Origin of the sequence: Paraburkholderia sp. EB58 (assembly GCF_050436665.1) — a bacterium.
Classification (GTDB): domain Bacteria; phylum Pseudomonadota; class Gammaproteobacteria; order Burkholderiales; family Burkholderiaceae; genus Paraburkholderia.
In genome coordinates this window covers 1-57,671 of the sequence record NZ_JBNDMQ010000033.1, presented here as the reverse complement: position 1 = coordinate 57,671, position 57,671 = coordinate 1, and the positions used below count along the sequence as shown (strand labels likewise).

43 protein-coding genes are annotated in these 57,671 nt (G+C 62.7%); 15 read left to right on the top strand and 28 right to left on the bottom strand.

Features of this window, described 5'->3' with window-relative positions; all coding sequences use genetic code 11:
• The first annotated feature begins 266 nt into the window (after nt 1-266).
• The 7 genes from P3T40_RS34340 (at nt 267) to treY (ending at nt 18,679) form a co-directional block, all read left to right on the top strand.
• The gene (locus P3T40_RS34340) at nt 267-3,710 is read left to right on the top strand and encodes a maltotransferase domain-containing protein (protein ID WP_429272160.1); all 3,444 of its coding nucleotides are present in this window, start codon (nt 267-269) and stop codon (nt 3,708-3,710) included.
• Entirely contained in the window at nt 3,710-7,177 is a 3,468-nt protein-coding gene (gene treS / locus P3T40_RS34335) for a maltose alpha-D-glucosyltransferase (protein WP_429272159.1), read from the top strand. The genes P3T40_RS34340 and treS overlap by 1 nt, the downstream gene beginning before the upstream one ends.
• Complete coding sequence (glgB, locus tag P3T40_RS34330) at nt 7,170-9,386, top strand: 1,4-alpha-glucan branching protein GlgB (RefSeq protein ID WP_429272158.1); 2,217 nt, start codon at nt 7,170-7,172, stop codon at nt 9,384-9,386. The genes treS and glgB overlap by 8 nt, the downstream gene beginning before the upstream one ends.
• Nucleotides 9,387-9,456: 70 nt before the next feature.
• Nucleotides 9,457-11,670 carry a glycogen debranching protein GlgX gene (glgX, locus tag P3T40_RS34325; RefSeq protein ID WP_429272157.1) on the top strand — a complete coding sequence of 738 codons (2,214 nt, stop codon included), beginning with the start codon at nt 9,457-9,459 and terminating at the stop codon, nt 11,668-11,670.
• Between the two features lie 48 nt (nt 11,671-11,718).
• Nucleotides 11,719-13,635, top strand: coding sequence for a malto-oligosyltrehalose trehalohydrolase (gene treZ / locus P3T40_RS34320; protein WP_429272156.1), 1,917 nt, complete (start codon nt 11,719-11,721; stop codon nt 13,633-13,635).
• Nucleotides 13,632-15,830, top strand: coding sequence for a 4-alpha-glucanotransferase (gene malQ / locus P3T40_RS34315; RefSeq protein WP_429272155.1), 2,199 nt, complete (start codon nt 13,632-13,634; stop codon nt 15,828-15,830). Before treZ ends, malQ begins: the two co-directional genes overlap by 4 nt.
• A complete protein-coding gene (gene treY, locus P3T40_RS34310; protein ID WP_429272154.1) occupies nt 15,827-18,679 on the top strand; it encodes a malto-oligosyltrehalose synthase in 2,853 nt (950 codons plus the stop codon). The genes malQ and treY overlap by 4 nt, the downstream gene beginning before the upstream one ends.
• A 27-nt stretch (nt 18,680-18,706) precedes the next feature.
• Here treY and P3T40_RS34305 read toward each other — a convergent pair whose 3' ends face one another.
• Entirely contained in the window at nt 18,707-19,171 is a 465-nt protein-coding gene (locus P3T40_RS34305) for a nuclear transport factor 2 family protein (protein WP_429272153.1), read from the bottom strand.
• 137 nt (nt 19,172-19,308) lie between these two features.
• Between P3T40_RS34305 and P3T40_RS34300 the strand changes: the two genes are divergently transcribed.
• Together P3T40_RS34300 and P3T40_RS34295 are read left to right on the top strand one after the other, a co-directional pair.
• Nucleotides 19,309-19,965, top strand: coding sequence for a TetR/AcrR family transcriptional regulator (locus tag P3T40_RS34300; protein ID WP_429272152.1), 657 nt, complete (start codon nt 19,309-19,311; stop codon nt 19,963-19,965).
• A 117-nt stretch (nt 19,966-20,082) separates the two neighbouring features.
• Entirely contained in the window at nt 20,083-21,552 is a 1,470-nt protein-coding gene (locus tag P3T40_RS34295) for a dipeptidase (protein ID WP_429272151.1), read from the top strand.
• 21 nt (nt 21,553-21,573) lie between these two features.
• Here the strand turns inward: P3T40_RS34295 and P3T40_RS34290 are convergent, their stop codons facing one another.
• From P3T40_RS34290 to P3T40_RS34280, 3 genes are all read right to left on the bottom strand, one after another.
• Nucleotides 21,574-22,296, bottom strand: coding sequence for a sulfite exporter TauE/SafE family protein (locus tag P3T40_RS34290; RefSeq protein WP_429272150.1), 723 nt, complete (start codon nt 22,294-22,296; stop codon nt 21,574-21,576).
• Nucleotides 22,297-22,307: 11 nt separating this feature from the next.
• Nucleotides 22,308-23,651: a hemolysin family protein gene (locus P3T40_RS34285; RefSeq protein ID WP_429272149.1), complete on the bottom strand. Its 1,344-nt coding sequence runs from the start codon at nt 23,649-23,651 to the stop codon at nt 22,308-22,310.
• A gap of 182 nt (nt 23,652-23,833) precedes the next feature.
• Nucleotides 23,834-24,631, bottom strand: a complete 798-nt coding sequence (locus tag P3T40_RS34280) for a sensor histidine kinase (protein ID WP_429272148.1) — start codon at nt 24,629-24,631, stop codon at nt 23,834-23,836.
• A 210-nt stretch (nt 24,632-24,841) separates the two neighbouring features.
• On the opposite strand from P3T40_RS34280, the gene P3T40_RS34275 reads away from it, so the two are divergent.
• On the top strand, nt 24,842-25,183 hold the full coding sequence (locus P3T40_RS34275) for an FKBP-type peptidyl-prolyl cis-trans isomerase (RefSeq protein WP_429272147.1): 342 nt from the start codon (nt 24,842-24,844) through the stop codon (nt 25,181-25,183).
• 16 nt (nt 25,184-25,199) lie between these two features.
• Entirely contained in the window at nt 25,200-25,991 is a 792-nt protein-coding gene (locus P3T40_RS34270; protein ID WP_429272146.1) for a helix-turn-helix domain-containing protein, read from the top strand.
• Nucleotides 25,992-26,052: 61 nt separating this feature from the next.
• Here the strand turns inward: P3T40_RS34270 and P3T40_RS34265 are convergent, their stop codons facing one another.
• From P3T40_RS34265 to leuC, 17 genes are all read right to left on the bottom strand, one after another.
• Nucleotides 26,053-26,829: a glycosyltransferase family 2 protein gene (locus tag P3T40_RS34265; protein WP_429272145.1), complete on the bottom strand. Its 777-nt coding sequence runs from the start codon at nt 26,827-26,829 to the stop codon at nt 26,053-26,055.
• 151 nt (nt 26,830-26,980) lie between these two features.
• Entirely contained in the window at nt 26,981-28,171 is a 1,191-nt protein-coding gene (locus tag P3T40_RS34260; RefSeq protein ID WP_429272144.1) for an O-succinylhomoserine sulfhydrylase, read from the bottom strand.
• A 318-nt stretch (nt 28,172-28,489) separates the two neighbouring features.
• Nucleotides 28,490-30,037 (bottom strand): amidophosphoribosyltransferase, encoded by a 1,548-nt coding sequence (purF, locus tag P3T40_RS34255; RefSeq protein ID WP_429272143.1) that lies wholly within the window; start codon nt 30,035-30,037, stop codon nt 28,490-28,492.
• Nucleotides 30,038-30,148: 111 nt separating this feature from the next.
• On the bottom strand, nt 30,149-30,643 hold the full coding sequence (locus P3T40_RS34250; protein ID WP_429272142.1) for a CvpA family protein: 495 nt from the start codon (nt 30,641-30,643) through the stop codon (nt 30,149-30,151).
• A 7-nt stretch (nt 30,644-30,650) separates the two neighbouring features.
• Nucleotides 30,651-31,574 carry an SPOR domain-containing protein gene (locus P3T40_RS34245; protein WP_429272141.1) on the bottom strand — a complete coding sequence of 308 codons (924 nt, stop codon included), beginning with the start codon at nt 31,572-31,574 and terminating at the stop codon, nt 30,651-30,653.
• Between the two features lie 29 nt (nt 31,575-31,603).
• Nucleotides 31,604-32,914, bottom strand: coding sequence for a bifunctional tetrahydrofolate synthase/dihydrofolate synthase (gene folC, locus P3T40_RS34240; RefSeq protein ID WP_429272140.1), 1,311 nt, complete (start codon nt 32,912-32,914; stop codon nt 31,604-31,606).
• A gap of 169 nt (nt 32,915-33,083) precedes the next feature.
• On the bottom strand, nt 33,084-33,956 hold the full coding sequence (gene accD, locus P3T40_RS34235; protein WP_429272139.1) for an acetyl-CoA carboxylase, carboxyltransferase subunit beta: 873 nt from the start codon (nt 33,954-33,956) through the stop codon (nt 33,084-33,086).
• 82 nt (nt 33,957-34,038) lie between these two features.
• Nucleotides 34,039-34,854, bottom strand: a complete 816-nt coding sequence (trpA, locus tag P3T40_RS34230; protein ID WP_429272138.1) for a tryptophan synthase subunit alpha — start codon at nt 34,852-34,854, stop codon at nt 34,039-34,041.
• Nucleotides 34,855-34,951: 97 nt separating this feature from the next.
• Entirely contained in the window at nt 34,952-35,911 is a 960-nt protein-coding gene (locus tag P3T40_RS34225) for a DNA-methyltransferase (RefSeq protein ID WP_429272137.1), read from the bottom strand.
• Between the two features lie 11 nt (nt 35,912-35,922).
• Nucleotides 35,923-37,116: a tryptophan synthase subunit beta gene (trpB, locus tag P3T40_RS34220; RefSeq protein WP_429272136.1), complete on the bottom strand. Its 1,194-nt coding sequence runs from the start codon at nt 37,114-37,116 to the stop codon at nt 35,923-35,925.
• Nucleotides 37,117-37,172: 56 nt separating this feature from the next.
• Nucleotides 37,173-37,922, bottom strand: coding sequence for a phosphoribosylanthranilate isomerase (locus tag P3T40_RS34215; RefSeq protein WP_429272135.1), 750 nt, complete (start codon nt 37,920-37,922; stop codon nt 37,173-37,175).
• Complete coding sequence (truA, locus tag P3T40_RS34210; protein ID WP_429272206.1) at nt 37,898-38,710, bottom strand: tRNA pseudouridine(38-40) synthase TruA; 813 nt, start codon at nt 38,708-38,710, stop codon at nt 37,898-37,900. Before truA ends, P3T40_RS34215 begins: the two co-directional genes overlap by 25 nt.
• 8 nt (nt 38,711-38,718) lie before the next feature.
• Nucleotides 38,719-41,538 carry a FimV/HubP family polar landmark protein gene (locus P3T40_RS34205; protein WP_429272134.1) on the bottom strand — a complete coding sequence of 940 codons (2,820 nt, stop codon included), beginning with the start codon at nt 41,536-41,538 and terminating at the stop codon, nt 38,719-38,721.
• Between the two features lie 183 nt (nt 41,539-41,721).
• Nucleotides 41,722-42,843: an aspartate-semialdehyde dehydrogenase gene (asd, locus tag P3T40_RS34200; RefSeq protein WP_429272133.1), complete on the bottom strand. Its 1,122-nt coding sequence runs from the start codon at nt 42,841-42,843 to the stop codon at nt 41,722-41,724.
• Between the two features lie 352 nt (nt 42,844-43,195).
• Nucleotides 43,196-44,263: a 3-isopropylmalate dehydrogenase gene (leuB, locus tag P3T40_RS34195; RefSeq protein ID WP_429272132.1), complete on the bottom strand. Its 1,068-nt coding sequence runs from the start codon at nt 44,261-44,263 to the stop codon at nt 43,196-43,198.
• 81 nt (nt 44,264-44,344) lie between these two features.
• The gene (leuD, locus tag P3T40_RS34190; protein WP_429272131.1) at nt 44,345-44,995 is read right to left on the bottom strand and encodes a 3-isopropylmalate dehydratase small subunit; all 651 of its coding nucleotides are present in this window, start codon (nt 44,993-44,995) and stop codon (nt 44,345-44,347) included.
• Between the two features lie 77 nt (nt 44,996-45,072).
• Nucleotides 45,073-46,482 (bottom strand): 3-isopropylmalate dehydratase large subunit, encoded by a 1,410-nt coding sequence (leuC, locus tag P3T40_RS34185; RefSeq protein WP_429272130.1) that lies wholly within the window; start codon nt 46,480-46,482, stop codon nt 45,073-45,075.
• 541 nt (nt 46,483-47,023) lie between these two features.
• On the opposite strand from leuC, the gene P3T40_RS34180 reads away from it, so the two are divergent.
• Nucleotides 47,024-48,505: a Fic family protein gene (locus tag P3T40_RS34180; protein WP_429272129.1), complete on the top strand. Its 1,482-nt coding sequence runs from the start codon at nt 47,024-47,026 to the stop codon at nt 48,503-48,505.
• Between the two features lie 269 nt (nt 48,506-48,774).
• Here the strand turns inward: P3T40_RS34180 and gltA are convergent, their stop codons facing one another.
• The 7 genes from gltA to P3T40_RS34145 all read right to left on the bottom strand — a co-directional run bounded on the left by gltA (nt 48,775) and on the right by P3T40_RS34145 (nt 54,785).
• A complete protein-coding gene (gene gltA, locus P3T40_RS34175) occupies nt 48,775-50,076 on the bottom strand; it encodes a citrate synthase (RefSeq protein WP_429272128.1) in 1,302 nt (433 codons plus the stop codon).
• A gap of 72 nt (nt 50,077-50,148) precedes the next feature.
• Nucleotides 50,149-50,418: a succinate dehydrogenase assembly factor 2 gene (locus P3T40_RS34170; RefSeq protein ID WP_429272127.1), complete on the bottom strand. Its 270-nt coding sequence runs from the start codon at nt 50,416-50,418 to the stop codon at nt 50,149-50,151.
• A gap of 84 nt (nt 50,419-50,502) precedes the next feature.
• Nucleotides 50,503-51,207 (bottom strand): succinate dehydrogenase iron-sulfur subunit, encoded by a 705-nt coding sequence (locus tag P3T40_RS34165; protein ID WP_074294075.1) that lies wholly within the window; start codon nt 51,205-51,207, stop codon nt 50,503-50,505.
• Nucleotides 51,208-51,231: 24 nt separating this feature from the next.
• Nucleotides 51,232-53,007, bottom strand: coding sequence for a succinate dehydrogenase flavoprotein subunit (sdhA, locus tag P3T40_RS34160; protein ID WP_074294074.1), 1,776 nt, complete (start codon nt 53,005-53,007; stop codon nt 51,232-51,234).
• A 4-nt stretch (nt 53,008-53,011) separates the two neighbouring features.
• Complete coding sequence (gene sdhD, locus P3T40_RS34155) at nt 53,012-53,380, bottom strand: succinate dehydrogenase, hydrophobic membrane anchor protein (RefSeq protein ID WP_429272126.1); 369 nt, start codon at nt 53,378-53,380, stop codon at nt 53,012-53,014.
• 4 nt (nt 53,381-53,384) lie between these two features.
• Complete coding sequence (gene sdhC / locus P3T40_RS34150) at nt 53,385-53,801, bottom strand: succinate dehydrogenase, cytochrome b556 subunit (RefSeq protein ID WP_074266617.1); 417 nt, start codon at nt 53,799-53,801, stop codon at nt 53,385-53,387.
• Nucleotides 53,802-53,981: 180 nt separating this feature from the next.
• The gene (locus P3T40_RS34145; RefSeq protein WP_429272125.1) at nt 53,982-54,785 is read right to left on the bottom strand and encodes a GntR family transcriptional regulator; all 804 of its coding nucleotides are present in this window, start codon (nt 54,783-54,785) and stop codon (nt 53,982-53,984) included.
• Between the two features lie 513 nt (nt 54,786-55,298).
• Here P3T40_RS34145 and P3T40_RS34140 point away from each other — a divergent pair.
• The 3 genes from P3T40_RS34140 to P3T40_RS34130 all read left to right on the top strand — a co-directional run.
• Nucleotides 55,299-56,282, top strand: a complete 984-nt coding sequence (locus P3T40_RS34140; protein ID WP_074294070.1) for a malate dehydrogenase — start codon at nt 55,299-55,301, stop codon at nt 56,280-56,282.
• Nucleotides 56,283-56,381: 99 nt separating this feature from the next.
• Complete coding sequence (locus tag P3T40_RS34135) at nt 56,382-57,398, top strand: HpcH/HpaI aldolase/citrate lyase family protein (RefSeq protein WP_429272124.1); 1,017 nt, start codon at nt 56,382-56,384, stop codon at nt 57,396-57,398.
• A 25-nt stretch (nt 57,399-57,423) separates the two neighbouring features.
• The coding region (locus P3T40_RS34130) for a citrate/2-methylcitrate synthase (protein WP_429272123.1) at nt 57,424-57,671 on the top strand (248 nt) is incomplete at its 3' end.

Below are 57,671 nucleotides of genomic sequence, written 5' to 3'. Positions count from 1 at the left end.
TCCCCTCCTTTTCGCCCGCCACTCACCCCGCTGGCACAACGCTTGCTCGATGTTTCGCGTTTATCTGGTCCAGAACCGCGTGACTGGCGCATGCGCGTGCTTAGTGCTAGTTACTGTCCGACGGGCAGTCGATCTTTGCACTACATTGACCAGTAGCGCGCTGAATTTCTAAAAGCGTGCGATATCCGGCTCTGGAAGCCCCAATGAGCGGTGTGATCGCATCTCGATGCATCCACAACGCGGCAGGACGAATCTGGAAACGACCGATGGAACCTTCACAAAGGTATGCGCCGCGGATCTATTTTCTCCACTCTCTCCTGGTCGGGCCGCTCGACGCATGGCCTGCGCAGTTCGCGCACGCCGCCGCGTTAGGCTTCGACCATGTCCTGATCGGCGCGTTGTTTCAGCCCGGACGGGCTGGGCACGCGCAGATTGTCAGCGATCACCGTCATCTGCACCCCGTATTCGAGGCGCAGCAAGGCGCCCCCGAAGCGTTGCGCAGCCTCGCCGGCTCCGCGCGTCAACACGGCCTGAGCCTGTTGGCCGACTTGGTGATCGACCGGGTCGCGGCGGACGGCACGCTGTTCGCCGAGCATTCGGACTGGTTCCATCCGTTCGAATCGGAGGAAGCACGGCTCGATCCGCGCCATGCGCATCGTGAGGACAACGTTGCCTATGTGAATTTCGGCAACGAAGGCAACACGGCCGCGCTGCTCGACTGGTGGACCCGCGAACTGCTCGCGCTTGCCGAAGCCGGCGTGAGCGGCTTTCGCTTCGATTCGCCGCACCGCGTGCCGGCCGCCTTCTGGCGCCAGCTTGGTGCAGCCGTGCGGGCGCAGTATCCAGACGTGCGCTTTCTCGCGGCGACGCCCGGTCTCGCGCGTGGCGATCTGCTGCATCTGGAAGGGGCGGGCTTCGACAGCGTGTTTTCTTCCGTGCGTTGGTGGGACTTCCGTGCCAGCTGGCTAACGGACGAGCATGCCGCGCTGATTCGTGTCGGCGCGCCAATCTCCTTTCCGGAAGCGCCCTACGGCACCCGTCTCGCCGCCGATTTCGGTGACGCCCACGACGCCTCGATGCTCGAACGCGCATATCGTCGCGCGCTGTTCACTGCGGCCGCAACCGGCACAGGCTGGCTGATACCGATGGGCTTCGAATACGGCATCGCGCAACCGATGTCCTATGCCCGCGGCCACCATGCACCGTTCGCCGAGCTGTCCAGGGCGCCGCGCTTCGACCTGTCCGAGCCCATCAAGCACGTGAACGCCGTCATGCGCGGTTCCGAAGCCCTGCAAAGCGTGGGCGAGTTGCGCGCGCTCAGCGGCCCGAGCGCCCCTGCGGCCGTGCTGCTGCGCGGCGATAACCTCGATCTGCGCGACAGCCAGCAAGCGACGCTGATCGTCATCAATCCGGACCTCAGCATGCCAGTGCGGGTCGATCCCGCACGCTTTCTCGCCGGTGTGCCGGGCAACTTCACCCGCTTCGTGCCGCTCGATGCCCCGGCACACGCGACGCCTGCCACCCTGCTCCCATTCACGCTTGCGCCAGGTGCATGCCGTCTGTTCGGTGCGCTAGCCGACAAGCCGGTGCGGCTTGCGCCGCCCATCGACAAGGCGGGCAGCAAGCGCAGCGGCCGCAAATCCGTCCTGGAGGCCATTGCCGCGCCGCGCGTGGCGATCGAAAGCGTGACGCCGTCAGTGGACTATGGACGCTTCGTCGTCAAACGCACGGTCGGCGAGCGCGCCGAGGTCATGGCAGCGATCTTCGCGGAAGGGCATGACAAGATCGCCGCCGCCGTGGTGTGGCGGGCGGCCGATGAAACCGCCTGGCACGAAGCCCCGATGCTCCCCGCGCCGCCCGCCGGCAAAGACCTGTGGCATGCCCGCATCCCACTCGAACGGGTGGGCCGGCACGAATTCACCGTGATCGCATGGCGCGATGACTTCGCGTCGCTGGTCGAGCACGTGCAGAAGAAGCTGAAGGCCGGGCAAACCGTCGAGCTTGAAATCGACGAAGCCAACCACCTGTTTGCGCTAGTGCTGGCCGAAGTGGAAACGGTGGAAGGCGCCGTGACCGAGCCGCTTGAGCATATCGTCAAGGTCTTCTCCAAAGCGGATCTCGATACGCGAATCGCGCTACTGCTCGCGCCCACCACCGCCAAAGCGATGGCCGCCGCACGCCACCGGCCGTTCCTGACGCGCGACCCGGTGATCTATCGGATCGATGCCGAACGGACCGCCGCGCGCTTCGCCAGCTGGTACGAAATCTTCCCGCGTTCGATGAGCGACGACGAAGCGCGGCATGGCACCTTCGCGGATGTCACGAAGAAACTGCCGCGCATCCGCGATATGGGTTTCGACGTGCTGTACTTCCCGCCGATCCACCCTATCGGCCTCGCCAACCGCAAAGGCCGCAATAACACGCTGAACGCGCAGCCGGGCGACGTTGGCAGCCCGTACGCGATCGGCGGCGCGGAAGGCGGTCACACGGGCGTCCACCCGCAATTGGGCACGCTCGACGACTTCAAGCAGATGCTCGCCGCCGCGCACGAGCATGGCCTCGAGATCGCGCTCGACTTCGCAATCCAGTGCTCGCCGGATCACCCTTGGCTGAAGGAGCATCCCACATGGTTCGCATGGCGGCCGGACGGCACGCTGCGCTATGCGGAAAATCCGCCGAAGAAGTACCAGGACATTGTCAACCCGGATTTCTATGCGCACGACGCCAAGCCCGACCTCTGGCTCGCGTTGCGCGATGTGATCCTGTTCTGGATCGAAGCGGGCGTGCATATTTTCCGCGTCGACAATCCCCATACGAAACCGCTGCCGTTCTGGGAATGGATGATTAACGACGTGCGCGCCCGCCATCCCGATACGATCTTCTTCGCCGAAGCCTTCACACGGCCGCGCATGATGTACCGGCTCGGCAAGATCGGCTTTTCGCAGTCGTATACGTACTTCACGTGGCGCGAATCGAAGCGCGATTTCACCGAGTATCTGACCGAACTCACGCAGACCAATATCCGCGAGTACTACCGGCCGAATTTCTTCGTCAACACGCCGGACATCAACCCGCGGCATCTGCAGTCCTCGGGACGCTCCGGCTTCCTGATTCGCGCAGCGCTCGCGGCGACGCTGTCGGGCCTGTGGGGTGTGTACAGCGGCTTCGAGCTATGCGAAGCCGCTGCGCTGCCCAACAGCGAGGAATACCTCGATTCCGAGAAGTATCAACTGCGCGCATGGGACTGGAATCGGCCCGGCAACATCGTCGGCGAAATCAGCGCCTTGAACCGGATTCGCCGCGCGAATCCCGCGCTGCAATCGCATCTGGGCGTCACCTTTCTGACGGCGCACAATGACCACATCCTGTTCTTCGAGAAAGCGACCGAAGCGCGCGACAACGTAGTGGTCGTCGCCATCAATCTCGACCCGTTCAGCGAACAGGGCGCCGACGTGGAGCTTTCGTGGGCAACCTTTGCCCACTGGCACTTGCACGATCATGCAGCGCTCGAAGTGGTCGACCAGATGACCGGCGCGCGCTTCGAGTGGTACGGCCGCTGGCAGCACGTGCGGCTCAATCCCGGCGCGATGCCGTTCGCCATCTGGCGCATCGCGCCCGTTGGCGGACTGCCAGCCGAGCCCCCTAACGCAGACGACGAAAGCGGCAGCCATGCAGACGCTGGCTACCAACCCCCGACCGAAGGTGCGTAATGAAACGTGACGACCCGACCGAGAGCACGTCGCAAGCCCTGGCCACAGACGGCGAAGTGGCTAGCAGCAGACGCGCCGCGAAAGCGAAGCCGGCAAGGCGCGGCAAGGTATCGACGCTGAGCGACGACCCGCTCTGGTACAAAGACGCGATCATCTATCAGGTGCATATCAAGTCGTTCTTCGATGCCAATAACGATGGCGTCGGCGACTTTCCTGGCCTCATTGCCAAGCTCGACTACATCGCCGAACTCGGCGTGAATGCGATCTGGCTGCTGCCGTTCTATCCGTCGCCACGGCGCGACGACGGCTACGACATTGCCGACTATCGCAATGTGCATCCGGACTACGGCCAGCTTTCCGACGTGAAGCACTTCATTCAGGAAGCGCACGCTCGCGGCATTCGTGTGATCACCGAACTGGTTATCAACCATACGTCAGACCAGCACCCGTGGTTCCAGCGCGCGCGACTTGCGAAGCCCGGCTCGAACCATCGCAACTTCTACGTGTGGTCCGAGACGGACCAGAAATACCTCGGGACGCGGATCATCTTTATCGATAGCGAGCCGTCGAACTGGACCCACGATCCGGTTGCGGGTGCGTATTACTGGCACCGCTTCTACTCGCACCAGCCCGATCTGAATTTCGACAACCCGGCCGTGCTGAAGGAAGTGCTGCAGGTCATGCGCTTCTGGCTCGACATGGGCATTGACGGGCTGCGTCTCGATGCGGTGCCGTATCTGGTGGAGCGCGAAGGCACCAACAACGAGAATCTGCCGGAAACGCACTCGATCCTGAAGAAGATTCGCGCCACCATCGACGCCGAATACCCGAACCGGATGCTGCTCGCCGAGGCGAACCAGTGGCCGGAAGACGTGAAGGAATATTTCGGCGACGAAGACGAATGCCATATGGCGTTCCACTTCCCGCTGATGCCGCGCATCTATATGTCGATCGCCAGCGAAGACCGCTTTCCGATCACCGACATCATGCGGCAAACGCCGGACCTGGCGGAAACCAACCAGTGGGCGATTTTCCTGCGCAATCACGATGAACTGACGCTCGAAATGGTCACCGATTCCGAGCGCGACTATCTGTGGAATACCTATGCGAGCGACCGCCGCGCGCGGCTGAATCTCGGTATCCGGCGCCGTCTTGCGCCGCTGATGGAGCGCGATCGCCGGCGCATCGAGCTGATCAATTCGCTGCTGCTGTCGATGCCCGGCACGCCGGTGATCTATTACGGCGACGAACTGGGCATGGGCGACAACATCCACTTGGGCGACCGCGACGGCGTGCGTACGCCGATGCAATGGTCGTCAGACCGCAATGGCGGCTTTTCACGCGCCGACCCGGAGCAACTGGTGCTGCCGCCGGTGATGGGCTCGCTGTACGGTTTCGACGCGGTGAACGTGGAAGCGCAGAGCCGCGATCCGCACTCGCTGCTGAACTGGACCCGCCGCATGCTCGCTACGCGGCGCGCGAAGCAGACCTTCGGGCGCGGCACGATCCGCTTCCTGAAGCCGGCCAACCGTAAGATTCTCGCGTATCTGCGCGAGTTGCCGGGAGAGCCGACCATTCTGTGCGTCGCGAATCTATCGCGCGCGCCGCAAGCGGTTGAGCTCGATCTGTCCGAGTTCAATGGGTCCGTGCCGATCGAAATGACCGCGGATTCCGTGTTCCCGGCCATCGGCCAGCTTACCTATCTGCTGACGTTTCCGCCCTATGGCTTTCTGTGGTTCCTCATCTGTCCGGGCACTCAGCGTCCGACCTGGGCACAGGCGCACTCGGAGCCGCTGCCCGAATTCGTGACGATTGTGATCCGCGAAGGCCAGGTCGGCCCGACGCCGGAAAACGTTCGGCTGCTCGAATCCGAAGTGCTGCCTTCGTGGTTGAGCCGGCGCCGCTGGTTTGCGTCTAAAGATCAGCAGTTGAAAGCGGTACACCTTGCGGCACTCACGACGATCCCGAACGGCGGTTTCGCCTTCACCGAGATCGAAGCGGACGTCGGCGATCACACCGAACGCTACGTGTTGCCAATCGCGATTACGTGGGGCGGCGAAACCACCACGCCGCTCTTCATGCAACTGGCGCTGGCCCGCGTGCGCCGCGGCCGCAATGTCGGTCATCTGACCGACGCGTTCGCCCTGCCGATCTTCGCGCACAACGTCTTGCGCAAACTGCGCGAACGCGCGGTGGTGCCGACGGTGCAGAAGAGCGAAATCCGCTTCATTCCCACCGATCGTTTAGCCGAACTCGACCTCGGTGAACGGCCCGAAATACGGTGGCTGGCGGCCGAACAGAGCAACAGTTCGCTGATCATCGCAGATGCAGTGGTGCTCAAGCTCGTGCGGCGGCTCGTAAGCGGCATCCATCCCGAAGCGGAAATCAGCCGGTATCTCACGAAGATCGGTTACGCCAACACGGCGCCGCTCTATGGTGAAGTGGTACGCGTCGACCCAGCTGGCGTGCCGCATACGCTGTGTATCCTGCAAGGCTTTATTGATAATCAGGGCGACGCGTGGAACTGGGCGCTCGATTATCTGCGCCGCACGATCGACGACCTCGCGCTCGCAGTCGATGCCGACGACGCCGTGCCCGATCGCGAGAAGGAAGCGCAGGCCATCGACGGCTACCGGAGCATGGCCGCCATTATCGGCAGGCGTCTGGGCGAGCTGCATGTCGCGCTCGCCTCGCCTTCCGACGACCCGGCGTTCGAGCCCGAAGCCGCCACGCCCGAGCAGGTGCAGGCGTGGACCGAGGGCACGCTTGCCTTGCTCGCCTCCGCGCTCGACCTGCTCGCGCAACGCGTCGATCAATTGACTGACGATACACGGGAACTGGCCCGTAGCCTGCTCGAGCGGCGCGAGGCGTTGACTGACGCCGTCGCGAAGCTGGTGCCGACCGACGCGGGCGCGTTGCGTACGCGCATTCACGGCGACTTCCATCTGGGTCAGGTGCTGGTTGCGCAAGGCGACGCGTATCTGATCGATTTCGAGGGCGAGCCGGCGCGTTCGCTCGAAGAACGTCGCCAGAAGTCGAGCCCGATGCGCGACGTCGCGGGTTTGCTGCGCTCGTTCTCGTATGCCAGCGCAGCCGCGCAATCCACCACGGAAAGCGCGCCGCAACAGACCGCCGATCGCAAGCGCGCGTTGTTCGACCGCTTCCGCGGCTACGCGGCCGAAAGCTTCCTCTCGGCGTACCGCGACGCGGTTGCCGAGGCTGCCCAGCCGCTCGTCGCACCAGAGTCGGAGCAGGCGCTGCTCGACCTGTTCCTGATCGAAAAGGCCGCCTACGAAATCCGCTACGAGGCCGCCAATCGTCCGACATGGCTCAGCTTGCCGGTGCGCGGTCTCGCCGCGCTCGCGAGCCGGCTGCTCGGCGACACGGGCACTCCCCACCACGATCCATCGGCGTCCGGCTCTGCCGGCGCCATACCGCCTAACCCGGCTGAGGGCGATTATGAGTGAGTACGATCCGACCGCCGGCCTGCAACCGCTCGATCTCGACGCGCTAGTCGAGGCACGCCATCCCGATCCGTTTTCGCAACTGGGCATGCATCAGGGCGACGCGGGTGTAGAAGTACGCGCGCTGCTGCCGAATGCCGCGCACGTCACCGTGATTGCGCGCGCCGATGGTGCGACCCTCGGCGAGTTGCAAAAGATCCATCCGAACGGGCTGTTCGTCGGCCGCGTCAACGCGGCCGCGCCGTACCGGCTGCGCATCGACTGGCATGGCCACGTGCAGGAAATCGAGGATACCTATTCGTTCGGTCCCGTGCTGGGCGATGAACCCTTGCACCGGCTGGCTCACGGCGATCCGTACGCGGTGCTCGAATGTCTCGGCTCGCGCCCAATGGAGTTCGATGGCGTGCCCGGCGTGCGCTTTGCCGTGTGGGCGCCGAATGCGCGGCGCGTCTCGGTGGTCGGTGACTTCAATTCGTGGGACGGACGCCGGCATCCGATGCGCCTGCGTCATCAGGCCGGCGTGTGGGAGCTGTTCGTGCCCCGCGTCGGCCCGGGCACGCGCTACAAATACGAACTGCTGGCCCGCGACGGTCATCCGCTGCCGCTGAAGGCCGACCCCTGTGCCATGCAAACCGAGCGGCCGCCCGCTACCGCGTCGGTCGTCGCGCATGTGGACGAGATCGAGCAGTTTCCGTGGACCGACGACGCCTGGATCCAGTCGCGCGGTGCCAATCAGACGCCGCGCTCGCCGATCTCCATCTACGAAGTGCACGCCGAGTCCTGGCTGCGCATCGCGGAGGAAGGCCATCGCAGTCTCGACTGGGCCGAGTTGGCCGACCGCCTGATCCCCTACGCGCAGGGCATGGGATTTACGCACGTCGAATTCATGCCGATCGCCGAGCATCCGTTTGGCGGCTCGTGGGGTTACCAGCCGCTGGGGCAATTTGCGCCGTCGGCGCGCTTCGGCAAACCCGAGCAGTTCGCCCAGTTCGTCAACCGCGCACACGAAGCCGGTCTTGGCGTGATTCTCGACTGGGTGCCGGCGCACTTCCCGAACGACGCGCACGGCCTGATCGACTTCGACGGCACGCCGCTCTATGAGCACTCGGATCCGCGCGAAGGCTATCACCAGGACTGGAACACGATGATCTACAACCTCGGCCGCAACGAGGTGAGCGCGTTCCTGATCGCTTCGGGACTGGCCTGGCTCAAGCGCTATCACGTGGACGGCCTGCGCGTGGATGCGGTCGCCTCGATGCTATATCGCGACTATTCGCGCGCCGCGGGCGAATGGGTGCCGAACATCTACGGTGGGCGCGAGAATCTTGAATCGATTGCGTTTCTCAAGCGGCTGAATCACGAGGTCGGCTACGTGCCGGGCGTGCCTGGCGCGATCACGATTGCGGAAGAATCGACGGCATGGCCTGGTGTGACGGCGCGAGTCGAAGACGGCGGTCTCGGCTTCGAGTTCAAGTGGAACATGGGCTGGATGCACGACACGTTGCACTACATGCACGAAGACTCGGTGTACCGCCGCTACCATCACCACAACATGACGTTCGGCATGGTGTACGCCTATTCGGAGTGCTTCGTGCTGCCGCTCTCGCACGACGAGGTGGTGCACGGCAAAGGGTCGCTGCTGGGCAAGATGCCGGGCGACCGTTGGCAACGCTTCGCGAACCTGCGTGCTTATTTCGGTTTCATGTGGACCCATCCCGGCAAGAAGCTGCTCTTCATGGGCGGCGAATTCGGACAGATGGCGGAATTCGACCACGACGGCTCGGCACACTGGCATCTGCTCGACGATCCGCTACACCACGGCGCGCAAAAACTGGTGCGTGACCTGAACCTGCTCTATTGCGACGAACCGGCGTTGTACACGCTCGATTGCGAACCTGGCGGCTTCGAATGGCTCATCGGCGACGATGCTGAGAACAGCGTGTTCGCCTACCGGCGCGTCGACGGCGCGGGCCGCGAACTGGTGATCGTCTGCAACTTTACGCCGGTGCCACGCCTCGGCTATCGCCTCGGCATGCCGCTCGCCGGACGCTGGAGCGAAATTCTCAACACCGACGCCAGCGTGTACGGCGGGTCGAACCTCGGCAACGGAGGGCTGATCCACACCGAGGACGTCGCGAGTCACGGCAAGCCGCAATCGGCCTCGCTGATTCTGCCGCCGCTCGCGACAATCGTGCTGCGCGCCGACACGTGACGCGAAGCCGACGCACAGTCTGAAGGGACGCCCCGCGAAGAAATGAACCATCAGAATAAGGACGGGAACCATGTATGCATTGCCCGACCGGCTATCGCCGGGCTCGCCCTATCCCCTCGGGGCGAGCTGGGACGGACTCGGTGTCAACTTTGCGGTTTTCTCGGCCAATGCCCAGCAGATCGAGTTGTGCCTGTTCGACCCCACCGGCCGCAAGGAAATGAAGCGCTATGCGCTGCCGGAATGCACGGACGAGATCTGGCACGGCTATCTGCCTAACGCGCACCCCGGCACCGCCTATGGGTTTCGTGCACATGGCCCGTACCAGCCGCAGAACGGGCATCGCTTCAACCCGCACAAGCTGTTACTCGACCCCTATGCACGCAAGCTCGTGGGACAATTTCGCTGGTCCGATGCGCTCTTCAGCTACCGCGTGCATTCGAACCGGCTCGACCTGTCGATCGACCGGCGCGATTCGGCGCCGGCGATGCCGAAATGCGTCGTGATCGATGAGGCATTTGACTGGTCGCATGACACGCGGCCGAACGTGCCTTGGGGCGAGACGGTCGTCTACGAAACCCACGTGCGCGGCGCGTCGATGCTGCGCCCCAATTTGCGTGCACACGAACGCGGTACGTTCGCGGCGCTGTCGTCGCCGGAATTTATCGGACACCTGCAAAAACTCGGTGTCACCGCCGTCGAACTGCTACCGGTGCACGCGTTCCTGAACGACCGCTTCCTCGTGGAGCGTGGGCTGCGCAACTACTGGGGTTACAACACCGCGGCATTTTTTGCGCCGGAGCCGTCGTATCTGAGCACGCACCGGCTCGACGAAATGCGCATCGCCGTGCGGCAACTGCACGCGGCAGGGATCGAAGTGATCCTCGACGTGGTCTACAACCACACGTGCGAAGGCGGCGAGATGGGCCCGACGGTGTCGTGGCGCGGCCTCGACAACGCCAGCTACTACCGCCTCGTGCCCGGCGACGAACGCCACCATATCAACGACACCGGTTGCGGCAACACGCTGAATCTGCCGCATCCACGCGTGCTGCAGATGGTGATGGATTCGCTGCGCTACTGGTCGACGGCGTTCAATATCGACGGCTTCCGTTTCGATCTTGGCGTGACGCTGGGCCGCGAACATAACGGCTTCGATGCGGGCTCCGGCTTTTTCGACGCCTTGCGCCAGGACCCTATCCTGTCACAGCGCAAGCTGATTTCCGAGCCATGGGATATCGGCCCAGGCGGCTATCAACTCGGCAATCATCCACCCGGTTTCGCCGAGTGGAACGACCGCTTTCGCGATACCGTGCGCCGTTTCTGGCGCGGCGACGCCGGGCTGCGCCCCGATCTCGCCGCGCGCCTCACCGGCTCGGCCGACCTGTTCAACCACCGCTTCAGAAAGCCGTGGGCATCGGTGAATTTCGTCGCGTCGCACGACGGCTTCACGGTCGCCGACATTGTTTCCTATGAACAAAAGCATAACGAAGCGAACAACGAGAACAACAACGACGGTCACAACGAGAACTGCAGTTCGAACTGGGGCGTCGAAGGGCCGACCGACGATCCGGCGATTCTCGAAACGCGTAAGCGGGTAGCACGTTCGCTAATCGCGACGCTGTTCATGGCGCTCGGCACGCCGATGCTTCTCGCCGGGGACGAGGCCTGCCGTACCCAGCATGGCAATAACAATGCTTACTGCCAGGACAACGAACTATCATGGATCGATTGGGAGCGTGCGGGGTCCGAAGAAGGTCGCAGAATGACCGAGTTCGTCGCACGCGTGATCGCCTTGCGCAAGCAGCATCCGTTGCTGCGCGAGACGCGCTTCCTGTTCGGCGACCGTGAGGTGTTGCCCGGCCTTTACGACATCGGCTGGTTCGACGAACGCGGCTTTCCCTTGACCATCGAGGCCTGGCAGGACCCGGAAGGGCGCGCGCTGACGCTGCGCCGCGCGGGTCCCGGACTCGACGGTGACACAGAAGTATTGTTAATGATGCTGAACGCGTCGGGCGGCACGTTGCGTTTCGCGCCGCCCGCGCCGCATCTGGAATGGCATGTTCTGCTGGATACCGCAGACCCCGACTCACCCCCTCATCCGTTGGCGGTGCCGGAAGTGGAAGTGGCCGGCCACGGCCTCGTGATAATGGCCGCGCGGCCGGTAGGCGAAGCAGACTGGCAGGCCGGCTGGGAAGCTGGGCCGCAGCACGGCCCGCGGTTGTTGACCGCGTTGCCACCCGATCCAGGCACGGCCCTGCCGACTGACGGCGAGTCGCACACGTAGTGTTGCCGGAGCACGAGGCGGCGGAGCAAAACCGAATGGTGACGAATCATGTCCGAAAGTCCGATTGATCCTCATGCGCGTCATCACGCGCATTGCCTGCCGTTCGGGGCGCAGCTGCTGGGTGCGGCGAGCGCGCGACCGCGCACGCGCTTTCGTTTTTGGGCGCCATCGTGCAAGTCAGTACAAGTCGAAATCGAAGGCCCGGCTACACCCGTCACGCTCGAGATGACGCCGACCGGCAATGGTTGGTTTGAAGCCGAAGCCGATGGTGGCGCGGGCACGCTGTACCGCTACCGCCTCGACGGTGAACTGGCGGTACCCGATCCCGCTTCACGGTTCCAGCCACAGGACGTGCACGGCCCAAGCGAAGTGATCGATCCACGCGCCTACACGTGGCAAAACCCGCACTGGCATGGCCGGCCATGGGAAGAGACCGTGCTGTACGAGCTGCATGTGGGCACGCTGGGCGGCTATGCGGGTGTCATGCAGCGCCTGCCCGCGCTCGCCGAACTGGGCGTGACCGCCATCGAACTGATGCCTTTGAACGATTTTCCCGGCCAGCGGAATTGGGGCTATGACGGCGTGCTGCCGTATGCACCCGACTCGTCCTATGGGCGACCGGACGAGCTGAAGGCGCTGATCGATACGGCGCACGGTCTCGGTCTGAACGTGTTCCTCGACGTGGTCTATAACCACTTTGGCCCGGACGGTAACTATCTGCATCAATATGCGAAGCCGTTCTTTCGCGAAGGCACTTACACACCCTGGGGCCCCGCCATCGACTTCGAGCGCTCGGAGGTGAGCGATTTCTTCTGCGACAACGCGCTCTACTGGATCGACGAATATCGCTTCGACGGCCTGCGCTTCGATGCAGTGCACGCGATCGACAATCACGAATGGCTGCGCGAACTATCAGACCATATTCGCGCCAAGGTGCGGCACGGACGTCACGTACACCTCGTCCTCGAAAACGAGCACAACACCGCTAACCTGCTCGAAACGCATTTCGACGCGCAGTGGAACGACGATGCGCACAACACCCTGCATGTGCTGCTGACGGGCGAGACGGAGGGTTACTATCATGCGTTTGCGGATGAGCCAATCCGCAAGCTGGCGCGTGCGCTGGCCGAAGGATTTGCATACCAGGGCGAGCCTTCGCCGATCCACGATGGCAAGCCGCGCGGCGAACCGAGCGGCCATTTACCGCCCACTTCGTTCGTGATGTTCCTGCAGAACCACGACCAGATTGGCAACCGCGCGTTTGGCGAGCGTCTGCGCAAGCTGTGCTCACCGGATGCGCTGCGGGCCGCCACGGGCCTGTTGCTGCTCTCGCCGCAGATTCCGCTGCTGTTCATGGACGAGGAGTTCGGCTCGGATCAGCCGTTCCTGTTCTTCACCGACTACACAGGCGACCTGGCGGATGCCGTGCGCGAAGGACGCCGCCGCGAATTCGCGCGCTTCGCATCCTTCAGCGACGAAAAGCGCCGCGCAGAGATTCCCGATCCAAATCATCCTCAGACCTTTGCTGCGTCATCGCCGCCGTCCGATCCCGCCGCGCAACCCGACGCGCACGAACGCCTTGACTGGATGCACTTCTACAAATCCGCGCTGACGGTGCGGGCGAAGCTGGTCACGCCACGCCTCGCGCATTCGAAAGCGCTGGGCGCAACCGTGCTATCCACGCAGGACGGGCGTGACGCCAACGCGCTGGTCGCACGCTGGCGGCTCGGCGATGGACAGACGCTTACCATCGCGCTGAATCTGAGCGACGCCGAAGTGCCATTTCCGGAGACGGAGGCGCCCAAAGGAAAGGTCGTGTTCGAAACACCGCCCCGTGTGCGCGATCATCTCGACCAACATCGGCTACCGTCCTATGCATTCGTCGCGTGGCTGACCGGCGACGTCAGCGAGTACGCGAACACACACGATGCACGCAAGGTCATCGACCGGGAGTGGCACGCATGAACGCCACGCGACGCACGGAGTCCATCAACAGCCTCGCTGCTCGCGCCGGCTTTGAGGTCGAGTGGCAAGACGCGCATCACGTCACCCAGCAGGTTCCCGAAACCACGCTGGCCGTGTTGCTCGAACGCATGGGGCTGCCGTGCAGCAGCGCGGCCCAGATACGCCAAAGCGCCGCCGCGCTCGAAGCGGAACTGTCCGGCCGCAAGCTGCCGCCGCTGATGACCGCCGAATGCGAGCGCGGCATCGCGCTGCCGGCGGCGGCGATCAAATCCGGCAGCCACTATCGCATCGAACTGGAAAGCGGTTCGCAGATCGATGGTCGCTTCACGGCGCCGAAAGGCGAAGCCGCGCTGCTGTCGCCGATCGACGAACCCGGCTATCACACGCTCTACATCAACGACCACCGCATTACGCTCGCGGTGGCGCCGTCGCGCTGCTATACCGTGGCCGATGCGTGGCAGACAGTGCAGAACACACCCGCGCCGCCGTTGTGGGGTGTCGCCGCCCAGCTCTACGGTTTGCGCCGTACGGGCGATGGCGGTATCGGCGACTATTCGGCGCTCGCGCAACTCGCCATTGAAAGCGCGAAGCGCGGCGCGCACGCGCTCGCCGTCAGTCCGACCCATGCGATGTTCAGCGCCGAGCCGGAGCGGTTTAGTCCGTATTCGCCGTCGTCGCGCTTGTGGCTCAACGTCACGCATATCGATCCGGCCGCTGTGTTCGGTGTGGAGGCTGCGCGCGCCGCCATCGAAGCGCATCAGGCCGGCGAAACGTTGTCGCAGCTCGAACGCCTGACATTGATCGACTGGCCGCAGGCCGTGCGGCTCAAGCTCAAGGTACTGCGTACGCTCTTCGAGCAGTTCTGCGTGCACGAGCGAGCTCAAGACGCGCCCCGTGCTCTCGAATTCAACGCGTTCTGCGTGCACGGTGGCCGGGCGCTCGAGGACCACGCGCGCTTCGAGGCATTGCAGGCGGTTCAGCTTGCGCAAGCGGAGCCGAACGGCCATTGGCGTAGCTGGCCCGAGGCGTTGCGCGATCCACGCAGCGCAGAAGTCGAAGCGTTTGCGAACGCACACCGGCACGAAGTCGAATTTCATCTGTTCCTGCAATGGCTGGCCGCCAAGGGGCTCTCGCATGCCCAGCACGCGGCGCGCGATGCAGGCATGGCAGTGGGTTTGATCGCAGACCTCGCCGTCGGCTGCGACAGCGCCGGCAGTCATGCGTGGTCGTATCGCGACGATATGCTGCAAGGCGTGTCGGTCGGCGCGCCGCCGGATCTGTTCAACCAGGCCGGTCAGGCATGGGGACTGACGACGTTCTCGCCACGCGCCATGCGCACCCAGGGTTTCGCGGCCTTTATTGACATGCTGCGTGCCGCATTTGCGCACGCCGGCGGCATCCGCATCGATCACATCCTCGGCCTGCGCCGTCTGTGGCTCGTACCGGAAGGCGAAAGCGCGCGCAACGGCGCCTACCTGCGCTATCCGCTCGAAGACATGCTGCGGTTGATCGCGCTCGAATCATGGCGGCATCGCTCAATTGTGGTCGGCGAGGATCTGGGCACGGTGCCGCCCGGCTTCCGGGAACGGCTCCAGGAACACGGTATCGCAGGCATTCGCGTCCTTTGGTTCGAAGGCGCCGAGTCAGGCAAAGGCTTCAAGCCGCCGCAGCGGTGGGACCATAACGCAGTCGGGACCACCACCACGCACGATTTGCCGACCGTCACCGGCTGGTGGCGCGGCGCCGACATCGTCTGGCGCAACCGCATCGGCCAGACCCTGCCGCGCGCCGACGGCCGCGACCCCGTCGAAGTGGCGCAAGCGGCGCGCGCGGAGGATCGCGCTGCGCTATGGGCCGCGTTCCAGCAGGCGGGCGTCGCCGCGAAGGATGTGCCCGCGCCGCCGCCCGAGAGCGCGCCCGTGGATGAAGCGCTCGCCTTCGTCGCCGCCACGCCCACGCCGCTCGTCACGTATCCGCTCGAGGATCTGCTTGCGCTCGAAGACCAGCCAAATCTGCCGGGCTCGATCGACGAGCATCCGAACTGGCGGCGGCGCCTCGCGTTGCCGGTCGACGAACTGTTCGCCGAGCCGACCTTCTGCGACCGCCTGCTCGCGGTCGAGCGCGCCCGCAGCGCCACCGTTCCCGCTGCCGCCTCGGCGTCCACTACTGATTCTTCGGGGCCCGACACACCATGACCGTCCCGCGTTCCACACTCAGGCTCCAGTTTCACAAGGGCTTTACTTTCGACGACGCACTGGCGCACGTCGAGTACTTTGCTGCGCTCGGCGTGAGTCACGTTTACGCATCGCCCGTGACAACTGCCGAGCCGGGCTCGACGCACGGCTACGACACCGTCGACTACAGTCAGATCAGTGCGGAATGTGGCGGCGAAGCGGGCCTGAGACGGCTGGTCGAGAAACTGCGCGAACGTGGCATGGGACTGATTATCGACGTGGTGCCGAATCACATGGGTGTCGGCGGATCGAGCAATGCCTGGTGGCTCGACATCCTCGAATGGGGACGCCATAGTGCCTATGCGCGGCATTTCGACGTCGACTGGCATTCGCCCGACCCTGCCCTGCGCGGCAAGGTCCTGATGCCGTGCCTGGGAGCATCGTACGGCGACGAACTCGCGGCGGGGCGCATCGAACTGCGCTTCTCTGCGCAGACGGGACACTTCTACATTGCCTACGGGCCTCACGTCGGCCTTGTGTGTCCGGTCGATTATGCAGCGATTCTGCAAAGCGCCGAGCGCGCGGATTTCAGTGCGCTCGCCGCGCGCTTCCAGGGCCTCACCACGCAACCCGCTGACCAGCCGCGCGCCACTGAAGCGCGCGAGTTGCTGCGCGAGTTCGTTGCCCAACACGGCTTGTCGGCTATCGAAGCCGCGCTGGCCAACTATGCGCCGGGCGAACCTGTTTCGCGCGACCGTCTGCATCGGCTGCTCGAGCGCCAGCATTTCAGGCTCGCTTGGTGGCGCACGGCGTCGGACGAAGTGAACTGGCGGCGCTTCTTCGACATCAGCACGCTGGCCGGCATCCGGGTTGAACGGCCCGAGGTGTTCGACGCGGTCCACGCGCTACCGTTTCGCCTCTATGCGGAAGGCTTGATCGACGGCGTGCGGATCGACCATGTGGACGGTCTCGCCGAACCACGCGAATATTGCCAGCGGCTGCGGCAACGCCTCGGCGAACTGCGCGACGGCGAGCCGTATATCGTGGTCGAGAAAATCCTCGGACGCGGCGAACCTTTGCGCGGCGACTGGCCAATCCACGGCACCACCGGCTACGACTTCATGAACGACGTCGGCGCGTTGTTGCACGATCCGGCGGGTGCCGAACCGCTCGCCACCACGTGGGCCGAACTGACCGGACGCAGCGCGAAGTTTGCGGATGAGGCGCTGCCGGCGCGGCGCAAGATCCTCGCGGAAAACCTCTCCGCGGAACTGGACCGCGCGGCGCGTGCGCTGCACCGGATTGCCCGCGATTCGATCAACACGCGCGATTTCACGTTCACGGCATTGCGACGCGTGCTGACCGAACTGGTCGTGCATTTTCCGGTGTATCGCATTTATCCGCAGAGCGGTTTGCGCTCGGAGGCCGACAATGTCTATTTCAATCAGGCACTAGCCGGCGCGAGACGAACGCTCCCGCCTGCCGACTACGCCGTGCTGGAGCAGGTCGATGCCTGGCTGGGCAACGGTGCGGCTGAGGACGCCGCAGTGGTGCGTCAGAGTGCGGCCGCCGGCGCGCAGCAAGGTACGAGTGGGCAGCCGTTCAATCACGCGAGCACATCCCGTCGTACGGCGCAGACGTTATTCTCGCAATTGACTGCGCCGGTGGCTGCGAAAGCGGTCGAGGACACCGCCTGCTATCGCTATGGCCGCTTGCTGTCGCGCAACGAAGTGGGTTCGGACCCAGGCGAGTTTGCGCTTTCGATCGAGCAGTTCCACGCCGCCACTCTCGAACGTGCACGCCGTTTCCCGCACGCGATGCTGGCAACCGCCACACACGATCACAAACGCGGTGAAGACGTGCGGGCACGTCTTGCGGTGCTCAGTGAGATCGCGCAAGACTGGAGCGCGACGCTGCGCGCATGGTCTACAGTGAACGCGCTGCAGCGCCGCGCGCTGGACGGCAGTACCACCACGTCGGATCACGACTGGGCGCCGGGCCCGGCAGAAGAGGCGATGCTGTATCAGACCTTAGTGGGCTGCTGGCCGCCCGAGCTCTCGCCCGACGACGAAGCCGGCGTCAAGGAGCTCGCCGAACGGGTTGCGCAATGGCAGTTAAAGGCGCTGCGTGAAGCGAAGCTGCGCACGTCCTGGCTCGCGCCCGACGAAGCGTATGAGAAGGCCTGCCGCGACTTCCTGTTCGATATCCTCGGGCCGCAGCGGCGCGACGCCTTCCTGCACGAGTTATCGGCGTTGGTCGCACGGATCAGCCAGGCCGGAGCCATCAACAGCTTGCAGCAGACCGTGCTGCGACTCACCTCGCCCGGCGTGCCCGATCTGTATCAAGGCACCGAGTTGTGGGATTTCAGTCTGGTGGATCCGGACAATCGCCGGCCCGTCGATTTTGCGCAGCGGGCGGCGTGGCTGGTTGAGACGCCGCCGTCGGACTTTCTGTCTGACTGGCGCAATGGACGGGTGAAACTCGGAGTCGTGCAGCGCTTGCTGGCGCTACGCGCGCATCTGCCGGAGTTGTTGAGCGAGGGCACGTATTTACCGCTGACCGTGAAGGGCAAGCGCGCGGCACACGTGGTCGCGTTCGCGCGAAGACATGCCAACGCGTGGGCCGTAATCATCGTGACGCATCTCGCTGCGGGCTTGCTGAATAAGGGCAACGACTTGCCACTCGTCGACGCAGCACAGTGGGAGGATACGGCGGTTGAGATGCCCGCTGAGCTGAACTCGCGCTCACTCTTCGACTGGATGAGCACCGCTGCGCCCAAAGTCGAGGATAACGGCTTGCTGTTGGTGCGCGATGCGCTCGCGGCAATGCCGGTGGCGGTGCTGGTGGAGGACGGGGTGCCGCGGGCTTGAGCCCCGCCGGCCCCCAATATGCTCAGATCATGAGGCGGCGGCGCGCCGTTCGGTTGCGCGCCGTGCCGCATCGGCCACCTGCTCGGCCACCCGGCGCGTGTCCCAATACACCTGCCCCTGATACATGCGCTCACCGCGGACATTGAAGCGGTCGACGCCCTGCCACTCAAGCGCCTCGCCTCCAACACTTGCCGACGCTCGCCACTCGATCAATACGGCGTCACCCGTTGGCGCCCATTGCAGCACCTCCACTTTCAGATCCGGTAGCTGAGCCAGCACCTGCCTGAAATGCTCGACCACGCCTTCCCGATCCGCCGGCACGGTCATGGGCGGGATAAGGTTGCGTGTGTCCGCGTGCATCAGGTCGCGCAGCTCGTCTGCGACGGGATGGCTCCAGTGCTCGGCGAAACGGTTGACTACAGCGCGGGCATTCCGCATTTGTTCGGCCGAAGGCGGGACGTACTTCACATCGGTATTCGTTGAAACAGTCATTTGCAAATCTCCCGAGAGAGCGTCGACTCACGACGCAGGCTTCACGCTTCACGACGACATACGCCATGAATTTCACATACATTGTGTATGTATACTACGATGCGAAGGTGAAAAGTCAAGCGGTGTGCAAAACTCCCATGGAAAACGTCGGTCCGTTCAAAACACGTCGTGAGGAATACGCGGATGCCACGCGCGAAGCGCTGGTTACCGCAGCAGGCGAGTTGTTCACGTCGGAGGGATATCAGCAGGTCGGCATCGAGGCGATCGCCCGCAAGGCGCGTGTGACGCGCGGCGCGTTCTATCACCACTTCAGCGACAAGGCGGCGTTGTTCGATGCGTTGGTGGTCTCGCTACAGACTGCGGCTGCGGATCGCGTGCGTGCCGCCGCCGAAGCCGTGCCGAAATCACGCCGCATACGTGCCGGCATTCGCGAGTTTTTGGAGGTGTGCTCCGAGCCCGCGTACCGGCACCTCGTGATCGAGGCCGCGCCCGCCGTGCTCGGCGCCACGCGCTGCAGGGAGATCGAGGAAGCGCATATTTACGGGCTCCTGATTGCGGCGCTCTCAGGCGGCGCTCAGCAAGGTGACCCGCTGGTTGCAAATCCCTACCTTGCGGCACGGATGATTGGTCGCATGGTTTGCGAAGCGGCGTTGCTGCTCGACGATGCGGACGATCCGGAGACGCTAAAGGCCGAGGCGCTTGCCATCGTTGAACAGACATTGACGACGTTGACGTCAGGCAAGCGGCGCCCCGCCCGTGCCGCGACGGGGCGGACACGCGCGGCGGCCAAGTGAAGAGGAGCGCCGGCGTCGAGCAAGGTGCGGAGCCTAAGTAGGACACGCTTGCTTCATCTGCACGCAATACGCTGTGCTTTGCACATTCAGGTTGACACTCAAGCCACAGGAATGCCTATGCCTCTTGACTGGTCGAGTATCCGAACGGGCGAAGCCGATTCACTACACGGCGCGACGATCAAACTATGCGGCTGGGTGATTCCGCTTGATCTCACAGCAGACGAAGCCGATTACTTTGTGCTCGCAGCGGATGCGCCTTGCTGTGGCGGCTGCGTGCCGCGCGATCCGCTCTCATGCGTGGAGGTGTTTGCCGCTGTGCCCTGCGCGCCGCAGGAGCAGGCGGTCACGCTCAGGGGACGCCTACAGCGCCTCATCGACGACCCCGCCGGCTGGCGTTATCAACTCGTCGACGCTCGTCCGGTTGACTTACTACCGGACCACGCGCCGCGCAGTTTGGGTCGCCGGGCGTTTCTCGCATCGAGCGCGGCGCTGGGCCTCGCAGCCTGCGCGCCTGGCCGGTTCTCGAGCTACACCGAAAAGCCGGACGCTCAGACAGCAGATCCGCAGACTCCGGACGCGCAAACGTCGGACAATCCATCCGCCTGGCGCACCGCCGACACCCTGGCGATGGACATGCACAGCCACGCTGGCCGGGTGATCGTGTCGCGCGACCCAGCAATTGGGGCCAATCGTCCGTTCGTTCCCCTCGGGGCGCCGATGCGCGCGGGCGGGATGAACGTCATCTGTCTCGCCATCGTCACCGACACAGTCGTCACGCACGTTACCGCCGATCGCAAGCGCATCGAAGCCTGGCGAACTCCTCAGGATGGCGAACTATATGCCCTCGGTCAGGCCGAGTTCGCTCGCGCACACGCGTTGATTCAACGCGAGCAGATGCCGGTGGTGACGGACACGGCATCGCTTTCTGCCAATAGCAAAACGGGACCTTGCGTGATTATCGCCGCTGAGGGCGGCGATTTCCTGGAGGGCAAGCTCGATCGCGTCGATGAAGCGTACACGCAGCATCAACTGCGCCATCTGCAACTCACCCACTATCGTGTCAACGAACTCGGCGATATCCAGACGGAGCCGCCGATCCACGGCGGCCTCACCGACTTCGGCGCGGACGTGGTGCGTCGTTGCAATTCGCTAGGGATCGTCGTGGATGTCGCGCATGGCACTTATGACCTCGTCAAGCGTGCCGCGAACACGACGAGCAAACCGCTGATCCTGTCACATACCGCACTGGCGACGCATCCATCGGCACGCAGCCGCCTGATCACACCGGACCATGCCCGTTTGGTCGCAGGCACAGGCGGCGTGATCGGGGTGTGGCCGAGTTCCGGGACGTATCGCGATTTGCAGGGGATGGCAAATGGCATGAAGCGCATGGCCGATGTGGTCGGCGTCGAGCATGTGGGATTGGGCACGGACATGCTCGGTTTCATCAACCCGCCCGTGTTCCGCAGCTACGAGCAGTTGCCGGCGTTGGCAGATGCGCTGATGACGGCCGGGTTCACCAAGGAGGAGGTGGGGATGATCCTCGGCGGCAACTACCGCCGAGTGTTCGAGGCTTCTGTGGGCTGAGGGGTCAGTGAATCGCTACTACTACCTCGCTGCGGCCCACAGCAGCGAAAGTCCCGAGGACAGCATCAAGCCGTCGACCACCAGCTTGAAAGTGCGGGCACTCATGCGAACCACTACATAGCGCGCCGCAAATGAGCCTGCCATCAGCGCCGAGCCGGTAATCAGGCCATCGAACACGACATGCAACGGCAACGCGCCAAAGTGCTTGAACACAGCGACTTTGGTGCCGTACACCGCGAGCGACCCGGCCGCTTCCGTTGCAAGAAATGCGCCTTTCACAAGCCCGTACGACATGAACACCGGCACGGTGATCGGCCCGGTCGATACAACGATGCCCGTCAGAAAACCCACCACGCCGCCGATCAGCGCGAGATGCAGCAGCGAGAATTGAATCGCACGACGCGCCAGCCAGCGCCGTGTGGGGACCATGGCGAGAAAGAAGAGGCCGAGTGCAAGTTCGACCGCATGCGGCGGTAACGCGAGCAGCGTCCGCACACCCAGCGCCGCGCCGGGCACGGCAGTCGAGCAATACGCCGCGCAGGCGCGCCAGTCGACTTCACGCCACCACGCCAGGACCTTGCCCAGATTGCCCATGATCGCAGCGATCGCCATGATCGGCACGGCCTGTTGCGGCCCGAACAGCATGACAAGCACGGGCATCAGCATCATGGATGAACCTGTGCCGATCACGCCGCTCAGCATGCCTGCCAGCAGCCCTACGAACAGTACAAGCAGATATCCCATGGCGCCCCCGGTCAACCACCCTCATCATCGAACGCCTTCGGATAGACCCGCACCAGCAAAATACGCGGCCCCTTCATCTTCTTAACGACGATATCGAAGCGATCAAACTCGACTCGCTGCCCCTCGTTCGGAAGATCGTTGAGCGCCTGAATCACCAGGCCGCCAACCGATTCGGCCCGGCCTTCGTCAATATCGATCCCCAGCGCCCGCTCCAGCGACACCACGGGCAGGCTGCCCTTGCCCATCAAGGTGCCGTCGTCCATCCGGGTCCAATCGGCATCGCCTTGACGGAATTCGTCGTGGATTTGCCCGACCAGCGCGCCGAGCAGATTGTCGAGCGTGAGAAAGCCTATCGGCGCCGCATTCTTGTGTCCTACGAGAGCCATATGCGGCGCGCCCTTGCGAAAGCGCCGGAACAGTTCCAACGCGGGCATCTCCGGCTTCACATACTGCACCGGCCGCACATACTTCGAGAGATCGTCGAGCGTGCTGCCTGCGTGGCGCGCCAGCAGCAAATCCTTCAGGTGGATCATGCCGGCCACACGCTCGCCCGAGGCATCCTCGAACAGCGGATAGCGGCTGAAGCGATGCCGTGCGACCACCTGCATGTTCTCTCGCAACGGCAGATCGCGCCGCAGTCCGACCATCTCGTAGGCCGGGCGCATCAGATCGGAGACCGTCATGCGCGAGAAATCCAGCGAGTGTGCGATGGTGTTCCATTCGTCCTGGCTGTACGCGCCGTCCGCTGCGCCGATGCCGCTCGCCACGCTGGCATGGCGACCGCGCAGGATGAGCTTCAGCTCTTCGGTGGAGTAATGCGCGTCACCGCCGTGATCCGCCGTCAGCCCGGCCAGGCGCAGGACCGCGTTCGCGCTGGTGTTGAGCAACCAGATTGCCGGGTACATCGCCCAGTAGAACCCGTAGAGCGGTGTGGCGGCCCACAGCGATACCTTCTCGGATTGACGAATGGCGAGCGACTTCGGCGCCAGTTCGCCCACCACAATATGCAGGAACGAGATACACGAGAACGCGAAGAACAGCGAGACGCCGTGGATCACCTTCTCCGATTCGATACCCAACAAGCTGAACACCGGCGTCAGCAGGTCCGCAAAGGCCGGCTCGCCAATCCAGCCCAGGCCCAGCGATGCAAGCGTAATGCCGAGCTGACAGGCGGACAGATAGGCGTCGAGATGCCCGTGCACCTTTCCCAGCAGACGGCCACGCATGCCGTGTTTCGCGGCAAGGCTCTGCACTCGCGTCTGCCGCAACTTTACGAGACCGAATTCGGCCGCAACAAAGAATCCGTTGAGCGCAACGAGCAACAACGCACCAATAAGGGCGACGACCTGAATCAAGAGAAAAGGCTCCGGCAACAAAAGTTGTCAGTATATAGATGCCCCCAAACCTGTCGCTTCGCGACAGGCCCCCCGCGGGGGTCAATCCCCCAAGGGGACTTCCTACGGGACGGAACGCTCGAGGCGGCCCGCAGCGTTCTTGAGAGTGCGAAAGCTCGATGAAAACGTTTCCAGCCTGCCCGTCAAGCCGCGACGAGCGGTATGTGCAACGCCAGCGTCGAGGCCTGGCCGTCCTGCATCTCGCCTTGCTCGAAGGTGCCGCCATGGGCTTCCGCGACGCGCTTGCACAGCGAAAGCACCCACGCAATCCGTCCCGCTTCGCGCGGCGCTCGTGCCTGGGTGCGCGCGAACGGCTCAAGCAGATGAGGCACTGAAGCATCGTCGAGTGCAGCCAAAGTCGCATCGTAAGTGATGACGGCGTGCCATGCGCTGGCGTCGGCGCTCGATGCCAGCGTGACCTTCGCGCTATTCGCGCTGGCCTCCACCGCGAACGTGAGCATCAGCCACAGTGCGGCGGCAAGACGTTCGCGGTCGCCGTTGAATTGCTCGGTAGAGAGTCCCGATTCGAATGCGACCGAAACACCGCGCGACCTCGCAAGCCCCGCGCGGACCTCGTCAACCGAATCCGAGAACAGCGCCTGCAAGGCGAATGGCTCGCGCACGAGCGCCAGCGTCTTGGTGCCGGCACGAGTCGTATCGACGATCGTTTCCAGCAGCTTGACCTGCTGATCCACTCCGCTGCGAATGCCGACAATGGCGCGCTGCGCGGCCGGGTCGTTGGCATCGAGCTTGCGTTCGAGCACATAGGCCCAGCTATGGATCGCATTCAGCGGGCCGCGCAAGTCGTGCGATACCAATGAGAGCACGTGGTCACGCATGAATAGCGCAGCCTCGGCACACAGATGCGCGGTGCGTTCGGACAAGGAGACGCCGGAAGCGGCCTGCTGGCCGCTGCCCGTTCCGGTGGAAGACGTTGTCACGATCGAAGCCCTCTCAGGCAGTACAGGGAAGTGGAAGGAACTCCCATTATAGGCACGCTCCATCGTGAAGCAGGCCGCGTACCCGCCCGCGGGGGTCTCTGCAGATTCGCAAGCGCGTCAAAACCTGCAACGAAACCCGCGTGATCTGGGCGAGGGGCTGCCAACACGCCTACAATGTCGCTTTTTACGACCAGTGTTAAGGAGCAACTCATGTCGACCGTGACTACCGAATCCGGCCTCAAATACGAAGACCTGACCGAAGGCACTGGCGCCGAAGCCGTCGCCGGTAAAACGGTCAGCGTGCATTACACCGGTTGGCTGACCGACGGCCAGAAGTTCGACTCGAGCAAGGACCGTAACGATCCGTTCGCATTCGTATTGGGCGGCGGCATGGTCATCAAGGGCTGGGATGAAGGCGTGCAGGGCATGAAGGTCGGCGGTGTGCGCAAGCTGACAATTCCGCCGCAACTCGGCTACGGCGTGCGCGGTGCTGGCGGCGTGATTCCGCCGAATGCGACGCTCGTGTTCGAAGTCGAACTGCTCGAAGTCTAAGTCTGTCAGGTTGCAAATGAGCCACGCTGCCGTCGCCGCCCCCAGCGTTTCGTTGCGCCGTTATGGCGCGATCGAGGCGTCAGATGTGCACGACTTTCATCAAGTCGTGCTGGGGCTCGACGGCGCGATGGTGATGACGGTGGACGGGGTTGGTCAACTGATCGATTCCGGTTCCGCGTGGCTGATTCCGGCTGGCGCGCAGCACGACTACGCGGGTGTCGGTGAGAATCGGCAATTGGTGCTGGATCTGCCTGCGACATCGCTTGCGGTGCCGGAGCGTTTGTTTGACCGCGCACGGGCAGTGTCGGTGGATGCGTCGCTGACGCAGCTCGTGCATAGCATCGCCGCCCGCGCAACGGGTGGTATGCAAGCTGGTGACGATCTGGCTACGCGCCGTTTTCACTGGGATGCCGCCGCACGTCTGTGCGCGGCCATGCTGACGGACGCGGGCACGACCCAATCCGCGGCGTTCGTCGGTGCGCCAGGCGCAGGTCTCGACTTCGCGCGCATCGACCGTTGGCTACGCGCGCATCTCTCGGAGCCGCTGCGCATCGCCGATCTCGCCACGCATTGTGGCTTCGGCATGCGGCGCTTTCATCAGTTATTCATTGAAGCGTTTGGCGAGACGCCGCATCGCTATCTGCAGCGTCTGCGGCTTGATATCTCGATCACGATGCTCGCCGATCCACGCCGTTCGCTGACCGACATCGCGCTTGAAGTCGGCTTTGGAGACCAGAGCGCCTACACGCACGCATTCACGCGACGTTTCGGGCTAGCGCCCGGGCAATGGCGCACTGTGCGGCATTGAGTTGACGCGTTTCAGCGTCGTCGGGGGTGCCTGAGTAGCGCGGCGGGTGCCTATCGCTTGGCTAAGGCAATGCATTACCGGCTGGTGCGCTCAAGGTGCGCAATTGGGCAATATCTGTCCGAGCCTTGTTGACGAATTGGTGCGCAAGAGGGGAAAACTCAGCAGACTTCTCGAGATCCCGCGCCTGCATGCCCATCGAAATCCGAAAGTAGTGCCCGGCATGGCTGCGCGGATGATAGTGCATGCGCACAAGCTTGGCACCGATGACACGCCGGTCGCCGAAGAGGCTGGAAAGTGCCATTGCAAAAGCCGCGTCTTCACCGCCGCTGTGGCGGAAAAAGTCGTCCATCGGAAAGCCGCCGAACGCCGCGTAGACCGACCGGCGAATGATCAGGCTGCTGGGCAAGATATTACTGAGCGCCTCACAGCACGCCTCGAACAGCGGATGCTCGATGATCTCCAACGGAAAGCCCGCGTATTCCACATCGAGCCGGATCGAGGCCGCGGACGGAATCTGCTTGAGAAAGCCACTCGCCACCGAAAGCGCACCAGGGAAATACTCGTCGTCGGCGTCGATAAAGGCCAGCACCGGTTGCGTTGCATGCATCGCCCCCCAATTGCGCGCCCGCGCGGCACCCCCATTCGTGGGCATCTGCAGCAGGCACACTCGTGGATCGCGTTCACCGTAGCGGCATACGATCTCGATCGAGTCGTCGCTCGAGCCGTCATCCACAACGATGATCTGCGCCGCCTCGGGCTGGATGACGCAGCTATCGAGCGTACGTGCGAGCGTTGCGGCCGCGTTGTAGCAGGGAACGATGATCGAGATGGGCAGCATGGGATTCGGCACGATGACTTACGCAACGGCTCAGAGCGAAAAACAAGCCGTCCATCATAGTCAACTTGGGGCGAAGCCCATCCTGAAAAACGAGCCTTACTCGCACGGTCGCCTCCCGCTCGCCAATCTCCCTGGTCGGCCCACTACCCGCTTACCCCGCCAGACCACGCGCCAGATCATTGCGGATATCGCCCGCATTCTCCAGCCCGACGGCGAGACGAATCAGCCCTTCCGAAATGCCCGCTGCCGCGCGCGCTTCCGGCGTAATGCGGCTGTGTGTTGTCGTAGCAGGATGGGTGATCGTCGTACGCGTATCGCCGAGGTTGGCGGTGATCGAGCAGATCTTCGTGCCGTCGATCACGCGCCACGCGTTCGCACGCTGCGCTTCGGGCGTATCGCCCTTCAACTCGAACGACACAACCGCGCCGCCGGCTTTCTGCTGACGTTTGGCAATTTCGTACTGCGGGTGCGATTCCAGCCCCGGATAGAACACACGATTCACAGCCGGATGCGCTTCCAGCCAGCGCGCGATTTCCAGCGCGTTATCCGACTGCTTTTCAACGCGTAGCGACAGCGTTTCCATGCCCTTGAGCAACACCCACGCGTTAAATGCCGACAACGTCGGTCCTGCGCTGCGCACGAACGGAAACACCTTTTCCATGATGAACTGCTTCGAGCCAACCAGCGCGCCGCCGAGCACGCGCCCTTGGCCGTCGAGGAACTTAGTGGCCGAATGCATCACGACGTCCGCGCCGAGCTTCAGCGGTTGCTGCAGCGCCGGGCTGCAGAAACAGTTGTCGACTACGAACAGCGCGTTCGCTGCCTTCGCAATCTTGCCGATCGCCTCGATGTCAGCGACTTCGGTCAGCGGGTTCGACGGCGTCTCGAGGAAGAACATCTTCGTCTCGGGCCGCACGGCGTCTTTCCACGCGTCGAGATCAGTCGGATCGACAAAGGTGGTCGTAATGCCGAACTTGCTGAAGATCTGCGAGAACATGCCGAGCGTCGAACCGAACAGGCTCCGCGAGCTGACGAGGTGATCGCCCGCCTGCAACGCCGACATCACCACCGACATGATCGCGGCCATGCCCGAGGCCGTAGCAATGCACGCCTCGCCGCCTTCGAGCGCGGCAAGACGGTCCTGGAACATCGTGACCGTCGGATTCGTGAAGCGCGAGTACGTGTAATTGTCCTCGGAATTCTTGAAGCGTTGGGCGGCGTCGGCGGCGCTTGTAAACATAAAGCTCGACGTGAGGAAAATCGCTTCCGAATGCTCGTTGAAGTCGCTGCGCAGCGTGCCCGAGCGGACTGCGAGGGTGTCGAAGTTCAGGGAGTCGTCCATGTTGGTTCTAGTTCCATTTTCCACGTGTTGCCACGTTTTCCAGACCGGCGCTTACCGTTTGACCTTCGTCGTCAGGCTGAAGAAAGTCAAACGCGCCGGCAACAAAAAAGCCCGCTTTGCGTCGGCATAAGCGGGCTTTATGTGCGGGGGGAAAGCTGGAGCGGCGGCGGGCGGTTGCTGCTTTTTCCACCGTTCGCTTTAGCTGTTTTGGGTTGCCCCGCGTCCGCAAGCTGAGATCAAATCGACGCAAACCATTATCCTAACATGCGTGGCGCGCTGCGTGCATTGCCGCCACGCGCCACCCACTGCGATGAGGTTTTACTCCACCGACAGCTGCAGATGCAGTTGCGAACGCGCCGCACCGCCTTCCATCGCTTCACTGGCGGCGTCGCGGTCCGATTGCGCGGACGGTGCGAGACGGGCCGTTTCGATGCGATCGAGGTACTCGGTCGTCACGTCGCCGGTGATGTAGTTGCCGTCGAAGCACGACGCCTCGAATTCCTTCAACGCCGGGTTGGTATCGCGCACGGCCTGCTTGAGTGCGTCGACGTCCTGGTACACGAGGTGATCCGCGCCGATCATGCGTGCGACTTCTTCATCGGTGCGGCCATGGGCGACCAGTTCGCCGCGCGTCGGCATGTCGATACCGTAGACGTTCGGGAATTTCACGGGCGGTGCTGCCGAGGCGAAGATCACCTTGTTCGCGCCTGCATCACGCGCCATCTGCACAATTTCGTGCGAGGTGGTGCCGCGCACAATCGAATCGTCGACGATCAGCACGTTCTTGCCCTTGAATTCGATCGCCATCGCATTGAGCTTCTGACGTACCGACTTCTTGCGCACTGCCTGGCCCGGCATGATGAAGGTACGGCCCACGTAACGGTTCTTGAAGAAGCCCTCGCGATACTCGACGCCGAGCTTCTTGGCGACCTGCATCGCAGCCGGCCGCGACGAATCGGGAATCGGCATCACGACGTCGATCGGCACATCCGGCAGTTCGCGCTTGATCTTCTCGGCGAGGTAATCGCCCATACGCAGACGCACGTTGTAGACCGGCACGCCGTCGAGCACCGAGTCCGGACGCGCGAGGTACACGAGTTCGAAAATGCACGGGTTCAGGCTGGCGTTGGTCGCGCAAAGCTGCGAGTGCAGATTGCCTTCGATGTCGATGAAGATCGCTTCGCCCGGCGCCACGTCGCGCACGAATTCGAAGCCGATACCTTCAATCGCCACCGATTCCGACGCGACGATCCACTCGACGCCATGCGCCGTTTCCTGCTTGCCGAGGCAAAGCGGGCGAATGCCGAACGGGTCGCGGAAGGCGAGCAGGCCGTAACCGGCGATCAGCGAGACGATCGCATACGAACCGTGCACGCGGCGATGCACGCCCGAGACTGCCTTGAACACGGCCGCCGGATCGAGTTGCAGGCCCGAGCTGGAGAGCTGCAGTTCGTGCGCAAGCACGTTGAGCAGCACTTCAGTGTCGGAATTGGTGTTGATGTGGCGGCGATCGACGCGGAACATCTCGTCTTTCAGTTGCTGCCAGTTGGTCAGGTTGCCGTTGTGAGCGAGGATGATGCCGAACGGCGCGTTCACGTAGAACGGCTGGGCTTCTTCTTCGCTCGACGCGGAACCGGCCGTCGGGTAACGCACCTGGCCGATACCGGTCGTGCCGGGCAGGCTGCGCATGTTGCGCGTGCGGAACACGTCGCGCACCATGCCGTTGGCCTTATGCATGTGGAAATTGCTGCCGTTCGCCGTCGCAATACCGGCTGCGTCCTGACCGCGGTGCTGCAGGAGCAGCAGGCTGTCATAGATCAGCTGATTGACCGGAGATTGGGAAACTACGCCTACGATGCCGCACATGGCATGTCCTTCAAAGGTACGAAATTCGTAACGGCGGCCGGTGCCGGGGAAGCATCCGGGTCGCGCCGGTGTCCTGCGTGATTCCCTGAACGGCTCATCAGCTTGTCATCGTCACACACGGACGTAAGCAGCGAGTGTCTCGGGAAGCAGCGGTTTCAGTTCGTGCACGCCTTGGACCGCGTAGGGCCGTAGCAAGGCGTTGCGCCAGAATTCCTGCTGGGGCAATTCGGTCAGGCCTGCAAGGGCGACCAGAATCAACACCAGGATGACCCCGCGTACGAGGCCGAACATCAAACCCAGCGAGCGGTCCACGCCGCTCAAACCGGATACCTGCACGAGCCGGCTCAGTAGCGCGTTGGCTACGCCCACCACCAGCATCACGCCGACGATCAGCAAGGTAAAAGCCAGCAGCCATTGAGTCAGCGCGCCGCCCGGCCACCTGGCCGGCATATATGGCACCACATAGCTAACAAAATGGCAGGCAATCAAAAACGCTGCGATCCAGCCGATCAGCCCGAATATCTCGGACAGGAAACCGCGCCAGGTGCCCCGCAGGGCTGACAAACCGATCACCGCCATTACAGCGTAGTCGAAGGCAGTGAACATCGCTCGCTTACTGTGCCGAGCCGTTGTTCGAGCCTGACGTCAGCCCAGCTGCGCGAACCTTCGCGATCGCGGCCGTCGCGGCGGCGCGGTCGGCGAACGGGCCGGCGCGCAGCAGCGTCTGGGTTGTGCCATCTGACTGCTTCCGACGTTCGGTATATGCGGGCACACCCGCCGCTTTCAACTTGGTCGCCCAGGCTTTCGCGCTGGCGTCGTCCGGGAATGCGCCCAACTGCACCGCGAAACGGCTGCCCGGCGGCGACGCGGGCGTGCCGGAATCGGCATCTGCGGCGGCGGCGTCGGTGCTGTTGGCGCTCGTGTCTGGCTGGTTGGCGGCGCTCTGGATCGGCGCGGGTGGTGTCTTGACGGGTTTGGCCGGCTTGGCCGGAGCCGGTGCCGGCGCGGCAGGCGCAACGGGCAACGTGTTAGCGGCGACCGCCGGCGTGTGCGGCTTGCTTGTCTTGCCACCCGATGCCGCAATCGCACCTTGCTGCGTCATGGCATTCGCCGTGGCAGGTGCTGCCGGAGCCGGAGCCACACCGGAGGCTGCGAGCGAATTGTTGGCACTATCAGGCGCCGGATTGTCGGGGGCGACACCCGCCTGGGTATCTTCGTCCGCTGCAGCCGCTTTGGGCGCCGGACGATTGGGGATGTCGATGGCGATATCGTCAGTGACGGGTTTCGGGTGCGAATCGAGCACCATGGGCAGGATCACCACGGCTGCGACCACCATCGCGATCGCGCCTACCAGGCGGCGGCGCGCGCGCTGCTTTTCGGGCAGCGTAGGGTCGAGCAGCATCGCATCGGCGTCAGGCCGTTCCGTGCGGCGGGTTCGCCGCTCCACGCGCTCGCCACGTGCGGCCCGGGTGGAACTGGTGTTTGCGCCACGCCGGGTAGGCGCGTCGTCTTTCTTGCCGAACGAGAAAATTCCCATGAATGGCTTGGTTCGAGGCTGCCGCCCGTTCAGTGTTGCTGCGATTTACGGTAGGCCATCACGCCGGCTACCGTATAGAAACTGCCGAAAACCACGATTCTATCATTCTCCGTGGCTCGTTTTAGCGCGTCTTGAAAAGCCTCCGCTGGCGAGGCGAAGCGCGTCACGCTGCTATCCGCACCATCGGTCACGCCACATTCCCGCAAGACCGCTTCGAGATCCTGTGCAGACGCCGCCCGCGGGCTGGGGAGGTCGGTCACGCACCAGTGGTCGATTTCCCCTTTCAGGTGTTCGACCACGCCGGCAATGTCCTTGTCGTGCATGGCGCCAAATACGGCGTATGTGTACGGAAAGTAGCCCATGTTGCCGAGATTCTGCGACAACACGGCGGCTGCATGTGGATTGTGGCCGACATCGAGCACAATCGACGGCTTGCCCGGCAACACCTGGAAGCGGCCCGGCAGTTCGACGTTGGCGAGGCCGAGCCGAATGTCCTGCGCTGAGACCGGCAGGCGGTCGCGCAGGGCTTCGAGGCCTGCCAGCGCCGCCGAGGTATTGATGAGCTGGTTCGCGCCTCGCAGGGCCGGGTACGCGAGCGCCGAACGGCGCATGGTACGGCCCACGTAGCTCCACTGCTGACGCTCGCTGCCCGCCTGACCTTCGTAACGGAAATCACGGCCGAATAGCCACAAATCGGCGCCGATCTTTTCCGCGTGGTCAATAAGCGTCTGCGGCGGCACGGGGTCGGCGCAGATCGCCGGCTTGCCCGGGCGGAAGATGCCAGCCTTTTCAAAGGCGATCTTCTCGCGCGTATCGCCGAGATATTCGGTGTGATCGATGTCGATGCTCGTGATGATCGCGCAGTCCGTATCGAGGATATTGACTGCGTCGAGCCGGCCACCGAGGCCTACCTCTAGAACCACCGCATCGAGACCGCGTGAGGCGAACAGATGCATGATCGCCAGCGTCGTGAATTCGAAGTACGTCAGCGTGACTGGTTCGGCCAGACTCAGACGCGCCGCTTCGACCGCTTCGAAATGCGGCAGGAGATCAGCGTCGCTTGCCTCCGTGCCGTTCACACGCGCCCGCTCGTTGAACGAGAGCAGGTGCGGCGACGTGTGGCAACCCACGCGGTAACCGGCGCGCAGCAGGATCGTTTCGAGGATCGCGCAGGTCGAGCCCTTGCCGTTGGTGCCGCCCACCGTGATCACAGGACAGTCGAACGACAGTTGCAGCGCGTCGCGCACCTTGCCGATCCGCGTCAAACCCATGTCAATGCCGACCGGATGCGCGGATTCAAGGTGCGTAAGCCAAGCGTCGAGAGTGGGGAATGTGGGCATCGGATGAGTCGGTTAGGCGGTGTTGCTGGGTTGCGCGGGTCGCTTCACGGCGAGACCGCGATTATCCCGGAAATGACTGCGCGCCGCTTGGTGACCTCTCGCGGCGCGCTGTTTTTTTGCTCCGCCGTGCGTCGGGGCACGGCGTAAATGCTGACGTGACGGGATGCGCTCAGGCCACCGCGTCGGCCGGCTGGCGGGACATCAGCGCCATCAGGCGGGCGATTTCCTCGCGCAGCTTGCGACGGTCGACGATCATGTCGACCGCGCCCTTTGTCAGGAGGAATTCGGCACGCTGGAAGCCTTCCGGCAGCTTTTCGCGCACGGTCTGTTCAATCACGCGCGGGCCGGCGAAGCCGATCAGCGCCTTCGGTTCCGCAATCACCACGTCGCCGAGGAACGCGAAGCTCGCTGACACGCCGCCCATGGTCGGATCGGTCAGCACCGAGATAAACGGCAGCTTGGCGTCGGACAGCTTGGTCAGCATCGCGGTGGTTTTGGCCATCTGCATCAGCGACAACAGGCTTTCCTGCATCCGCGCGCCGCCCGAAGCGGTGAAGCAGACGAACGGCACATTCTGCTCGAGCGCATTCTGCGCGCCGCGTGCGAAGCGCTCGCCGACCACCGAACCCATCGAGCCGCCCATGAACGAGAACTCGAAGCAGGCCACCACGCACGGCAGCGTGTGGATCGCGCCACCCATGACGACCATGGCGTCGGTTTCGTCGGTTTCTTCCATCGCCTCTTTCAGGCGGTCCGGGTACTTGCGGCTGTCCTTGAACTTGAGCGCGTCGACCGGCACGATTTCCTGGCCGATTTCGTAGCGGCCTTCCGGATCGAGCAGGCCATCGAGCCGCTCACGTGCGCCGATGCGCATGTGATGGTCGCACTTCGGGCAAACGTGCAGATTAGCCTCGACGTCGTTACGGTACAGCACCGCTTCGCACGACGGGCACTTGATCCACAGGCCTTCCGGAATCCCTTTACGGTTTTTCGGATCAGTTTGCTTGATTTTGGGCGGCAGCAGCTTGTCGAGCCAGCTCATGTTGATTCCTTCCAGGGTCTTCGGTATGCGCAACGGCGGGGCTGAACCCGCCGCGCAGCATACAGCAGACAAAAAGTAACGGTTATCGGGCGGTCGCGCCAATGCTATCCAGCGCCTCGCGCACTTCCGCGATGAAACTCGTGAGAGTTTCGGCGGCCGTGTCAGGCGTGGCTTTTTCGAGCAATTGCACGATACGGCTGCCGATCACGACGGCATCGGAGACTTCGGCCACCAAACGCGCCGTCTGGGCGTCCCGGATGCCAAAACCGACGCCCACCGGCAGGGGGACGCGCGACTTGATGGCCGGGATTTTACTCGCGATGCTGGAAACGTCCAGATTTGCCGCTCCGGTGACCCCCTTGAGCGACACATAGTAGACATATCCGCTCGCGATTTTGCCGACTTCGGAGATGCGTTCGTCGGTCGAGGTAGGTGCCAGGAGGAAAATCGGATCGATGCCGGAAGATCGCATCTTTTCAGCAAAAATGACGGACTCTTCCGGTGGGTAGTCGACTACCAGCACGCCGTCGACACCGGCATCCTGCGCCGAGGCCGCGAACGCTTCAACGCCCATCCGCTCTATCGGATTGGCATAGCCCATCAGCACCACTGGCGTCTTTTCGTCGCGCTCGCGGAATTTTTTGACGTCAGCCAGCACGTGACGCAGCGAAACGCCGTGCGCCAAAGCGCGTTCCGACGAGGCCTGGATTACCGGACCGTCGGCCATCGGGTCCGAAAACGGCACGCCGAGTTCGATCACATCCGCGCCGCCGGCGGCGAGCGCATGCATGAATTCGACGGTGCGAGCCGGGTCCGGATCGCCGGCCGTCATGAACGGGATCAATCCTTTCTTGCCCTGCGCAGCCAACGCTGCAAATGTATTCTTGATACGGGACATGGAAATTCTCTCGAAAATAGTTAGCTGCGCGTTCGTTGCCGTTTGCTGCTGTTTGAGCCAAGTGTTCGCGCGTTTTCGACGCACGAAGGCACCTTACTCAGGTTTCTGCGGCCACAGATGCGTCGGGCGCGACGGTTTCGTTTCGCGCACCTTGCGCGGCCGTGCTGACGCGTTCACGCGCTATCGCGCAGTAACTTTCATTGATTTCATAGCCGACAAATTCGCGCTTTTGACGGGCGCAGGCGACTGCGGTGGTGCCGCTACCCATGAACGGGTCAAGCACGCGGCCGCCCGGCGGACAGCTCGCTAGCACCATGCGCTCGACGATTTCCAAAGGCTTCTGGGTCGGATGGTCGACGCGTTCGGCATGTTGCCGATGCAGCCGCGACACCGACCAGACATCCTTCGGGTTATAGCCGAGCTCCAGCCACTTGCTGCCTTCAAATAACTTGCGCGAACGCGCCTTCTTCGTGACGGCATCGTACGGGATGCGGACGGGATCGAGATCGAAGTAGTAATCCTTCGATACCGCGAAAAAGCCGATGTTGTCATGCACGGACGTAAAGCGGCGGGTAGTGCCGCCCATACTTGGCACGCGCCGATCCCAGATAATCTCGTTGACCATCGTGAGGCGGGTCTTCAGGAAGCAGAAGATCTCCGGCGCGTACTGCCACGTGCAGAAGATGTAGAGCGAACCGGACGGTTTGAGCTTCGGGATCGCCAGCTCAAGCCAGCTACGCGTCCAGGCGATAAAGTCGTCGCCCGAGCGCATATCGGAGTCGTTGCCATAGTCCTTGCCGAGCCCATACGGCGGGTCCGCAAGGATCAGGTCGATCGAACCATCCGGCAGGTTCGCCACATCGGTCAAAAAATCGCGGTTCAAGAGCTGAATACCGGCAGGAACCATCGGCAAGGCGGCCGAAAGCGCCGATACAGACGCTTCGGTCGCTTCGGCCTCGGCTCGGGCTTCGGCATGGGCATGGGCCATCGCGGCCTCAGCCGTCCCGGCCTCGGCGGCGTCTATTGCCGGCTGCGGCTCGTCGAACTCGTCGCGCATCGTCGCGGCGCTCAGAACGTGATACCCGATCGCTCAGCGACCGTGTGCATGTCCTTGTCGCCGCGGCCCGACAGGTTCACCAGAAGGACTTTGTCCTTCGGCAAGGTCGGCGCGAGTTTGGCCGCGTAGGCCAGCGCGTGGCTCGATTCGAGCGCCGGAATGATGCCTTCGATACGGCAGCAATCGTGGAACGCCTTAAGCGCTTCTTCGTCGGTGATGCCGACGTATTGCGCACGGCCACTTTCGTGCAACCAGGCGTGCTCGGGTCCGACGCCCGGATAGTCGAGGCCTGCCGATACCGAATGTGTCTCGATGATCTGGCCGTTTTCGTCCTGCAGCAGATAGGTGCGGTTGCCGTGCAGCACACCCGGACTGCCGCCGATCAGCGAGGCCGCGTGGCGACCCGTATCGAGGCCGTCACCGGCGGCTTCAACGCCAATCAACTGCACCGATTTATCGTCGATGTACGGGTAAAAGATCCCCATCGCGTTCGATCCGCCGCCCACGCACGCGATTACCGCATCCGGCTGACGGCCGACTAGTTCGGGCATCTGCACCTTGCACTCGTCGCCGATTACGCGCTGGAAATCGCGCACCATCATCGGATACGGATGCGGACCCGCAACCGTGCCGATGATGTAGAAGGTGTTCTCGACGTTGGTGACCCAGTCGCGCATCGCTTCGTTGAGCGCGTCTTTCAACGTTTTGGAGCCCGACTCGACCGGCACGACGGTCGCGCCGAGCAGCTTCATCCGATAGACGTTGGCGGCCTGGCGACGCACATCTTCCGAGCCCATGTAGACCACGCATTCCATGCCGAAGCGCGCGGCGATCGTGGCGGTTGCCACGCCGTGCTGGCCCGCGCCGGTTTCCGCAATCACGCGCGGCTTGCCCATGCGCTTGGCCAGCAACGCCTGGCCGATCACATTGTTGATCTTGTGGGCGCCCGTGTGGTTCAGGTCCTCGCGTTTGAGGAACACCTGCGCGCCGCCGAGCAGTTCGCTCCAGCGCTGTGCGTGATAAATGGGGGACGGACGACCCACGAAATACTTTAGCTCGCGCTCATATTCGGCAACGAACTCGGGGTCTTTCTGGAATTTCTCGTAGGCTTCACGCAGCTCGTCGAGTGCGTGAACCAGCGTTTCAGCGACGAACACGCCGCCAAATTGGCCGAAATGGCCTCGTTCATCGGGCAAGTTATACATGGTGTCACTCTTCTCAGTGTGCCGGGCGGCTTCGCTCGAAGCCCGCGCCAGCTGAATCACTCTGCGTCCGCTGCGCGCACTGCGCGTACGAACGCCGCCATCCGGGCGTGATCTTTGACGCCCTTGGCGCCCGCTACTTCGATGCCGCTCGAGACATCGACCGCGTACGGGCGCACGCGATGAATCGCATCACTGACGTTTTGCGCGTTCAACCCACCACTCAAAACGGCCCGACGCGCGAGCTCTGCTGGAATAAGTGACCAATCGAAAACCTTCCCGCCGCCGCCATAGCCTTCCACATGGGTATCGAACAGAAGACCGCTGGCTGCTGCATAGTTAAGCGCCGATTTTACCAAATCGGCTTGCTGAGTATCAGCCCCGACACGCAAAGCGCGCAACCAAGGCAAACCCGCAACGTTGGCGAGCGCCTCGCACTGCTCGGGCGTCTCGTCGCCATGGAACTGTAGCAAGGTAAGCGGAATATTGCTGGCCACCTCGCGGATCCATGCGGGGGACGCATTCACGAACAAGCCCACCACCGAAACGAACGGAGGTACATCCCGCACCAGTTCTAGCGCCTGCGCGACGCTGACCGAGCGCGGGCTGGGCGGATAGAACACGAGGCCGATCGCGTCCGCACCGAGGTCGATTGCGTGCGCCACGTCCTCGGGTTTCGACAGCCCGCACAGTTTGATGCGGGTCCGGTGAGGTGTCGCGGCTCGCGTGGCGCCCTCCAGTTGGGACGCGTCGGCGGCGGCGGGCTGGTTCGGTGTGGTTGAATTCATGATTCCGGTGACTCGGTCCATACGGTACTCCACGGCACACTACCCGACTGTGCAGCGGGCACCGTGAATTCCTCAGGATAGCCTACCTGCGCGAGATACAGGCCGTCGGGCATGAAAGTGGGCGCCGCCTGGTTACGATCGCGGCTCGCCAGCACGTCGGCCATCCACGTGGCCGGATAACGCCCGCGCCCGATCGCCACCAGACAGCCCATCAGGTTGCGCACCATGTGATGCAGGAACGCGTTGGCGCGAAAACGGAAGTGGATGAAGTCGCCCTGCTGCCGCACGTCGATCTGATGGAGGTGCTTGACCGGCGTCTTCGCCTGGCATTCCGATGAGCGGAACGCCGAAAAATCGTGCTCGCCGATCAGGTAAGCGATCGCGGCACGCATCGCCTCGACGTCTAGCGGCGTATGCACCCAGCCGGCGCGGGCGGCCAGCATAGGCGAACGCACCGGGTGGACATAGAGCGCGTAGTAGTAGGTCCGCTCGAACGCCGAGAAGCGCGCGTGGAACGTCTCCGGCATCGGCTTGGCCCACTGTACGGCGACCGTCTTCGGCAGAAACGCGTTGGCGCCGCGCACCCACGAGAAATCCGTCCGGTCCAGTTCAGTGTCGAAATGCACCACCTGGCCGAGGCCATGCACGCCAGTATCCGTACGACCCGCCACGACCGTCTGCAGCGGCGTCTGCGCAAACTCGCGCAGCGCCCGTTCGAGCGCGTCCTGAACCGTCTTGCCGTGCGGCTGCGACTGCCAGCCGCAGAAGGCTGAGCCGTCGTACTGGATCCCTAGCGCAATCCGCGTCACGGCAGGCATTACGACAGGGGCGCCAGCGTCGACAGCAACGCACGCGCCTCGGTGCGCGTGGCGGCGTCGTTCGCGTCGATAACTTCGTGGATCAGCGCCCGCGCGCCGGCCAGATCGCCCAGCTCGATGTACTCGGAGGCCAGTTCGAGCTTGTTGCGCGCAATCCTGACGAGGTCTTGCGGCGTGAACGACGGCAGCGACTGCGCTGGGCTTGGCGGCAATTCCAGATCGAAGTCGAGATTCAATGCGCCGAAGTGCGCCGCGCCCAATCCAGCGACTGCGGCCGAGCCCGCTGTACCGGCGTTAATTTCGTCGGCGGCGTGGCGAGGTGCAGCGGGTTGCGACGGGACCGCTTGCTGGGCCGTGATCTCGGGTTCGACAACCGGCTGCGTGGAGAGCGAGGCAGGCGGAGTCAGCGGAGCGGACGGTTCGGCGCGCGGCGGCAGCCCAAAATCGAGGCCGCTGAACGCGTCGACCGCGGCGCGGGGGAAGCCGGTTGGCGTGGGCGGCTCGTCGCGCGTGTCCGCGAACTGCGCGTCTGACGGGACCTCGGTGTCAGCGGTGGCCGCGGCAGATGGGTCGTGCGAAGGCGTAGGTGCTGCGTGTGTCTCCGCCTGCGGTGCCGGTTCGAGCGCGTTGGGTTCTATTGGCGCATCGGGTTGCTGATATGCCGCAGGGTTAAACGGTGGCTCTCCGTCGCCCAACGTTTCGCCGAAAGGAGCGTCCGTTCGCAGGTCGCCAAAGGACGCGGGCGCGCCGAAATCCATTTGCGGCACCGGCGGGTTTTGGCTTGCGTTTGCTTCGGCGGGCGCGGGTTCCTCAGGCGAATGGTCTGTGGCCTGATTCCATTGGCCGACGTCGGACGATGCGTGATGGCTTGCTTGTTCGGCTGCGGCGTCGAAATGGGTCGGTGCCAGTGCGTCGGCGTGCGGCTTCTCTGCTGCCGTGGGGCCGGCGGCTGAGTCTGCGTCTTCGAAGGGGTTCGGCGCGGGAGCACGCGTGTCTTCCGATGGGGTGCCGTGCTCTGCTGCAGAAAATGCGTGCTCAGCAGTCGCGCCCTCAGTCGCCGCGAGTGCCGGTGGCACCGCGGCTGCGTTGAAATCGGATGTGTCGCTGTGCGTCTGCGGCGCGCTGTCCTCAGTGAACGAGGGCCCGTGGGCTGGGGCGTCATGCCGAAGCGACGCCGGTTCCTGGTCCGGCGACGCGCCGCGGAGCGCCGCGTCGCGTGCGACGGCTTCTCGCTCCGCCGCTTCGCTTTCTGCGGTTTCTTGCGATGCCGGTGCATGAGCAGCGTGTTCTTGCGCCGCTGCTTCGTCTGCGACAGCTTCATTTGCTGCGGCCTCGCGTTCTGCTGCGGCCTCGCGTTCTGCCGCTTCACGTGCCGCCGAGTCATCCGCAACTGCTTGATGCGCTGCCGCTTCCTGAGCGGCTGCCTCACGCGCTTCGGCTTCACGCTCCGCCATCTCGTACGATGGGGCGTTGCCGACGGCCAAATCATGCGCTGCCGCCTCCCGAGCGGCCACCTCATGCTCAGCAGCTTCGCGTTCCGTTGCTGCTTGCGCCGCCGCTTCCGGCAATACTTCGGCCACCGCCGCTACGTCGTGCGCATTTTCCTCATCGGATAGGGCCCGCTCACGCGCGTCGATGTCCTCATGCGCTGCTACGCTATCTCGCGTCAGACCGGCTTCGGGCCGACCGAGCGCGTCGACCCGCGCCGCGACAGCCGCATCCGCCGGAGCCACTCGATTTTTGCGCCGACGAAGCCCGAACCCGGCCAGCAAAGCCACCAAGGCCGCCCCGATTGCCGCGGCGAAGCCCAGGTTCACCGGTGACAAGTCGAAATTGCCAGCGTTCGCTTGCGAATTCGCCATACCGCTATTGCCCGGCACGCCGGAGCCGGCGGCAGTCCCTGCCGCCGCACTCACCTGGCCGCCGGCCGTCGCGACAGCACCCGCTTGCGCGGGTTGCGCGGATTTGCCGCCGATGCCGTGCTTCTGCAGTTCCATCAACACCCGGCTTTTCAGCGCGAGCAACTGCTGCAAGCTCGAAACCTGCGTCGGGGCCTGCGCCACAGGCGCAGACGCGGACGGCAATGCATCCGATGCACCGGCCACCGGCGCACTAGCCGAAGGCTGGATGGCCCCTGTCCAGACGTGTGTGCCGCTTGCTTGCGTCGGAGGCGCGGCGGCGGGCGTCGTCGACGAAGCGCCGGCAGACGCAGACGCGGAAGCGGCCGCCGAAGCGGCACCCTCGGCACCCGTAGCAGGCGCCCTCCCCGCCAGCGGCGCGCTTGCGGCGGCGGCCGTTGCCGAACTCGCCTGAAGCGGCGCGCTCGCCGGAGTGGTCACTGCCGGAGCGGCACTCGCGCCATTCGCCTGAGCCGCCATGGACTGCGTCCCGGTGCTGGGCGCCGTAGCAGGCGACGTCGACGCAGACGCCGCCCCCGCCACCGCGGCGTCCGAAGTCGCAGCACCCGACGCAGCACCCGCACCCGAAGCCCCCACCGTCGCACCCGTCGCGTCCAGCGCGGGAATCGTCAACACCGCCCCCACCCGCAAGCGGCTCGGATCGTGCGACATAAACGCATTCGGGTTCGCATCGAACAGAGCCTTCGAGGCACGCGCCAGCGTCGCGCGGTCGTGCGACTGCGTGGCGGCAATCGCCACGTCATTAAGCGACTGCCCCGGGTGAATCGTATATTGGCTGCCGGCTTCGAGCGGTGCCGACGCAGCGGTCGGCGCGCTCGCCGCGTCCGAGGTCGCGGCCTGGGCGCCGGACGCACCGGTCAAGGTCCATGCGAGCGCCGCCGCGGCTGCGATCTGACACACACGGCTGCATGGCATAGCGTGAAGGGAAGAGAGTCGTACGGTCATCGGGACGACAGGCGCGTCAGCGCTCAGCCCTTGTTTGCGGTTGGATTGGGACAAGATTTTCGGAGCACACAATGAAAAAAGCGCCGCGCAAGCGCGACGCTTTTTGAGTTTTTACGCGTCGTAGGCGCGTAGTTTACTTTACTTGTCGAGCAGAATGCGAAGCATCCGACGCAGCGGCTCAGCGGCACCCCACAGCAACTGGTCGCCCACCGTGAAAGCCGACAGATATTCGCCGCCCATCGCGAGCTTGCGCAGGCGTCCGACCGGCACCGACAGCGTGCCCGTCACCACTGCCGGCGAAAGATCGCGAATCGACGCTTCACGCTCGTTCGGCACGACCTTGACCCAGTCGTTGCCCGACGCGAGGATGCTGTTCACTTCGTCCAGCGGCACGTCCTTCTTCAGCTTGATGGTCAGTGCCTGCGAGTGGCAGCGCATGGCGCCGATACGCACGCACAGGCCGTCCACCGGAATTGAGCCCGGCGTGCCCATGGCCGGCTTGCCGAGGATCTTGTTGGTTTCCGCGCCGCCCTTCCACTCTTCCTTCGACATGCCGTTGCCGAGGTCCTTGTCGATCCACGGAACCAGCGAGCCGGCGAGCGGCACGCCGAAGTGCTCGGTCGGCATGCGGTCGCTGTTCATCGCGGCCAGCACGCGGCGGTCGATGTCCAGAATAGCCGACGACGGATCAGCCAGGTCTTCCTTGGCCGAACCGTACAGCGTGCCCATTTGCTGCAGCAGTTCGCGCATGTTTTGCGCGCCCGCGCCCGATGCAGCCTGGTACGTCATGGCCGTCATCCAGTCGACGAGGTTTTCGCGGAACAGGCCGCCCAGCGCCATCAGCATCAGGCTGACCGTGCAGTTGCCGCCAATGAAATTCTTCTGACCCTTCACCAGCGCGTTCTTGATGACGTCGAGATTGACCGGATCGAGAATGATGACCGCGTCGTCCTTCATGCGCAGCGACGAAGCCGCGTCGATCCAGTAACCGTTCCAGCCCGCTGCGCGCAGCTTCGGGAACACGTCATTGGTGTAGTCGCCGCCCTGGCAGGAGATGATGGCGTCGCACTTCTTCAGGTCGTCGATGCTCGAGGCATCTTTGAGCTTGGTCTCGTTTTTAGCGAACGACGGCGCGTTGCCGCCCGCGTTGCTGGTGCTGAAAAACACCGGTTCGATCAGATCGAAATCGCCTTCCTGTTGCATACGTTGCATCAGGACGCTGCCGACCATGCCGCGCCAACCTACGAGACCTACGTTCATGACACTTACCCTTCGAGTGGAGGCTTCCCCGCATCTTTGCCCGCAGTGACCGCGCGGGGAAGATGGGCGGGCACGACGGACGATCAGCGAATCGTGATCGTTTTCGGGGTAATCGTTTTAATGGTAATGGCGAGCTCAACCACACGGGCCGTTTTGCCGTAGTGGATAGAAATCGAGGTGATTTGGGGAATCGTCGCCATCACAACAGTCTACACGAAAACCGGATTTGGCGGCCTAAGTGGCCGCTTTTGCACGCGAATAGGCCTGATTGCGGCCCATTCATGCGTGACTGCTTGTTTAACTAACTACGCGCCGCGAAACTTCGCGGCGCTTTGACACAACCGTAACAACCTTAAAGCGCAGCGACGACTGCATCGCCCATCGCCACCGTGCCGACCTGCTTGCAACCCGGCGTCAGGATGTCGCCGGTACGGAAGCCTTGTTCCAGCACCTTCTTCACTGCAGCTTCAATGCGGTCAGCCTGCTCGACCTTGTTCAGCGAGTAACGCAGCATCATCGCGGCGGACAGGATGGTGGCCAGCGGATTAGCCACGCCTTTACCGGCGATGTCGGGCGCCGAACCGTGCGACGGCTCGTACAGACCCTTGTTGTTCTTGTCGAGCGAAGCCGACGGCAGCATGCCGATCGAGCCCGTCAGCATGGCGGCTTCATCGGAGAGGATGTCGCCAAACATGTTGCCCGTGACGATCACGTCGAACGACTTGGGCGCCTTCACCAGTTGCATGGCCGCGTTGTCTACGTACATGTGCGACAGCTCGACATCCGCGTATTCCTTCGCGACATCGATCATGATGTCCTTCCAGAATTGCGACGTTTCGAGCACATTGGCCTTGTCGACCGAAGTCAGCTTCTTGCCGCGCTTTTGCGCCGCCTGGAACGCAACGTGCGCAATGCGGCGCACTTCCGGCTCCGAATAACGCATCGTGTCGAAGCCTTCCTTCGCGCCCGCGAACGGGCCGTCCGGCGCTTCACGCAGACCACGCGGCGCACCGAAGTAAATGTCGCCATTCAGTTCGCGCACGATCAGGATGTCGAGGCCCGAGACGATCTCTTCCTTCAGCGAAGACGCACCCGTCAGTTGCGGATAGCAGATCGCCGGACGGAAGTTCGCGAACAGTTGCAGATGCTTGCGCAGACCCAGGATGGCCTGCTCCGGACGCAGCGCGCGTTCGAGCTTGTCGTACTTCCAGTCGCCGACAGCGCCGAACAGGATCGCGTCAGCTTCCTTCGCCAGTGCGAGCGTCGAATCGGGCAGCGGATGCCCCTTCGCTTCGTAACCCGCGCCACCGACCGGCGCCTCTTCGAGCTCAAACTTTTCGCCGAGCACATTCAGAACCTTGACGGCTTCCTTGACGATTTCCGGACCGATGCCGTCGCCGGGCAACACTGCAATCTTCATGCGAATTTCCTTGATTGTTTTCTCTTGGAGCTGGGCTCAGCGTGAGCACGAAAACTCGACAACGCTGCCAACAAGGCGTGTTCAACCGACGATGCGGTGACCAAGCCACGGCTGCTTCGTCAGACGCTCTGCCTCGAACTGGCGGATCTTGTCAGCGTGACGCAGCGTGAGGCCGATATCGTCGAAACCGTTCAGCAGACAGTACTTGCGGAAGCCTGCGACTTCGAACGGATATTCCGTGCCGTCGCCGACGCGCACAACTTGCGCTTCGAGATCGATGGTCAGCTCGAAGCCGTTGAACGCATAGGTCTCGTTGAACAGATGATCGACCTGTTGCTCGGTCAGCACGATCGGCAGCAGGCCGTTCTTGAAGCAGTTGTTGTAGAAGATGTCCGCGAAGCTCGGCGCGATGATCGCGCGGAAACCATATTGCTGCAGCGCCCACGGTGCGTGCTCACGCGAGCTGCCGCAGCCGAAGTTCTCACGCGTCAGCAGGACCGACGCGCCTTGATAACGCGGCTGGTTCAGCACGAAGTCCGGATTCAGCGGGCGCTTCGAATTGTCCTGACCCGGCTCGCCGTGATCGAGGTAACGCCATTCGTCGAACGCGTTCGGGCCGAAGCCGCTGCGCTTGATCGACTTCAGGAACTGCTTCGGGATGATCGCGTCCGTGTCGACGTTCGCGCGATCGAGCGGCGCCACGACGCCAGTATGTACGATGAATTTATCCATGGCCCATCACCAAGCAGAGTAAAGACCGGCGGCTGCGACGCAATGCGCGCCGCCGGTGGATTCGAAAGTAGCGCGGCTTAGCCGAGCTTGCGAATATCGACGAAGTGACCTTCGATGGCCGCAGCCGCTGCCATCGCCGGGCTCACAAGATGAGTACGTCCACCTGCGCCCTGACGGCCTTCGAAATTGCGGTTCGAGGTCGATGCGCAACGCTCGCCTGGATCCAGCCGGTCAGCGTTCATGGCAAGGCACATCGAGCAGCCCGGTTCACGCCACTCAAAGCCCGCGTCGGTGAACACCTTGTCCAGGCCTTCGCGCTCGGCTTGCGCCTTCACCAGCCCCGAGCCCGGTACTACCATCGCGAGACGGATGTTCGGCGCCACGCGGCGACCCAGCTTACGCACGACGTACGCCGCCGCGCGCAGATCTTCGATACGCGCGTTGGTGCACGAGCCGATGAAAATCTTGTCCGGCTTGATCGATTCGATGGGCGCATTCGGTTCGAGCGCCATGTACTTGAGCGCACGTTCCATCGCGTCGCGCTTGACCGGATCTTTCTCGCGTTCCGGATCCGGCACGCGGCCGTCGATTGCGGTCACCATTTCCGGCGAGGTGCCCCATGTGACTTGCGGCACGATCTCCGCAGCATTCAGTTCGACGACGCGGTCGAACTTCGCGCCGTCATCCGACTTGAACTGCTTCCAGTATTCGACCGCGTGATCCCACTCGACGCCTTCCGGCGAGAACGGACGGCCTTTCAGGTATTCGATGGTGGTGTCGTCCACGGCGACCATGCCGGCGCGTGCGCCCGCTTCGATCGCCATGTTGCAGACGGTCATGCGACCTTCCATGGTCAGCGCGCGGATCGTCGAACCGCCGAATTCGATGGCATAACCCGTGCCACCGGCCGTGCCGATCTTGCCGATGATGGCGAGCACGATATCTTTCGCGGTGCAGCCGCGCGGCAGTTGGCCTTCGACCTTCACCAGCATGTTCTTGCTCTTCTTCTGCAAGAGCGTTTGCGTGGCCAGCACGTGCTCGACTTCCGAAGTGCCGATGCCATGCGCGAGCGCGCCGAACGCGCCGTGCGTGGAAGTGTGCGAGTCGCCGCAGACGATCGTCATACCCGGCAGCGTGGCGCCCTGCTCCGGCCCGATGATGTGCACGATGCCTTGACGCATGTCGTTCATCTTGAACTGCGTGATGCCGTAGGAATCGCAGTTCGAATCGAGCGTGTCGACTTGCAGCTTCGACACCGGATCCGCGATGCCATGGCTACGGTCCGTTGTGGGCACGTTGTGGTCGGAGACCGCCAGATTCGCGCTGATGCGCCACACCGGACGCTCCGCCAGCTTCAGGCCCTCGAAGGCCTGCGGGCTCGTCACTTCGTGCAGCAGGTGACGGTCGATATAGAGAATCGTCGTACCGTCTTCTTCCGTGTGGATCACATGCGTGTTCCACAATTTGTCGTAGAGAGTCTGTGCCATGGTATGCGGGGGTTGTGGTGACTGCGGACAAGCTGTGTGTGCGATTGATTATGCCACGCTGATCCCGATTTTTGCGTGCCGTTTAGCCGAAAAACCCAGAAAAAACAGGGAGTTGGGTGGTAGTAGCGATACCTGTATCTGGGTGCCTGTTAACGAGGAAGGCGGCAAAACTACGGTTGATTCCAAGCTCGTCATTCGAAATTTTGGTTCACTGACCCCAAAGAGACAGTGCGGCAGCGCGGCCAACCAAGTCGGTGTATCTGCGTCACCACGCGCTCGCGAAAAAAATCTGCGACAAAGACGGAGTTCGAACAAAAAACCTGCTGGAATACAAAAGAACCATTCAATCGGGGCCGACCGGGAGATTTTTTGCGCGGGGAGATAACGGCAATCACGCGAAGAAATAAAAAAATCTTAGGTCAATTGGAGTTTTGTAAAAAAATCTTCGCCGATATAAGAAAATATTTGTAGACTGCTCGCTTGAGACAACTTTCCTGGGCCACCTATGTCAGCCGTCGGTTACGAGTACTTGCGCCAGAACTTGAAGCTGAGCGCACTGGAGCCCAAGCGCCCAGCCCTCGTGAAGCCGGTCACACGCATAACCAATATCAACGATTGCCTCTCTGTTCCCAAGAACCTGGCGCCGGCAGACGGGGCGTACCTTGATCACGTGCTTTTTGCCTTAAAGCACGAGGGCACCAATCTGGCTGTTCTAGCCCAAACATTGCCGCACATTCCAGCCGAGGATTTCCTAACCGAACTACGCCGCGCGCCGAACGGTGGCTATATCCGAAAGGCTGCATTCCTTTGGGAAACCTTCACCGGCCGGAAGCTTGAAGGGGCACCCGTCGCTGGTGGCGCAGCAGTCCCGCTGTTTGACCCGGACCGGTACTACACCGGCCCTTCGGTACGCAATCCACGCTGGAGAGTCGACTTCAACGGCCTCGGCTCAATGCGCTATTGCGCGACAGTAGAGCGCACGCCAACGATTACTGAGCTTCTCGATTCGGATGTCCTCACGCGGGCGCGCAAGTTCATGGCGTCACTACCCGCCGAGATGCAAGACCGGGCCCTCAGTTGGGCCTATCTCCATGAGACTCAGGACTCATTTGCCATCGAAAAGGAAGCTCCTTCCGAAGACAAGGCGCAGCGCTTCGTCAAGCTTCTGCGGCAAGCACATGAACGTCATCCACTCAGCGAAGAATATCTTGTCGAACTACAGAACATTTGCGTGACAAACCCTCTGGATCAGGCTGCGTCATATCGCGTCGAACAAAACCATCTACAAAGCGGCCTACGCGGAGCCGCTGGCGTGACGTATGTGCCGCCGCCGCCGGACATGCTGATTGATCTGATGACCGAATGGCTGGCGTTCGCCAACGTCGCGCCCACCACAGTAAATCCGATTATCGCAGCGAGCATCATCTCTTTCGGCTTCGTGTTTCTGCACCCGTTCATGGACGGCAATGGCCGCCTCTCACGCTTCCTGATTCATCACGCACTTTGCTCATCGGGCAAGCTCGAGAATGGCTTGCTTCTGCCGGTATCGATCGCGATGAAACGGCAAGAACAAGCTTACCTGAAGGCCCTGCAAGACTTCTCCAGACCAGTCCGGGAACGTTGGCAAGTCCGCTGGGTAGACGAAATGAAATTCGACTTCGAATTTCAGGGTGACGAATCGATTTATCAGTTCTGGGATGCGACGCCCGCGGTCGAGTTCATCGCTCGAATGGCGGACCTCGCACTGGAAGTTGAGCTTCGCGCAGAGACGCTCTACCTGCAACGCTATGACAAGGTACTGCGCGCGGTCAACGAGCGCTATGACGTGCGCGGCAGCACGCTTTCGACGCTGGTCATGATGTGTCTCGACAACGCAGGAAGCGTGTCCAGAAATCGCCGAAAGCAGTTCGCCCACCTCGTGCCAGAAACGATTTTCGACGTGATCGAAGCTGAAGCGAAAGCGGTTTTGAGCGAAGACAACGAGTCGAAAGATGAGCCGGGTGAAACGCCGGACCACGCCTAGTCCTCATCAGCCTGCGGGCTCTGCCGCTTTGGATACGCGCTTCGTTCTTCGCACACCACGGCGCAGACGCGACGTACATCACGTTGCTGCAGGCGAAGCCGCGCATCAGGGTGCGATCCAGCTAACGCCTTTGCGCCCCTCATGAAAAAACGCCCCAACGTTCAGCCCGTTGGGGCGCTTCCTTTTAACCTCGGCGGCAGCTTCGCGCACAACTCACAGCGACCTAACCCGCCACGACGCCCTGCGCGAATGCAGCAGCAAGCAACCGCTTACCGTGCCGAAATCGGCTTCGCCTCACGCGGCGTATCGCCGATGAAGAGCTGACGCGGACGGCCAATCTTCTGTTCCGGATCCGCAATCATTTCGTTCCACTGTGCAATCCAGCCCACCGTACGTGCCATCGCGAAGATACACGTGAACATCGAAGTCGGGATGCCCAGCGCGCGCTGCACGATACCCGAGTAGAAGTCGACGTTCGGGTAAAGCTTGCGCGACACGAAGTATTCGTCTTCCAGCGCAATCTTTTCCAGTGCCATGGCCAGCTTGAACAGCGGGTCGTCGTGCAGGCCGAGTTCTTCCAGCACTTCGTGGCAGGTTTCGCGCATCAGCTTCGCACGCGGATCGTAGTTCTTGTACACGCGGTGGCCAAAACCCATCAGCTTCACGCCCGAGTTCTTGTCCTTCACCTGCTTGATGAACTCAGGAATGTTGTCGACCGAGCCGATCTCTTCCAGCATGTTCAGTGCGGCTTCGTTCGCGCCGCCGTGTGCAGGGCCCCACAGGCAGGCGATACCGGCTGCGATACACGCAAACGGATTCGCGCCCGACGAGCCGGCCAGACGCACCGTCGACGTCGACGCGTTCTGTTCGTGGTCCGCGTGCAGGATCAGGATACGGTCGAGCGCGCGCACCAGCACGTCGTTGACCTTGTACTCTTCGCACGGATTCGAAAACATCATGTGCATGAAGTTCGCGCTGTACGACAGCTCGTTCTTCGGATACGCAAACGGCTGGCCGATGCTGTACTTGTACGCCATGGCCACCAGCGTCGGCAGCTTCGCGATCATGCGAATAGCCGACACATCACGGTGACGCGGGTTATTGATGTCGAGCGAGTCGTGATAGAACGCCGACAGCGCACCGACTGCAGCGACCAGAATCGCCATCGGGTGCGCGTCGCGACGGAAGCCGCGGAAGAAGAAGTGCATCTGCTCGTGCACCATCGTGTGCTTCGTGACGGTCTCAACGAATTCCTTCTTCTGCGCTTCGTTCGGCAGTTCGCCCTTCAGCAGCAGATAGCAGGTTTCGAGGAAGTCCGCGTTCTGCGCGAGATCGTCGATCGGGTAGCCGCGGTACAGCAGCTCGCCCTTGTCGCCGTCGATGTAGGTGATGGCCGAGTTACACGCCGCCGTCGACATAAAGCCTGGGTCGTACGTGAACTTGCCGGTCTGGCCGTACAGTTTGCGGATGTCGATCACGTCCGGGCCCATCGTGCCCTTGTAGATCGGCATTTCAACGCTCGGCGAATTGTCGCTGAACGATAGCGTGGCTTTAACATCTGACGGGGTCATGGCACATCCTCAATCGAAGTATGGAAACAGGGTTTCGATAATTGCACGCGTGGAACAACGGACTGGCTTCTCTCAAGCAGTACGCAGCAGCTCCAGCACCCGGATCACATCCGGATCTGCAAGGTCGCCTTCCGGTTCCTTGCGCGCGAGTAGCAAGTCCATCAGGTCGTTATCGCTCAGCTCTAGCAGGCGCGTAAGGGCACCTACATCGGCGTCGCTGAGGTCATGCTCGTATTTGCCGAAAAAACGCTCGAAAATCAGATCGTTTTCCAGCAGGCCGCGACGGGCGCGCCAGCGAAGGCGCGCCCGCCGAAGCGGGTCGGCTTGATGCGGTTCTTTCATGTCAGTACGCGCCGGGCCGCCCCAAGCGTACTGACCGCCCCCTCGGGGGGCAGCGAACGCAGGGAGCGTGGGGGCTGTTTCATCCTAGACCGCACGGCGAACCATCAATTCCTTGATCTTGCCGATCGCCTTCGTCGGGTTGAGGCCCTTCGGGCACACATCGACGCAGTTCATGATCGTATGGCAACGGAACAGACGGTACGGGTCTTCCAGGTTGTCGAGACGTTCGCCGGTCGCTTCGTCGCGGCTATCTGCGATGAAGCGATAGGCTTGCAGCAGGCCTGCCGGACCAACGAACTTGTCCGGGTTCCACCAGAAGCTCGGGCACGACGTCGAGCAGCTCGCGCACAAAATGCACTCGTACAGGCCGTCCAGCTCTTCGCGTTCTTCCGGCGACTGCAGGCGTTCCTTTTCCGGCGGCGGCGTATCGTTGATCAGGTACGGCTTGATCGAGTGATACTGGTTGAAAAACTGCGTGAAGTCGCAGATCAGGTCGCGCACGACGGGCAGCCCCGGCAGCGGACGCAACACGATCTTCTGCGGCAGATCGTTCATGTTGGTCAGGCACGCCAGACCATTCTTGCCGTTGATGTTCATTGCGTCCGAACCGCACACGCCTTCACGGCACGAGCGACGGAACGACAGCGTTTCATCGACCGCTTTCAGCTTGAGCAGCGCGTCGAGCAGCATGCGTTCGTGCGAGTCGATTTCGATTTCGTACGATTGCATGCGCGGTGCTGCGTCCTTGTCCGGATCGTAGCGGTAGATTTCAAATGTACGCTTGGCCATTTCTGAATTCCTTTGACTTGTGCCTTAGAAGGTACGCGCTTTCGGCGGCACCGATTCGACGGTCAGCGGTTGCATGTGAACCGGCTTGTAGTCGAGGCGATCGCCTTCGCTGAACCACAGCGTATGGCGCAGCCAGTTTTCGTCGTCGCGATGTTCGAAGTCGTCTTGTGCGTGCGCACCACGGCTCTCCTTACGCGCTTCTGCCGACACCATGGTGGCGCGTGCCACTTCGATCAGGTTCGCCAGTTCCAGCGCTTCGACACGTGCCGTGTTGAAGACCTTCGACTTGTCCTTAAGGTGGATGTTGTCGACGCGCTCAGCCACTTCGCGGATGCGCTCCACACCTTCAGCCAGCAGCTTCGAGGTACGGAACACGCCGGCGTGAGCCTGCATCGTGGCGCGAATGTCGTTCGCAACGTTCTGCGTGTATTCGCCCGACGAGGACTTGTCCAGCTTGTCCAGACGCGACAGCGCGAAGTCAGCCGCATCGGCCGGCAGCGGCTTGTGATCCTTGATTTCCTTCACGTGCTTGACGATGTGGTTGCCGGCCGCGCGGCCGAACACCACCAGGTCGAGCAGCGAGTTCGTGCCCAGGCGGTTCGCGCCGTGGACCGACACGCACGAGCATTCGCCGACTGCGTAGAAGCCGTTGACCGGATCTTCGTGACCCTTCGACGTGCCCACCACCTGGCCGTGAATGTTCGTAGGAATACCGCCCATCTGATAGTGGATGGTCGGCACAACCGGAATCGGCTCTTTAATGCAATCGACGTTCGCGAACTTCAGCGCGATTTCGCGGATCGACGGCAGACGCTTCATGATCGTCTCGGCGCCGATGTGCGACAGGTCGAGCAGCACGTGGTCCTTGTTCGGACCCACGCCGCGGCCTTCCTTGATTTCCTGGTCCATCGAACGCGAAACGAAGTCGCGCGGCGCCAGATCCTTCAGCGTCGGTGCGTAACGTTCCATGAAACGCTCGCCGTTCGAGTTACGCAGAATGCCGCCTTCGCCGCGAACACCTTCGGTAATCAGCACGCCCGCGCCGGCCACGCCGGTGGGGTGGAATTGCCAGAATTCCATGTCCTGCAGTGCGATACCCGAACGTGCAGCCATGCCCAGGCCGTCACCGGTGTTGATGAACGCGTTCGTCGATGCCGCGAAGATCCGGCCTGCACCGCCCGTGGCGAACAGCGTGGTCTTGCCTTCGAGGATATAGACGTCGCCCGTTTCCATTTCCAGCGCGGTCACGCCGAGCACGTCGCCTTCGGCGTCGCGGATCAGGTCCAGCGCCATCCATTCGACGAAGAACTGCGTCTTCGCTGCGACGTTTTGCTGGTACAGCGTATGCAGCAGTGCGTGGCCGGTACGGTCAGCCGCCGCGCAAGCGCGTTGCACCGGCTTTTCGCCGTAGTTGGCCGTGTGGCCGCCGAACGGACGCTGATAAATCGTACCGTCCGCATTGCGGTCAAACGGCATGCCCATGTGTTCCAGTTCGTAGACAGCGTTCGGTGCTTCGCGGCACATGAACTCGATCGCGTCCTGGTCGCCGAGCCAGTCGGAACCCTTGATCGTGTCGTAGAAGTGATAGTGCCAATTGTCTTCGCTCATGTTGCCAAGCGAGGCGCCGATGCCGCCTTGAGCAGCCACCGTGTGCGAACGCGTCGGGAACACCTTGGACAGCACGCAAACCGACAGACCGGCACGCGCGAGTTGCAGCGAAGCGCGCATCCCCGAGCCGCCTGCGCCGACGATAACCACGTCAAACTTGCGACGCGGCAGAGAATTCTTGATTGCAGCCATTCTTTTATACTCTCCAGAGAATCTGCGCAGCGTAGCCGGCACACGCCAGCAGCCAGACGATCGTCAGGGCCTGAAGGAGGAGACGCACACCGACGGGCTTGATGTAGTCCATCCAGATGTCACGAATACCCACCCACGCGTGGTAGAACAGGGACAGCAGCGTCACGAACGTGGCGAGCTTCATCCATTGCGTCGCGAAGATCGACGCCCAGCCGTCATACGAGAAATCTTGTGCGCCGAAGAACCACGCGAGCAGGATGATCGTGTAGATCGCCATGATGGCGGCGGTAATGCGTTGTGCGAGCCAGTCGCGCAGACCGTAGTGCGCGCCGACGACGAGACGCTTCGGGCCGATTCGGTTATTAGCTGACATTTTTTTAGAATGCTCCGAAGAGTTTGAGCGCGAATGCAATCGTCAGAAGCGACGAAACGACCAGCACGATGATGGAAGTTTGCTTGCCCTTCTCTTTAGTCGTGAGGCTGTGGCTTGTGTCCATGAACAGGTGACGCACGCCGGCACAGAAGTGGAACAGGAAGGCCCACGCGAGAACCAGCGTGATGAGCTTGACAATGATGTTGGAGAGGAAGCCCTTGAACACGTCAAAGCTGAGCTCTGAGGTAAGGCTTTGATCGAAGAGGTACAGCAGGAACGGAAGAAAAACAAACAGCAGCCCACCGCTGACGCGATGGAGAATCGACACACGCCCCGCTAGTGGGAGGCGATACGCCGTCAATATCTGCCCGATACCGATGTTCCGGAACTCCGGTCTCGGTTTTTTTACGGCTTCAGCCATGCTAGACCCCTACTATGTAGTAACACTAATCCGCAATTTTAGCGCCTTTTTATATCGCGCTGCAGCGAAAAGCCCCACAGGACCTTTGCTACACGCGCGACAATGGCGTCGTCAAGAGGGTCCGCGCGCAGTGCGTGGCACCCGTTCCTCAGCCCGAACCGACTTCACTTCCAGTCCCGTTCAACTGAGATCGTTCTGATAGTAGTACCCAGTTGTGACATACCATCCACGCCGCACTTCGACGGGACGGTCTCCATAGGTATAGGACACTCGCTCCACCGATAGCAACGGAAATCCGGGCGGCACATGCAGAAGGTCGGCGACCGTGGGATCGGCCGCCACTGCCCGAATCTTCTCGGAGGCGCGGATCATACGGGTTCCGAACTCCGTCTCGAACATCGCGTAGAGCGGCCCTTTGTACTCCGAAAGCCGCTCGAGCGTCAGCCCGCGGAACACCATGCCGGGCAACCAGATTTCGTCCAATACCGTGATTTCACCATCAAACTGCAAAAGCCGCTTGATCAGTACCACGGGGTCGGCCGGCTTCAGGTCGAGCTGACGTGCGATATCCGCCGACGCGCGCAGCCGCCGGCATTCGAGCAGGCGGCTAACGTGGGGATGTTCGGCGCCGTCATCGGCGAGTAATCTGAGGAAGCGAAACTGCGCGCGATCCTCATTGTGCGTCGCAACAAACGTACCCTTGCCCTGACGGCGTACCAGCAGGTTATCGGCAGCCAGTTCGTCGATCGCCTTGCGCACCGTTCCCTGGCTCACCTTGAAGCGGGCAGCCAGTTCGACCTCACTGGGAATGATTTCACCCGGCTTCCACTCACCCGACTCAAGACTCTGTGTAAGCAACCCCTTGATCTGCTGATATAACGGGCTGAAAGTGGGGGATGTAGCAGGCGCAACCACGGCAGGCGCACCCTCTCCTGCCCCGCCAGGGCCATTAGGATTCGCAGTGCTTGCCGGGTTCGAATTCATGCGCGCATTTCATCATAAAGGCCCGGCTGCCGTCTATTACTTTCCCGGCAATAGATATGTCTTATATAAGACATAAGATACTGTTGACTTTGTGTGGGCCGACTCCTACACTCCAGGGCGAGCAAGGGTTCGAGGGTAAATTTGACGGCTGTCTTCTGAGTATCTGAGGGTACTCCTAGGCAGGCCGCCATGCACCGAAGGCCACTCTGCATCATGCTGTTGTCTCTCGCGGTCCAGCTTTCGATTCGCCGGTCTTTGTCCCGTCAGACGCTTCGGAAACACACCCTTGCAGGAGGCCGGCACCATGCAGCGGCCACCGGTGTCTCGCGCACCTCGTTCCGCTGCACAGGTTTCCGGCATGGCGGTCTTGCCGCAACGCGCTTTCCGGCCTCGGCTTTCAGCTTGGGGCCCCGCGTAACAGTGATTTCCGCCGTGTTTCACAACGCTTCGCCTAACGCACATATAGAATGGCGTTTTCCCTAGCGTCTAACGCATCGTCCTGGAGAATTCTCAATGGCTAAGCCCGCAAAGCGCGTTGCCGTCACCGGCGCCGCAGGTCAAATCGCTTACTCCCTGCTATTCCGCATCGCCAATGGCGACCTGCTCGGCAAGGATCAGCCGGTGGTCCTGCAACTGCTCGACCTGCCGCAAGCGCAAGGCGCCGTCAAAGGTGTCGTGATGGAACTGGATGATTGCGCATTCCCGCTGTTGCAGGGCGTCGTGATCACTGACGATCCCAAGGTCGCATTCAAGGATGCTGACGTTGCCCTGCTGGTCGGCGCACGTCCGCGTTCGAAAGGCATGGAACGTAAGGATCTGCTCTCGGCTAACGCCGAGATCTTCACGGTGCAAGGCAAGGCGCTGAACGAAGTCGCCAGCCGTGACGTGAAGGTGTTGGTGGTCGGCAATCCGGCTAACACCAATGCTTACATTGCGATGAAGTCGGCACCGGATCTGCCGAAGAAGAACTTCACCGCCATGCTGCGTCTGGACCACAACCGTGCACTGTCGCAACTGGCTGCCAAGTCGGGCAAGCCGGTCGCTTCGATCGAGAAGCTGGCAGTGTGGGGCAACCACTCGCCGACGATGTACCCCGATTTCCGCGTTGCAACGGCAGAAGGTCAAGACCTGACCAAGCTGATCAACGACGACGAATGGAACCGCAACACGTTCATCCCGACCGTCGGCAAGCGCGGCGCAGCAATCATCGAAGCGCGCGGCCTGTCGTCGGCAGCGTCGGCAGCGAACGCTGCAATCGATCACGTGCGTGACTGGGTACTCGGGACGAACGGCAAGTGGGTCACGATGGGTATCCCGTCGGACGGTTCGTATGGCATTCCGGAAGACATCATCTACGGTGTGCCGGTGACCTGCGAAAACGGCGAATACAAGCGTGTCGAAGGCCTGGCAATCGACGCGTTCTCGCGCGAAAAGATGGACGCTACGCTGAACGAGCTCCTCGAAGAGCGCGAAGGCGTTCAGCACCTGCTCGGCTAAGCGCCTGATGCAGACCAGCCGGGACTCCGTTGCTTGCCGACGGGTTCCGGTTTTTTACATCTGATTCCCCCACGAGAAACCACGCCCCTGACGCCGAAGATGCGCGCCCTCACACCCGCCGAAGTGCTGTTTGACGGCGAAGCGCCGCCCACTGTCCTGCCTGCCTGCGATCACTACGCCGGCAGCGAGAAGCTGATGCTGAAATCGCTCGCTTTGCAGCAGGAGCTGGGGCCGGTATTCGACATCACGCTCGATTGCGAAGACGGGGCCCAGGTGGGCCGCGAGGCGGAGCATGCGGAGCTGGTGGCGTCGCTGCTAGGCAGCGAGCATGACCGCTTTGCCCGCGTCGGCGTGCGAGTCCACGATTTCAACCATGCGCACTGGCGCGACGACGTGCGCCTGATCCTGCGCGCCGCCAAACGCGCCCCTGCCTACATCGCCCTGCCAAAGATCCGCAGCGTCCCCGATGCCGCCGAAATGTGCGCATTCATCGAAGCAACGCGGCGTGAACTCGGTATTGCTCAACCCGTGCCGGTACAGTTGCTGGTCGAAACCCACGGCGCGCTGGCGCGGGCCTTCGATCTGGCCGCTCTGCCGGGTGTGGAGGCGCTCAGCTTCGGTCTGATGGACTTCGTCTCCGCCCACGACGGCGCCATTCCCGACAGCGCGATGCGCTCGCCGGGCCAGTTCGATCACCCACTGGTGCGGCGCGCCAAGCTCGAGATCGCCGCGGCTTGCCACGCACACGGCAAAGTGCCGTCGCACAATGTCAGCACCGAAGTCCGCGATATGAGCGTGGTGGGTAATGACGCCACGCGTGCCCGCAACGAGTTCGGCTACACGCGCATGTGGAGCATTCATCCGGCGCAGGTCCCGGCCATCGTCGCCGCTTTCGCGCCGCGCGAAGACGAGATCGTCACAGCGACCGAGATCCTGTTGGCCGCGCAGTCCGCCGAATGGGGCCCAACGCGCCATCACGACACGCTGCATGACCGCGCGAGCTACCGCTACTACTGGTCGGTGCTGCGCCGCGCGCGCTCGACCGGGCATACGGTGCCGGCCGAAGCCGCGCCGCTCTTTGCTACAACCGGTTCCACCAAAGAGTCCGCATCATGAGCGGGCGTACAGGAGACTGCTGGAGATGAGCGAAAAGACGCAAGCCGCAGGCACACCAGCCGAGAGCGGAACCCCGAGCGGCTTCAAACCGAAGAAATCCGTGGCGCTGTCAGGCGTCACGGCGGGTAATACCGCGCTGTGCACGGTCGGCAAGACCGGCAATGACCTGCACTACCGTGGCTATGACATTCTCGACATCGCCAGCACCTGCGAATTCGAGGAAATCGCCTACCTGCTGGTGCACGAAAAGCTGCCCACGCAGGCTGAACTGAC

Bases quoted from the DNA above. Each gene is read 5' to 3' on its own strand.
- P3T40_RS34275 (WP_429272147.1), top strand. From the start codon at position 24,842: ATGTCGACCGTGACTACCGAATCCGGCCTCAAATACGAAGACCTGACC.
- P3T40_RS34145 (WP_429272125.1), bottom strand. From the start codon at position 54,785: ATGAATTCGAACCCGGCAAGCACTGCGAATCCTAATGGCCCTGGCGGG.
- trpB (WP_429272136.1), bottom strand. From the start codon at position 37,116: ATGTATAACTTGCCCGATGAACGAGGCCATTTCGGCCAATTTGGCGGC.
- P3T40_RS34340 (WP_429272160.1), top strand. From the start codon at position 267: ATGGAACCTTCACAAAGGTATGCGCCGCGGATCTATTTTCTCCACTCT.
- sdhA (WP_074294074.1), bottom strand. From the start codon at position 53,007: ATGGCTGCAATCAAGAATTCTCTGCCGCGTCGCAAGTTTGACGTGGTT.
- sdhD (WP_429272126.1), bottom strand. From the start codon at position 53,380: ATGTCAGCTAATAACCGAATCGGCCCGAAGCGTCTCGTCGTCGGCGCG.
- malQ (WP_429272155.1), top strand. From the start codon at position 13,632: ATGAACGCCACGCGACGCACGGAGTCCATCAACAGCCTCGCTGCTCGC.
- P3T40_RS34260 (WP_429272144.1), bottom strand. From the start codon at position 28,171: ATGGACGACTCCCTGAACTTCGACACCCTCGCAGTCCGCTCGGGCACG.
- P3T40_RS34165 (WP_074294075.1), bottom strand. From the start codon at position 51,207: ATGGCCAAGCGTACATTTGAAATCTACCGCTACGATCCGGACAAGGAC.
- P3T40_RS34225 (WP_429272137.1), bottom strand. From the start codon at position 35,911: ATGCGCGACGAGTTCGACGAGCCGCAGCCGGCAATAGACGCCGCCGAG.
- glgB (WP_429272158.1), top strand. From the start codon at position 7,170: ATGAGTGAGTACGATCCGACCGCCGGCCTGCAACCGCTCGATCTCGAC.
- trpA (WP_429272138.1), bottom strand. From the start codon at position 34,854: ATGTCCCGTATCAAGAATACATTTGCAGCGTTGGCTGCGCAGGGCAAG.
- treS (WP_429272159.1), top strand. From the start codon at position 3,710: ATGAAACGTGACGACCCGACCGAGAGCACGTCGCAAGCCCTGGCCACA.
- gltA (WP_429272128.1), bottom strand. From the start codon at position 50,076: ATGACCCCGTCAGATGTTAAAGCCACGCTATCGTTCAGCGACAATTCG.
- P3T40_RS34135 (WP_429272124.1), top strand. From the start codon at position 56,382: ATGCGCGCCCTCACACCCGCCGAAGTGCTGTTTGACGGCGAAGCGCCG.
- folC (WP_429272140.1), bottom strand. From the start codon at position 32,914: ATGCCCACATTCCCCACTCTCGACGCTTGGCTTACGCACCTTGAATCC.
- P3T40_RS34215 (WP_429272135.1), bottom strand. From the start codon at position 37,922: ATGGACCGAGTCACCGGAATCATGAATTCAACCACACCGAACCAGCCC.
- asd (WP_429272133.1), bottom strand. From the start codon at position 42,843: ATGAACGTAGGTCTCGTAGGTTGGCGCGGCATGGTCGGCAGCGTCCTG.
- P3T40_RS34265 (WP_429272145.1), bottom strand. From the start codon at position 26,829: ATGCTGCCCATCTCGATCATCGTTCCCTGCTACAACGCGGCCGCAACG.
- leuB (WP_429272132.1), bottom strand. From the start codon at position 44,263: ATGAAGATTGCAGTGTTGCCCGGCGACGGCATCGGTCCGGAAATCGTC.
- P3T40_RS34305 (WP_429272153.1), bottom strand. From the start codon at position 19,171: ATGACTGTTTCAACGAATACCGATGTGAAGTACGTCCCGCCTTCGGCC.
- P3T40_RS34290 (WP_429272150.1), bottom strand. From the start codon at position 22,296: ATGGGATATCTGCTTGTACTGTTCGTAGGGCTGCTGGCAGGCATGCTG.
- P3T40_RS34170 (WP_429272127.1), bottom strand. From the start codon at position 50,418: ATGAAAGAACCGCATCAAGCCGACCCGCTTCGGCGGGCGCGCCTTCGC.
- P3T40_RS34250 (WP_429272142.1), bottom strand. From the start codon at position 30,643: ATGTTCACTGCCTTCGACTACGCTGTAATGGCGGTGATCGGTTTGTCA.
- treZ (WP_429272156.1), top strand. From the start codon at position 11,719: ATGTCCGAAAGTCCGATTGATCCTCATGCGCGTCATCACGCGCATTGC.
- P3T40_RS34295 (WP_429272151.1), top strand. From the start codon at position 20,083: ATGCCTCTTGACTGGTCGAGTATCCGAACGGGCGAAGCCGATTCACTA.
- leuD (WP_429272131.1), bottom strand. From the start codon at position 44,995: ATGGATAAATTCATCGTACATACTGGCGTCGTGGCGCCGCTCGATCGC.
- purF (WP_429272143.1), bottom strand. From the start codon at position 30,037: ATGTGCGGCATCGTAGGCGTAGTTTCCCAATCTCCGGTCAATCAGCTG.
- accD (WP_429272139.1), bottom strand. From the start codon at position 33,956: ATGAGCTGGCTCGACAAGCTGCTGCCGCCCAAAATCAAGCAAACTGAT.
- P3T40_RS34300 (WP_429272152.1), top strand. From the start codon at position 19,309: ATGGAAAACGTCGGTCCGTTCAAAACACGTCGTGAGGAATACGCGGAT.
- P3T40_RS34270 (WP_429272146.1), top strand. From the start codon at position 25,200: ATGAGCCACGCTGCCGTCGCCGCCCCCAGCGTTTCGTTGCGCCGTTAT.
- glgX (WP_429272157.1), top strand. From the start codon at position 9,457: ATGTATGCATTGCCCGACCGGCTATCGCCGGGCTCGCCCTATCCCCTC.
- sdhC (WP_074266617.1), bottom strand. From the start codon at position 53,801: ATGGCTGAAGCCGTAAAAAAACCGAGACCGGAGTTCCGGAACATCGGT.
- P3T40_RS34245 (WP_429272141.1), bottom strand. From the start codon at position 31,574: ATGGGAATTTTCTCGTTCGGCAAGAAAGACGACGCGCCTACCCGGCGT.
- P3T40_RS34140 (WP_074294070.1), top strand. From the start codon at position 55,299: ATGGCTAAGCCCGCAAAGCGCGTTGCCGTCACCGGCGCCGCAGGTCAA.
- treY (WP_429272154.1), top strand. From the start codon at position 15,827: ATGACCGTCCCGCGTTCCACACTCAGGCTCCAGTTTCACAAGGGCTTT.
- leuC (WP_429272130.1), bottom strand. From the start codon at position 46,482: ATGGCACAGACTCTCTACGACAAATTGTGGAACACGCATGTGATCCAC.